Annotated in this window: 45 protein-coding genes, 1 tRNA gene and 1 riboswitch (1 of these 47 cut by a window edge); of the genes, 30 read left to right on the plus strand and 16 right to left on the minus strand. The window is 64.6% G+C overall.

Going from position 1 to position 57,671, the window contains the following annotated elements:
• The first annotated feature begins 61 nt into the window (after positions 1-61).
• A riboswitch (Lysine riboswitch) is annotated at positions 62-241 on the plus strand.
• Between the two features lie 191 nt (positions 242-432).
• From asd to dapB, 3 genes are all read left to right on the plus strand, one after another.
• A complete protein-coding gene (gene asd, locus H8S62_RS02435) occupies positions 433-1,524 on the plus strand; it encodes an aspartate-semialdehyde dehydrogenase (RefSeq protein ID WP_186918366.1) in 1,092 nt (363 codons plus the stop codon).
• A 15-nt stretch (positions 1,525-1,539) separates the two neighbouring features.
• Complete coding sequence (gene dapA / locus H8S62_RS02440) at positions 1,540-2,427, plus strand: 4-hydroxy-tetrahydrodipicolinate synthase (protein WP_155146417.1); 888 nt, start codon at positions 1,540-1,542, stop codon at positions 2,425-2,427.
• Between the two features lie 76 nt (positions 2,428-2,503).
• On the plus strand, positions 2,504-3,274 hold the full coding sequence (gene dapB, locus H8S62_RS02445) for a 4-hydroxy-tetrahydrodipicolinate reductase (protein ID WP_155146415.1): 771 nt from the start codon (positions 2,504-2,506) through the stop codon (positions 3,272-3,274).
• Positions 3,275-3,381: 107 nt separating this feature from the next.
• Here dapB and H8S62_RS02450 read toward each other — a convergent pair whose 3' ends face one another.
• From H8S62_RS02450 to yfmF, 5 genes are all read right to left on the minus strand, one after another.
• Complete coding sequence (locus H8S62_RS02450) at positions 3,382-4,467, minus strand: helix-turn-helix domain-containing protein (RefSeq protein WP_186918367.1); 1,086 nt, start codon at positions 4,465-4,467, stop codon at positions 3,382-3,384.
• Between the two features lie 184 nt (positions 4,468-4,651).
• Positions 4,652-5,494: a bifunctional methylenetetrahydrofolate dehydrogenase/methenyltetrahydrofolate cyclohydrolase FolD gene (gene folD / locus H8S62_RS02455; protein ID WP_155146411.1), complete on the minus strand. Its 843-nt coding sequence runs from the start codon at positions 5,492-5,494 to the stop codon at positions 4,652-4,654.
• Positions 5,475-6,497, minus strand: coding sequence for a prolipoprotein diacylglyceryl transferase (gene lgt, locus H8S62_RS02460; RefSeq protein ID WP_155146409.1), 1,023 nt, complete (start codon positions 6,495-6,497; stop codon positions 5,475-5,477). Before lgt ends, folD begins: the two co-directional genes overlap by 20 nt.
• Positions 6,494-7,774, minus strand: a complete 1,281-nt coding sequence (gene yfmH / locus H8S62_RS02465) for an EF-P 5-aminopentanol modification-associated protein YfmH (protein ID WP_186918368.1) — start codon at positions 7,772-7,774, stop codon at positions 6,494-6,496. Before yfmH ends, lgt begins: the two co-directional genes overlap by 4 nt.
• A 5-nt stretch (positions 7,775-7,779) precedes the next feature.
• On the minus strand, positions 7,780-9,072 hold the full coding sequence (gene yfmF, locus H8S62_RS02470; protein ID WP_155146405.1) for an EF-P 5-aminopentanol modification-associated protein YfmF: 1,293 nt from the start codon (positions 9,070-9,072) through the stop codon (positions 7,780-7,782).
• Between the two features lie 277 nt (positions 9,073-9,349).
• Here yfmF and H8S62_RS02475 point away from each other — a divergent pair, with 277 nt between their 5' ends.
• Entirely contained in the window at positions 9,350-10,132 is a 783-nt protein-coding gene (locus H8S62_RS02475) for a formate/nitrite transporter family protein (protein ID WP_186918369.1), read from the plus strand.
• Here H8S62_RS02475 and H8S62_RS02480 read toward each other — a convergent pair.
• Positions 10,111-17,634 carry a GH36-type glycosyl hydrolase domain-containing protein gene (locus tag H8S62_RS02480; RefSeq protein WP_186918370.1) on the minus strand — a complete coding sequence of 2,508 codons (7,524 nt, stop codon included), beginning with the start codon at positions 17,632-17,634 and terminating at the stop codon, positions 10,111-10,113. The genes H8S62_RS02475 and H8S62_RS02480 overlap by 22 nt on opposite strands.
• A 180-nt stretch (positions 17,635-17,814) precedes the next feature.
• Between H8S62_RS02480 and ylxM the strand changes: the two genes are divergently transcribed.
• From ylxM to H8S62_RS02545, 13 genes are all read left to right on the plus strand, one after another.
• On the plus strand, positions 17,815-18,183 hold the full coding sequence (gene ylxM, locus H8S62_RS02485) for a YlxM family DNA-binding protein (RefSeq protein ID WP_155146400.1): 369 nt from the start codon (positions 17,815-17,817) through the stop codon (positions 18,181-18,183).
• Between the two features lie 3 nt (positions 18,184-18,186).
• The gene (ffh, locus tag H8S62_RS02490) at positions 18,187-19,542 is read left to right on the plus strand and encodes a signal recognition particle protein (RefSeq protein WP_155146397.1); all 1,356 of its coding nucleotides are present in this window, start codon (positions 18,187-18,189) and stop codon (positions 19,540-19,542) included.
• Between the two features lie 88 nt (positions 19,543-19,630).
• Positions 19,631-19,870, plus strand: a complete 240-nt coding sequence (rpsP, locus tag H8S62_RS02495; RefSeq protein WP_155146395.1) for a 30S ribosomal protein S16 — start codon at positions 19,631-19,633, stop codon at positions 19,868-19,870.
• A 26-nt stretch (positions 19,871-19,896) separates the two neighbouring features.
• The gene (locus tag H8S62_RS02500) at positions 19,897-20,127 is read left to right on the plus strand and encodes a KH domain-containing protein (RefSeq protein WP_155146393.1); all 231 of its coding nucleotides are present in this window, start codon (positions 19,897-19,899) and stop codon (positions 20,125-20,127) included.
• Positions 20,128-20,185: 58 nt separating this feature from the next.
• A complete protein-coding gene (rimM, locus tag H8S62_RS02505; protein WP_155146391.1) occupies positions 20,186-20,689 on the plus strand; it encodes a ribosome maturation factor RimM in 504 nt (167 codons plus the stop codon).
• Positions 20,682-21,458 (plus strand): tRNA (guanosine(37)-N1)-methyltransferase TrmD, encoded by a 777-nt coding sequence (trmD, locus tag H8S62_RS02510; protein ID WP_186918371.1) that lies wholly within the window; start codon positions 20,682-20,684, stop codon positions 21,456-21,458. Before rimM ends, trmD begins: the two co-directional genes overlap by 8 nt.
• Before the next feature lie 165 nt (positions 21,459-21,623).
• Positions 21,624-22,460, plus strand: coding sequence for a DegV family protein (locus tag H8S62_RS02515; protein ID WP_186918372.1), 837 nt, complete (start codon positions 21,624-21,626; stop codon positions 22,458-22,460).
• Positions 22,461-22,551: 91 nt separating this feature from the next.
• Positions 22,552-23,070, plus strand: a complete 519-nt coding sequence (locus H8S62_RS02520) for a GNAT family N-acetyltransferase (protein WP_155146385.1) — start codon at positions 22,552-22,554, stop codon at positions 23,068-23,070.
• Positions 23,071-23,073: 3 nt separating this feature from the next.
• Positions 23,074-24,312 carry a zinc ribbon domain-containing protein gene (locus tag H8S62_RS02525; RefSeq protein ID WP_186918373.1) on the plus strand — a complete coding sequence of 413 codons (1,239 nt, stop codon included), beginning with the start codon at positions 23,074-23,076 and terminating at the stop codon, positions 24,310-24,312.
• A gap of 4 nt (positions 24,313-24,316) precedes the next feature.
• Positions 24,317-24,739 carry a DUF3788 domain-containing protein gene (locus tag H8S62_RS02530; RefSeq protein ID WP_155146382.1) on the plus strand — a complete coding sequence of 141 codons (423 nt, stop codon included), beginning with the start codon at positions 24,317-24,319 and terminating at the stop codon, positions 24,737-24,739.
• A gap of 133 nt (positions 24,740-24,872) precedes the next feature.
• Positions 24,873-25,532 (plus strand): GNAT family N-acetyltransferase, encoded by a 660-nt coding sequence (locus H8S62_RS02535; protein ID WP_186918374.1) that lies wholly within the window; start codon positions 24,873-24,875, stop codon positions 25,530-25,532.
• Complete coding sequence (gene rsmA, locus H8S62_RS02540) at positions 25,519-26,394, plus strand: 16S rRNA (adenine(1518)-N(6)/adenine(1519)-N(6))-dimethyltransferase RsmA (RefSeq protein ID WP_186918375.1); 876 nt, start codon at positions 25,519-25,521, stop codon at positions 26,392-26,394. The genes H8S62_RS02535 and rsmA overlap by 14 nt, the downstream gene beginning before the upstream one ends.
• Positions 26,381-28,192, plus strand: a complete 1,812-nt coding sequence (locus H8S62_RS02545; RefSeq protein ID WP_186918376.1) for a phosphoenolpyruvate carboxykinase (GTP) — start codon at positions 26,381-26,383, stop codon at positions 28,190-28,192. The genes rsmA and H8S62_RS02545 overlap by 14 nt, the downstream gene beginning before the upstream one ends.
• A gap of 196 nt (positions 28,193-28,388) precedes the next feature.
• Here H8S62_RS02545 and H8S62_RS02550 read toward each other — a convergent pair whose 3' ends face one another.
• Positions 28,389-29,360 carry a DUF4349 domain-containing protein gene (locus H8S62_RS02550; RefSeq protein ID WP_186918377.1) on the minus strand — a complete coding sequence of 324 codons (972 nt, stop codon included), beginning with the start codon at positions 29,358-29,360 and terminating at the stop codon, positions 28,389-28,391.
• A 116-nt stretch (positions 29,361-29,476) separates the two neighbouring features.
• Between H8S62_RS02550 and H8S62_RS02555 the strand changes: the two genes are divergently transcribed.
• The 6 genes from H8S62_RS02555 to H8S62_RS02580 all read left to right on the plus strand — a co-directional run bounded on the left by H8S62_RS02555 (position 29,477) and on the right by H8S62_RS02580 (position 32,694).
• Positions 29,477-30,217, plus strand: a complete 741-nt coding sequence (locus H8S62_RS02555) for an N-acetylmuramoyl-L-alanine amidase (protein WP_155146371.1) — start codon at positions 29,477-29,479, stop codon at positions 30,215-30,217.
• 10 nt (positions 30,218-30,227) lie between these two features.
• Complete coding sequence (locus H8S62_RS02560) at positions 30,228-31,508, plus strand: LysM peptidoglycan-binding domain-containing protein (protein ID WP_155146369.1); 1,281 nt, start codon at positions 30,228-30,230, stop codon at positions 31,506-31,508.
• 43 nt (positions 31,509-31,551) lie between these two features.
• Positions 31,552-31,725, plus strand: coding sequence for a hypothetical protein (locus H8S62_RS02565; RefSeq protein WP_186918378.1), 174 nt, complete (start codon positions 31,552-31,554; stop codon positions 31,723-31,725).
• A 410-nt stretch (positions 31,726-32,135) separates the two neighbouring features.
• Positions 32,136-32,291 (plus strand): hypothetical protein, encoded by a 156-nt coding sequence (locus tag H8S62_RS02570; protein WP_173023463.1) that lies wholly within the window; start codon positions 32,136-32,138, stop codon positions 32,289-32,291.
• Positions 32,284-32,511 (plus strand): hypothetical protein, encoded by a 228-nt coding sequence (locus H8S62_RS02575; protein ID WP_155146367.1) that lies wholly within the window; start codon positions 32,284-32,286, stop codon positions 32,509-32,511. The genes H8S62_RS02570 and H8S62_RS02575 overlap by 8 nt, the downstream gene beginning before the upstream one ends.
• 106 nt (positions 32,512-32,617) lie before the next feature.
• Positions 32,618-32,694 (plus strand) — tRNA-Arg (locus tag H8S62_RS02580).
• Between the two features lie 138 nt (positions 32,695-32,832).
• Here the strand turns inward: H8S62_RS02580 and H8S62_RS02585 are convergent.
• Positions 32,833-34,656, minus strand: coding sequence for an ABC transporter ATP-binding protein (locus H8S62_RS02585; RefSeq protein WP_341481004.1), 1,824 nt, complete (start codon positions 34,654-34,656; stop codon positions 32,833-32,835).
• Between the two features lie 5 nt (positions 34,657-34,661).
• On the minus strand, positions 34,662-36,389 hold the full coding sequence (locus H8S62_RS02590; protein WP_186918379.1) for an ABC transporter ATP-binding protein: 1,728 nt from the start codon (positions 36,387-36,389) through the stop codon (positions 34,662-34,664).
• 107 nt (positions 36,390-36,496) lie between these two features.
• On the opposite strand from H8S62_RS02590, the gene H8S62_RS02595 reads away from it, so the two are divergent.
• A complete protein-coding gene (locus tag H8S62_RS02595) occupies positions 36,497-37,297 on the plus strand; it encodes a MerR family transcriptional regulator (protein ID WP_155146361.1) in 801 nt (266 codons plus the stop codon).
• A gap of 65 nt (positions 37,298-37,362) precedes the next feature.
• Here the strand turns inward: H8S62_RS02595 and hcp are convergent, their stop codons facing one another.
• Both hcp and H8S62_RS02605 read right to left on the minus strand, forming a co-directional pair.
• Positions 37,363-38,991, minus strand: coding sequence for a hydroxylamine reductase (hcp, locus tag H8S62_RS02600; protein ID WP_186918380.1), 1,629 nt, complete (start codon positions 38,989-38,991; stop codon positions 37,363-37,365).
• A 178-nt stretch (positions 38,992-39,169) separates the two neighbouring features.
• Positions 39,170-39,838 (minus strand): Crp/Fnr family transcriptional regulator, encoded by a 669-nt coding sequence (locus tag H8S62_RS02605; protein WP_155146357.1) that lies wholly within the window; start codon positions 39,836-39,838, stop codon positions 39,170-39,172.
• A 321-nt stretch (positions 39,839-40,159) separates the two neighbouring features.
• Between H8S62_RS02605 and H8S62_RS02610 the strand changes: the two genes are divergently transcribed.
• Together H8S62_RS02610 and H8S62_RS02615 are read left to right on the plus strand one after the other, a co-directional pair.
• Positions 40,160-47,011, plus strand: a complete 6,852-nt coding sequence (locus tag H8S62_RS02610) for an S-layer homology domain-containing protein (protein ID WP_186918381.1) — start codon at positions 40,160-40,162, stop codon at positions 47,009-47,011.
• 78 nt (positions 47,012-47,089) lie between these two features.
• Positions 47,090-48,340 (plus strand): YibE/F family protein, encoded by a 1,251-nt coding sequence (locus tag H8S62_RS02615; protein ID WP_186918382.1) that lies wholly within the window; start codon positions 47,090-47,092, stop codon positions 48,338-48,340.
• Positions 48,341-48,592: 252 nt separating this feature from the next.
• On the opposite strand, the gene H8S62_RS02620 is transcribed toward H8S62_RS02615, so the two are convergent.
• Genes H8S62_RS02620 through H8S62_RS02635 form a run of 4 tightly spaced genes read right to left on the minus strand, consistent with a single transcriptional unit; the run spans position 48,593 to position 52,711 of the window.
• Positions 48,593-49,570, minus strand: a complete 978-nt coding sequence (locus tag H8S62_RS02620) for a DUF4340 domain-containing protein (protein ID WP_186918383.1) — start codon at positions 49,568-49,570, stop codon at positions 48,593-48,595.
• Positions 49,570-50,961 (minus strand): GldG family protein, encoded by a 1,392-nt coding sequence (locus H8S62_RS02625; protein WP_186918384.1) that lies wholly within the window; start codon positions 50,959-50,961, stop codon positions 49,570-49,572. The genes H8S62_RS02620 and H8S62_RS02625 overlap by 1 nt, the downstream gene beginning before the upstream one ends.
• Positions 50,962-50,975: 14 nt before the next feature.
• The gene (locus H8S62_RS02630; RefSeq protein WP_155146347.1) at positions 50,976-51,680 is read right to left on the minus strand and encodes an ABC transporter permease; all 705 of its coding nucleotides are present in this window, start codon (positions 51,678-51,680) and stop codon (positions 50,976-50,978) included.
• On the minus strand, positions 51,677-52,711 hold the full coding sequence (locus H8S62_RS02635; protein WP_186918385.1) for an ABC transporter ATP-binding protein: 1,035 nt from the start codon (positions 52,709-52,711) through the stop codon (positions 51,677-51,679). Before H8S62_RS02635 ends, H8S62_RS02630 begins: the two co-directional genes overlap by 4 nt.
• A gap of 264 nt (positions 52,712-52,975) precedes the next feature.
• Here H8S62_RS02635 and H8S62_RS02640 point away from each other — a divergent pair, with 264 nt between their 5' ends.
• From H8S62_RS02640 to H8S62_RS02655, 4 genes are all read left to right on the plus strand, one after another.
• Positions 52,976-53,641 carry a response regulator transcription factor gene (locus tag H8S62_RS02640; RefSeq protein ID WP_186918386.1) on the plus strand — a complete coding sequence of 222 codons (666 nt, stop codon included), beginning with the start codon at positions 52,976-52,978 and terminating at the stop codon, positions 53,639-53,641.
• The gene (locus H8S62_RS02645) at positions 53,638-54,648 is read left to right on the plus strand and encodes a sensor histidine kinase (RefSeq protein WP_186918387.1); all 1,011 of its coding nucleotides are present in this window, start codon (positions 53,638-53,640) and stop codon (positions 54,646-54,648) included. Before H8S62_RS02640 ends, H8S62_RS02645 begins: the two co-directional genes overlap by 4 nt.
• 76 nt (positions 54,649-54,724) lie before the next feature.
• Complete coding sequence (locus H8S62_RS02650; protein WP_155152907.1) at positions 54,725-55,483, plus strand: ABC transporter ATP-binding protein; 759 nt, start codon at positions 54,725-54,727, stop codon at positions 55,481-55,483.
• Positions 55,470-57,416 carry an FtsX-like permease family protein gene (locus tag H8S62_RS02655; RefSeq protein ID WP_186918388.1) on the plus strand — a complete coding sequence of 649 codons (1,947 nt, stop codon included), beginning with the start codon at positions 55,470-55,472 and terminating at the stop codon, positions 57,414-57,416. The genes H8S62_RS02650 and H8S62_RS02655 overlap by 14 nt, the downstream gene beginning before the upstream one ends.
• Before the next feature lie 94 nt (positions 57,417-57,510).
• Here the strand turns inward: H8S62_RS02655 and H8S62_RS02660 are convergent, their stop codons facing one another.
• Positions 57,511-57,671, minus strand: partial view of an ABC-F family ATP-binding cassette domain-containing protein gene (locus tag H8S62_RS02660; RefSeq protein ID WP_155146336.1) — the 3' portion only. The gene runs 1,621 nt beyond the window's last position; the window shows 161 of its 1,782 coding nt (coding positions 1,622-1,782); its start codon lies beyond the right edge, outside the window; it ends in the stop codon at positions 57,511-57,513.

The raw sequence follows: 57,671 nt of genomic DNA on the forward strand, positions 1-57,671 counted from the left end.
CCGCCCCGCCCTTGTATTGACACGGGTAAGCCGTTGTGATACTATGGCAAAAATAAATATTCTGCAAGATAGAGGTCGCGGTTTTCAAGAGTAGCGCGGTGAGGGGTCCGACGCCCCGCCGAGCCGCTGCGAAAGGGTAAGCCGCCGAAGGGGTCTCCCCCGCGGAGGGGATTTCTCTGGGCGCCGGGCGAACAGCCCTGCGACTGTCACCGGACCCGTCCGGTGGAGTGCTGTCTGCTTTTGTGAGATGCCGGGGCCGGGCGACTATCCCTGACATTATAGTACAAAATCAGCCGGTATGTAAACCCGCTGATTTCTTTTTTTATATGCGGTTTTTTACCATGGGCCCGTGTGCGGTTCTTTTGATAAAGTAGTCTCAGACGTGCTATGCGCGGAATACCATAAATGAGAGAGCAAATGGAGGTCTTGAACATGAAAAAGTACAAGGTAGGCGTGATCGGCGGCACCGGCATGGTGGGCCAACGCTTCGTCACGCTGATGGAGAACCACCCCTGGTTCCAGCTCACCGTCATCGCCGCCAGCGGTCGCAGCGCGGGCAAGACATACGACGAGGCCGTGGGCACCCGCTGGGCCATGACCACCCCCATGCCCGAGGAGGCAAAAAATATTGTCGTCCTCAACGCCGAGGAGGACGTGGAGAAAATCGCCGGGCTGGTGGACTTCGTCTTCTGCGCCGTGGATATGAAGAAGGACGAGATCCTGGCCCTGGAGGAGAATTACGCCCGCCACGAGTGTCCGGTGGTCTCCAACAACTCCGCCAACCGCTGGACTCCCGACGTGCCTATGGTCGTGCCTGAGCTCAACCCCGAGCATATCCAGGTCATCCCCTCCCAGCGCCGCCGCCTGGGCACCACCCGGGGCTTCATCGCGGTCAAGTCCAACTGCTCCATCCAGAGCTACGTCCCCGCCCTGCACCCCCTGCGGGAGGCCTTCGGCATCAGGCGGGTCCTGGCCTGCACCTATCAGGCCATCTCCGGCGCAGGCAAGACCTTTGAGACCTGGCCCGAGATGGTGGATAACCTCATCCCATACATCGGCGGCGAGGAGGAGAAGAGCGAGCAGGAGCCGCTGAAGGTCTGGGGCCACATTGAAAACGGCGTCATTGTCAAGGCGGAGTCCCCCGCCATCACCTCCCAGTGCCTCCGGGTCCCCGTCTCCAACGGCCACACCGCCGCCGTCTTCGTGGATTTTGAGAAGAAGCCCAACATCACGGATATCAAGGAGATCTGGGCCGGCTTCAAAGGCCGTGCCCAGGAGCTGAGCCTCCCCACCGCGCCCAGGCAGTTCATCCACTACTTTGAGGAGCCCGACCGGCCCCAGTCCCGGCTGGACCGGGAGCTGGAGGGGGGCATGGCCATCTCCGCGGGCCGCCTGCGGCCCGACACCCAGTACGACTATAAGTTCGTCTGCCTAAGCCACAACACCCTGCGGGGCGCCGCCGGCGGCGCAGTTCTGCTGGCCGAGCTGCTCTGCGCTGAGGGCTATATTGAGCCCAAGGAATAAAAGGAGGTCATTTCCATGCGTGAACCTGTATTTACCGGCGTCTGCCCCGCCCTGGTCACTCCTTTCGATGAGAGCGGCGCCATCAATTACGACGCCTTTGCCCGCCAGATCGATTTTCAAATCGACAACCATGTGGACGCGGTCTGTGTCTGCGGCACCACCGGCGAGACCTCTACCCTGAGCATCCGCGAGCACATCGCCGCCGTGGAGTTCTGCGTCAAGCACGTGGACCGCCGGGTGAAGGTCATTGCCGGCGCGGGCAGCAACGACACCTCCGCCGCCGTCTACCTCTCCCAGCACGCCCAGGACTCCGGGGCCGACGCCCTTCTGATTGTCACACCCTACTACAATAAGTGCTCCCAGACCGGACTTATCAAGCACTATGAGTACATCGCCGACCGGGTGGAGCTGCCCATCATCCTCTACAACGTCCCCTCCCGCACCGGCGTGGGCTTCACGGCCGACACCTATAAGGTCCTCTCCGGCAATCCCAAGATCAACGGCGTAAAGGAGGCCAGCGGCAATTTCTCCCTCCTCTCCCACACCCGTTACCTCTGCGGCGAGGACTTTTACATCTGGTCCGGCAACGACGATCAGGTGGTCCCCATGATGAGCCTGGGCGCCAAGGGCGTTATCTCCGTGGCCGCCAACATCATTCCCGAGGTGATGGTGAACATGAGCCGCCTTTGCCTGGAGAACGACTTCGCCGCCGCGTCCAAGGTCCAGGTGGACTACATGGAGCTCATCGACGCCCTCTTCATTGAGGTCAACCCCATCCCCATCAAGGCCGCCATGGACCTCATGGGCATGGAGGCGGGCTGCCTGCGCCTGCCCCTGTGCGATATCTCCGAGGCCCATCTGGAGACCCTCAAGGCCGCCATGGCGCGGAAAGGGCTGCTCTAAGTGCCCCACAGATAAGCAGAGGCGCACGGCGGGGCCGCCGCCTCTACGACCCTCTCTCGGAAAGGACGTTCAAGCTATGATTCGGATTGCTATTTCCGGCTGCAACGGCCATATGGGCCGGGTGGTGGAGGAGATCTGCCTCGCCGATCCCGAGATCTCCATTGTCGCCGGATTCGACCTGCTCGGCAACGGCGACCACGATTTTCCGGTCTACTCCTCCCCCGCCGAGCTCAAGGACGGGGCCGACGTGGTAATCGACTTCTCCAGCCCCGCCGCCCTCAAGGGGCTGCTGGAGCTGGCCAGGACCCGGCGCATCCCCCTGGTGCTGGCCACCACGGGGTACTCCGCCGAGCAGCTCGCCGCCGTGGACGAGGCCGCCAGGTCGGCGCCCATCTTTCGTTCGGGCAATATGTCCCTGGGCATCAACCTTCTCCTGGAGCTGGTGAAGCGGGCCGCCGCCGTCCTGGGCGGGGATTACGACGTGGAGATTGTGGAGCGGCACCACCACCGCAAGGTGGACGCCCCCAGCGGCACCGCGCTGATGCTTGCCGACGCTGCGGCGGAGGCGCTCCCCTACCGGCCGGAGTATGTCTACGACCGCCAGAGTGTCCGCAAGCCCCGGGACCCCCGGGAGATCGGTATCTCCTCCGTCCGTGGCGGCACCATCGTGGGCGACCACGAGGTCATATTCGCCGGCCGGGACGAGGTGATTGAGCTCAGGCACTCCGCCCAGTCCCGGGAGGTTTTCGCCTCCGGCGCGGTCCGGGCCGCCAAATTTCTTGCGGGCGTCCGGTCCCCCGGCATCTACTCCATGGCCGATCTGGTCGCCGCGACGAAGCCTCTCTAAATCACAAAAACCGTGCCGTCCGGCTTTCCGGGCGGCACGGTTTTTCTTTCCGCAGGGCGCAGCCCTGACGGATGAGGGGAACGCCCCCATCAACATCGATGTGTTTCCTAATTTTCGGTCTTTTCCTCCGTCTTCCGTTCCAGCTTCATCACCGCCAGTAATACGCAGAGGAAGAAGAAGACCGCCCCCGTCGCGACCAGCCCGGGCGAGATGACGCCGAACCGCGGATACCGCTCCGAGAGCTTCCCGGTCACCTCCACGAACCGCCGGGAGTTCTCCAGCCAGGCGTACTGCCTCGCCAGCCCCGGCAGCAGCGGGCCGCCCAGGAGCAGCGCCGCCGTGGGCACAAATCCCATTCTGCGCCCCTTTTTACAGGACAAAACCACGCAAACGGCGAGCAAAACGCCAAAAAGCCCCCAGTAAATCCATTTCTGATTCAAATAGACCTCCAAAGGCAGGTTTTGTACCAGAAAAACACCCCAAAACGCGGTCAGCAGCCCCATCCCCACCGCGGGGACAAACCGGCCAAAACCGCCGCCCCGGACCCGGAATACCAGCCGCAGACCCCGCAGCGTCCCCAGGCCCCGCCGCTCCGCCAGATAGAGCGTAATGGCCGTCAGAACCGCCCCGCCCGCCAGAATGCCCAGCGCCGCCAGCAGTAGCGCGGGCATTTGGTTCGTCAGCATCCGGCGCAGCACCCCGGACGGATCGCCCATCCCGGACAGGGTCAGCGCCGTGACCGCGCACTTCCCCACCAGCGTCACATTCACCGAGAAGTTCATCACTGCGTTCCCAATGCGGAACCAGCGGCTCTGATAGCAGTAGTGCCGCTGGAGGTAGATTCCGTAGGCCATACAGCCCAGGTAGGCCAGGTAGCACACCAGCATGGGCATAAAGAGGTCCAGCAGGTAGAAGCACACGCCGCCGCCCAGGGCAAAGGCGAAGGACAGCAGGCTCTGCCAGTCCGCCCTGGTCAGCGTGCGCACCGTCTTCTTCCCGTCCAGCAGATCGTCCACGCTCACCCCCAGCGCCCGGGCCAGGGGCACCAGCATGGGCACGTCCGGATATCCGCCGCCGCTCTCCCAGCGGGAGACGGTCTTGTTGCTCACCTGCAGGAGATCTGCCAGCTCCTGCTGGGTCAGATTCTTCTCCCGCCTGTATTTCTTGAGCCGTTCACTGAAATCCTGTTCCATCGAAGTCCCCTCCGTTTCTCTCGTCTGGCCTCATTCTAGCAGGAAGGGCACGCATTGACCACCCCGAGGACCGGGAATTTTGTCTCGGGACATGGGAAACAGGCTGGAATTTTGTCTCGGGGCGGCTATGACGACAACAGGGGCAGCCGCGCAGCGGCTGCCCCTGTTGCTATTTGGAGATTCTTTATTTCCCGTGGGTCCGGGCGGCGGTCAGGGTGTTCTGAAGCAGCATGACCCGGGTCATGGGTCCGCAGCCGCCGGGGACGGGGGTGATGTACGAGGCCTTCTCGGCCACCTCGGCATAGGCCACGTCTCCGCAGAGCTTGCCGTCCTCTTTCTTGTTCATGGCCACGTCGATGACCACGGCGCCCTCCTTCACCATGTCGGCGGTGATGAGGTCCCGCTTGCCCACGGCGGCCACCAGGATGTCCGCCTGGCGGGTCACGGCGCCCAGATCGGGGGTGCGGGAGTGGCAGATGGTGACGGTGGCGTGCCGGTGGAGCAGCAGCATGGCCTGGGGCTTGCCCACGATGTTGGAGCGGCCCACCACCACGCAGTGCTTGCCCTTGGGGTCGATGCCGTACTCGTCCAGCATCTCCATCACACCGGCGGGGGTGCAGGGCAGGAAGACCGGCTCGCCGATCATCAGCTTGCCCACGTTATAGGGGTGGAAGCAGTCCACGTCCTTGCCGGGGTCGATGGCCTCCAGCACCGCCTTCTCGTCAAACTGCTCCGGCAGGGGGAGCTGGCAGAGGATGCCGTCGATGTCCTCCCTGCCGTTGAGCACGTCGATGAGCTCCAGCAGCTCCTTCTGGGCGGCCTGCTCCGGCAGGGCGTACTCCTCGCTGTAGATGCCGCACTCCTCGCAGTCCTTCTTCTTGTGGTTGACATAGATGCGGGAGGCGGGGTTGTCGCCTACGATAATGACCGCCAGACCGGGGCGCTTGGAGAGTGCCTCCACCTCGCCCTTGATCCGCGCTTTGCACTTGGCCGCCAGGGCCTTTCCGTCAATGATGGTCGCCGGCATCGCTGTTTTCCTCCTTTTCATCGTTGGGGCTTTTTTGCTCCTCGCCGTTGACTGCTGCTATCTCATCCATCGGCTCCGCAGCTTCCGCGGCCGCGGCCTTCCGGGCCGCCAGCCGGTTCACCCAGAGGTCCTCCGGTCTGGGTTTCTTCGAGAGAAAATATGCGATCAGCGCCGCGCCCGCCAGCGCCGAGACGAAGCCCAGCACCTGGGATACCCGGACAGGGGTGTTCATGAAGTAGAGGCTGTCGGTCCGCAGGCCCTCGATAATGCCCCGGCCGACGCCGTACCACGCCAGATAGGTGAAAAATAGTTGTCCGTCAAATTTACGCCACTTCCGGGAGAGATATACCAGGAGAAAGAATCCGACAAAATTCCAGAGCGACTCGTAGAAGAAGGTGGGGTGTACGCCCAGGGTCCCGTCCATCACCTGCTGCCAGCCCGCCGCGTCCACCAGCCCCTGGCTGAAGAGCTCGTTGGCGATTTTCTCCGAGCACATGCGCCACGGCAGCGCGGTCAGGCCGCCGTAGGCCTCCACATTGACAAAGTTGCCCCAGCGGCCCACGCACTGGCCGATGAGCAGGCCGAACGCCCCCAGGTCCGCGAAGGCCAGAAAGGAGATCTTCTTGTGGCGGCAGACAAACCACAGCACAATGACCGCCGCAATGACGCCGCCGTAGATCGCCAGTCCCCCGTCCCGGGTGCTCAGCATCCTGAGGAAGTCCAGGCTGCCGTCCGGGTTTCGGAAGAGGTCCAGATAAAAGATAATGTAGTACAGCCGCGCCCCTATGAGGCCCAGGGGCACGGCAAAGATGAGCATGTCGATGAGATCGTCCGCGGAGATACCCAGCTTGGGTCCCTTGCGGCTGCAGTAGAACCAGGCCAGCAGGGCGCCGGAGACGATGATGACGGCATACCAGTAGATGGAGAAGCCGAAAATGTTGACGGCCTCCCGGTTCAGGGTAAACTCCAGGCCCAGCCCCGGGAAGGAGACGGTATGAATCATGTCCGCTCCTCCCTGGGCGCCACCACGGCCAGCGCAGTGCGCTCCGGGGTGACATAGCTGCGGATGCAGTCCTCCACGTCCTTCTTCCCGATGGAGTCGAAGACCTCTGGGAAGCGGAGGTACTCCACCCCGGCGAAGTGGCCCTGGGCCAGATTGATGCAGATGGACTCAAAGGAGTTGAGGCTGCGCACCCGCGCGCCGTAGGCGGCCTTCTTGAGCCGGTTAAAGAGGCCTGCGTCCACCCCGGCCCGGCCCACGCGTACCGCCTCCTGGGCGATGGCGGCGTTGACCGCGTCGGGGTCCTTGCTCTCCCCCCCCGCACAGAGGTAGGCGCAGGCGGGATAGGCCTCGTAGCCGTAGGCAAAGCTGTTGTTCACGAGGCCGTCGGCGTAGAGCTTGGCGTAGAGCGGGCTGGAGGAGCCGAAGAGCGCCTCGCAGGCCAGCTCGCCGATGAGCTGCCGGCGCAGCCGCTCCTCCCCCGCCGGGGCGCTGTCCGCCTTCCAGCCGATTTGGAAGAGGGGCGTGGAGACCTCCATCGTCAGCTCCGTCCGGCTCTTGGCGGCCTTGCCGTCCTCCGCCTCGCCGTAATCCCGCTGAATGTCGCCGTTGCCCTCGCCGGGCAGAATTTCCCGGGCCATTGCGCAGATCTGCTCCGCGTCCACGTTGCCGGCCACGCAGAGAACCATGTTGGCCGGATTGTAGAAGGCCTTGTGGCAGGCGTAGAGGGTGTCGGCGGTAATGTGGGAGATGGACTCAATCGTGCCTGCGATGGGGACCCGGATGGGGTGTCGGCTGTAGAGCCCCTCCAGCATGGCGTAAAAAATCCGATTCTCCGGGTCGTCCTCCACCATGCGGATCTCCTGGCCGATGATGCCCTGCTCCTTGTCCACGCTCTTTTCGGTAAAATAGGGGACGGAGACGAAGGAGAGAAGGATTTTCAGGTTCTCATAAAATTTTTCCGTGCTCTCAAAATAATAGCCCGTAATGGCGGAGCTGGTGAAGGCGTTGGGGGAAGCGCCGCCCCGCGCCAGGTCCTGAAGCGCGTTGCCGTCCTTCGTGTCGAACATCTTGTGTTCCAAAAAATGGGCCACGCCGGCGGGGGTGTCGTGCCATCGGCCGTCCAGCTTGAACTTCATGTCCATGCCGCCGTAATTGGTGGCGAAAAAGGCGTAGCTCTTCTGGTAGTCCGGCTTGGGCACCACATAGATGTGCAGGCCGTTTTCCAGTACGGCGTGGACCACCTGTTCTCCGATTTTGGGGTATTCCTTGTTTACCATGGGCCTCACGCCTCCTTGCCTTTCAAAAAGTAGACCGTATCCAGCTCCAGCTTGTTCGCGGCGGCCTGCACCTGCTGCGCGTTCACCCGCTCCAGTCGGGCGGAGAGGGCCTCCGGGGTCTCGTCCACCCCCGCCGCGGCCTGTCCCAGCCAGTAGTCCTCCAGCCTGCTCTGGCTGTCGGTGAGCGCGCCCAGACTGCTCACCACGCTGCGGCGGGCGGCCTCCAGCTCCTGGGCGTCGAAGCGCCCCTGCCTGCAGTTCTCCAGCTGGGCCAGAATCTCGTCCTGGGCCTCCTGCTTCTTGTCAAACTCCACGCCGGAGGACACCAGCATAAGCCCCTTGAGCTTCTCCAACTGGGAGCTGGCATAGTAGCAGAGGGAGCGCTTCTCCCGGACGTTCAGGAAGAGCTTGGATGTGGTGGTGCCGCCGTACAGCGCATTTAACATCATCAGGGCGGGATAGTCGTCCTCCCAGATGCTGCTTCCCCCGGTACGGAAGCCCAGGGCCAGCTTGCCCTGGGTCACGTCCAGCGCGTCCTCGTAGCAACGGGGCTCCGCCTGGCCCCGGCCGCCTCGTACGGCGCACTCCAGCGCAACCAGCTCGTCCGCCTCCGCCCGCTCCAGCCCCGCCAGGGCGGCGCGGAACGCCGCCTCCACCCGGTCTGTGTCGGCGCTGCCGCAGTAGTATAGCTCCATCCGGGCGGTACGCAGCAGCTCCCGGTACCGCGCCCAGAGACGCTCCCCTGTAATGGCCGCTGCCGACGCCTCGCTGCCCAGGCGGTCCACGCCGTAGGCCTCGTCCCGGCACATGAGCTGTACCAGCCGCAGCGCGGCGTACTGCCGCTTGTCGTTGATCTGGGCGCGAATGGCGTCAATCAGATTGCTCCGCTCCCCCTCCACGTAGGCGGGGACAAAGCGGCCGTTCTCAGTGGCGGGGTGGAGCAGCAGCTCCCCCATCAGGCCGGTGGCGCTCTCCAGAAGCCTGCCGCCGTCGGGGGTATAGGCGTCATCCAGGAAGCTGCCGATAAAGCCCACGCACTGGGTTTCGCCCTTTTTGCGGACCATGGGCTCGATGGCGCCGCCGTAGAGCTCGTCCAGAGCGGCGGAGACGGCCTCCAGCCCCGGAAAGCGCTCGGTCCCCCGGCGCAGGACCATGGGGATCAGCGCGCCCATCGACGCGGAAACCGCGTCGATGGGCGCCAGAAGCTGGAGCCCCAGATAGGCCGACTTGAATTTTGTGGTATGCACCGCCGTGAGGTTCACGCCGGGCAGAAGTTCTCTGTGGGTGACGTTGGTCATCCGCGACCATTCCTTTCTTTATGGGTCCATACGGTACGCCGGGGCGAAATTCCGTACGGAGGAAGGTTCCCGCTTCTGCGGAAGCGGCGGGTATTCCGCCGGGTGCTGTAAATATTTCCGCCCCGGCGATCTGAATTCCGCATTTTTGTATTATACAACAAATTGCCCGGTTTGACACCTATAAAACGAAAAAGATTGGCGGAGCTGCGCCTTGTCCGGGGGGGCCGTTTTCGGTAAAATAAAAAGGACATTTGTCGCAATACGAGGAGGCTCTTACATGACAAGACCCGACATAGAAGCTCTGTCCGCGGCAGGCGCCGCCAAAGCTGACTGCGCCCGAACCGCCAGTCCCCGGTATTTGACCCGCGCCGCCGTGGCCGGCGCGTTTATCTTTGTGGGGGCGCTTTTGTCCTGTCTCTCCGCCTCCTGGTTCTGCGACGCCCACCCGGCCGTGGCCAAGCTGCTGGGGGCCGGCACCTTCTCCACGGCCCTCATCCTCATCGTCCTGCTGGGCGGGGAGCTCTTTACCGGCACAAATTTGGTTATGGGCGTAACCCTCTACGAGGGTGGGTGTTCCCTGCCCGGCGCGCTGCGGGTGTGGGGCCTGGCCTACGTTGGTAATTTCCTGGGCATCCTGGTCCTGTGCCTCCTGTTCGCCGCCTCCGGCGCGCTGCAGGACCCGCTCTTCTCCTACCTGCAGGCGCTGGTCCCCGCCAAGCTGTCCGCAGCGTGGTATATGACGCTTCTCAAGGGCGTACTGTGCAATTTTCTGGTCTGCGTGGGGGTCTACGCCGGGTTTCGTCTCAAGAGTGAGCTGGGCAAGATGGTGGTCATCGCCCTGGTCATCACCACCTTCGTGCTGGCCGGCTTTGAGCACTCCATCGCCAACGTGGCCTATTTCACCCTCTACAGCCTGACCGTCTCCGCCGCATCCCTGCCCGCCATGGGCTGGAACCTCCTGTGGGCCACCGTGGGAAATCTGCTGGGCGGCGCGGTCCTGCTGGGCCTCCCCCTCTGGTGCTCGGCGGAGGGAAAGCCTCAGAAGCTGGCCTCCACCTGATGCTCCCCCTCACAGCACCCCAGCTCAATGCCCGTCTGAACGGCCCTGCCGTCCAGGCGGGTCTCCTTTTGCCCGGTCCGCCTCACCGTGATGTGAAAGACCGCCCGGCCGGTCCGCCACCGGGCCGAATAGCCCGGCCAGTCCGCCGGGAGCCTGGGCTCAATGAAGAGTCTGCCCTCCCGCAGCCTCAGGCCCAGCAGCTCCTCCACCGCCACCCGGTAATACCACCCCGCCGCGCCGGTGTACCAGCTCCAGCCGCCCCGGCCCATATGGGCGGGGTTGGCGTATACGTCGGCGGCGAGCACGTAGGGCTCCGCCTGGTAGATCGAGGCGTCCCGCGCCGAGGGCAGCAGGTTCTCCAGGACCCGCCAGCCCTCTTCGGGCATATCCAGCCGCAGGCAGGCCAGCGCCAGCCAGACTGCCGCGTGGGTGTACTGCCCGCCGTTCTCCCGCACGCCGGGGACGTAGCCCCGGATATAGCCCGGGTCCTTCGCCCCGCTGTCAAAGGCGGGAGCGAAGAGCTTTACGATGCTGTGCTCCCGATCCAGCAGCCGGTCCAGCGCGGCGCGGACGGCCTTCCGCGCCTTCTCCCGGTCTCCCTTCTCCGCCATGGCCGCCCAGCTCTGGGCGATGGAGTCGATGCGGCACTCCTCGTCCCCGCTGCTCCCCAGGGTGGAGCCGTCGTCATAGTAGCCCCGCAGGAACCAATCCCCGTCCCAGGCGGCGTTGGCGGCGGCGGTATAGGCCCCGGCAGCCGCCCGGTATTTCGCGGCCCGCTCCGCACCGTCCTGCGCCGCCGCCAGGGGCGCGAAGCGCTCCAGCACATGGGCGGTGAACCAGGTGAGCCACACGCTCTCCCCCCGGCCCAGAACGCCCACCCGGTTCATGCCGTCGTTCCAGTCTCCGGCCCCCATCAGGGCCAGGGCGTGGCCGCCCGTCCCCCGGCTCAGGGCGTTTTCGACGGCGCGGACCGCGTGGCCGTACACGCTATCCATTTCCTGGGAAATATTGGGCTGTTCATACCGCTCCTGCTCCCGCTCTCCCAGGGGCGGCGCGGCCAGATAGGGGACCTGTTCCTCTAAAATTTTGCGGTCCCCCGTCTTATCCAGATACTCGCACAGGGCATAGGGCAGCCACAGCAGATCGTCGCTGATGCGGGTGCGCACGCCCCTGTCCGCCCCCTTCCCGGCGGTCTCATGCCACCAGTGCTGTACGTCCCCCTCCCGGAACTGGTGGGCGCAGGCGGACAGAAGCTGTTCCCGCGCCAGCTCCGGCGCGGTGTTGAGCACGGCGCAGACGTCCTGGAGCTGGTCCCGGAAGCCGTAGGCCCCGCCGCTCTGATAGCGGGAGGTGCGCCCCAGCAGGCGGCATGCCACAGTCTGGTAGAGGGCCCAGCCGTTCAGATATCGATCCAGCGCGGGACAGGCCGTGTCGACTGTAAGGGCGTTTACCCTTTCATCCCACCAGCGGAGCGTCTTTTCCCGCTGTCCCTCCGCTTCAGCCCACTTTGTCAGGGCGAGGATGTCGTTCTCCTCCCGCTTGGTCGCGGCGCAGCCCACCACCAGAACAAAGCGGCCGGCGGCGTTCCAGCGGGCCTCCAGAACGCCGTCCCCCTCGCTGTGCCAGGTCTTCAGCTCGGCAGACGCGGCGACCAGCATCGACTGGGGCCAGAAGGACCGGTTCCAGGGGTTCTGAATGACAAGGCAATTCCCATTACATACCGTTTCAACATAGCGTGCCGCGCTTTTCTCCGCCGCCAGCAGCGGCTGGGTGCGGTAGCAGATCTCCGCCCCCTCCGGCCCGCCGTCCAATTCGACCAGCAGCACCCGGGCGGGGATATCGGCGGGGACAAAGGCGGTGGTCCGCATCCCAAGCCCGCCCCACCGCTTTTCCCAGCAGGCGTATCCCATACCGTATCGGACCTTGCAGTCCAGGTCGTCCCCGTCGGCGAAGAGCGAGCAGTATACGCCGTCCCGCTCTGCAAAGAGACGCTCCGGCCCGCCCACCATCAGCGGGTCGTTGTACCAGGGCGTCAGCTGGTTCTCTCTGGCGTTACCGCGCCAGAGGTGCCCGCAGCCGGTCTCGTCCGTCATCCAGCCGAAGAAGGGATTGGACAGCATCTGGCTCCAGCCCACGGGCGGCAGCCTGCGGCCCGCGGTGAACACGAACGTGCCGTCCTCCCCAAACCGCGCCTCCGGCAGGCCCGGCTCCAGGCGAAACCCTATCTGCCTGACAGCATCGGCGGCCTGTGCGGCCTGTACCGCTTCCAGCGTCTCTCCCGGCGTCAGCCGGACCGCCGCCGCGGCCAGGATGGGCTGAGCCGCCTCATCCGTGGGACAATCGGCCAGATGGATTCCCCCCCTGGCCCCGATCTGCCGCTCCACGCCCAGCGCCTTGAGCCCATCCAGCAGGGCGTTCCGGGTGGGACGGCGGTAGTCGCCGCCGTCCTCCAGCAGGAAGACCAGATCGAACCGGAAGCCGCACCGGCTGAGCAGCTTGTGGGATCGCACCAGCGCCAGCAGGGGCTCCGTCTCTCCGCCGGCCTCCGCCCGGCAGACGGCGATGGGGTCGTCCCCCGAGACGCCGAAGGGCCACAGCCGCTCCTGGCTGGGCACCGCCCCCGCCCCGTTCTCCCGTGGCGCCGGGAATGCCAGGCGTTCCATCAGGCGAAATACCTGTAAGGTATTTTCGCCTGTCATATGATAGGCCTGGAGCAGACCGTCCAGATAGCTGCCGGTCTCCAGCTTCGGCGTCTTTAAAAGCCGCCGGGCCGTGAAGGCGGCGTCCTCTCCCTGCTCCGCCACGCCCAGGGCAAGGCGGAGCTGAGCCTTCTCCCCCGGCGCCAGCCGCACCGGGAACCGGGCCAGCAGACAGGGGTCCAGTACGGCCCCCACTGTTTCCTGCGCGGGAGCGCGCAGGGCGTTTTCCAGGCCCCGCAGGCCGCCCCGGCCGATTGCCGAGGCCCGGTCGGTGTCAAAGCCCGCCTCCGCTCCGTCCCACACCACCGCCAGGGCGCTCAGGCGCTCTCCGCGCTTTCCCGCCCTGCGGGTGAAGAGCACGCCGTCCTCCACACGCTCACTCTGGATAGACAGCTTGGAGAAGGCCGGGTGGGCGTCGTAGTCCCTCTGACGGGCCAGTACCGGCTCAAGGTAACAGACGATCTCGCCCGCGAACTCCTCCCGTCCCGTCCAGGCGAGCTCCGCCTCCCGCAGCTCGCCGTTCTCCCGGGGGCGTACCCGCAGGCACGTTTTTGCTGTAAAGTCAGAGCACTTAATCGTCCACTCCGCCCCGCCGCCGGTAAACCGCCAGGTATGCTCCCCGCCGGCCCCGCCATAGCAGGGCGCGCCCGTCAGAGGACGCAGCGTTCCCTCATTGTCTCTCAGGAAGAAGCTCACCCCGGCGGGCCGGTCCCGCTTTCTGAACTCCGCCAGCGTAAGCGCGGTCTCCCCCATGCTTGAGGCGGTGGCCCCGGCGTCTGTGCAGAAGACCGTATAGGACCCGTTGGAGACCAGATGACAGGCGGGCTGGAGCCGGTCAAAGCCTGCTCCGCCGCGCTGGAATGCCGTACCTCTGGCCCGCTTGGGCTTGTCCGGTACCTCCCGCTCCGGGGCGCGCATCACCGCCGCCCCTACGGGCACCTTCTCCTGCAGCAGCTCCCGGTAAGCCGACATGGAGCAGTCCCGCATGAAGCGCTCCTGCATGACGCCGTCGTTGAGGGCATTGTCCACTGCCACCAGGCTCATGCCCAGGTGGTGGGCCATATAGCACCGCACCGGCTCCCAGCCCTCGTCTCCCGTCAGCCGGGCGGGCGTGAAGTCCGCCGCCTCGTAGAGGCCGTACTTTCCCTCAAGCCCCATGTCCCGCAGGCGGCGCAGATTGTTGGCTCCCCTGCCCGGCGCCAGCAGCAGCGCCAGGAAGGAGGAGTAGGGCGAGATCACCGTCTCGCTGTCCAGCCCCCGCTTGAGGCCCAGCTTCTGTACCCCGTGGGCCTTGTACTGGTAGCTCATGCCGGGATCGAAGGCATAAAAGCAGGACTCTGAGATCCCCCACGGAATCCCCCGCCGGGCTGTCCGCCGCCGCTGGGCGTAGAGGCAGAAGGCCAGGGACTCGTACATCATGGAGTTGGGCTCGCAGGGGAGTAGCAGGTTGGGCATGAAGTACTCGAACATGGTGCCCGTCCAGGAGGCCATGCCGAAGTAGTTGTTATCCTTGACCAGCATCCGTCCCAGCCGCCGCCAGTGCTTCTTCTCCACCTCGCCCCGGGCCACGGCCAGATAGCTTGTCTGCCGGGCCTCGCTGGCCATGAGGTCGTACCACCCCTGGGTATACGCCTGCTTCTCCGCGTCGTAGCCGATATAGAAGAGCTTCCGGTCGGCATCGTAGAGGAGGGAGAAGTCCATAGCGTCGGAGAGGGCCTCGGCCCGCCGGGCCAGCTCCCCCTCGCCCCACTCGTAGAGGCCCTCCCGCGCCGCGATGAGGCAGCCGCAGAGGTTTCCGCCGTCCACGGTGGAGATATACCGGGGCGGGAGAGGCTGGGCGGTGGAGGTGTCGTACCAGTTGTAGAGGTGCCCCCGCCACTTGGGCAGGGCCTCCAGCGTGTCCAGCATATGGCCCAGCAGCTCGACGGCGGCCTCCCGTGTGAGAAAATCCAAATCCGCCGCCGCCAGCACGCACAGGAGCGCCATGCCGATGTTGGTGGGCGAGGTCCGCCGGGCCAGGCCGACGGCGGGCTGCTCCTGCCAGTTGTCCGGGGGCAGCCAGTGGTCCTCCGGACGGAGGAAGTCGGCAAAATACTGCCAGATGAGTGCCCCCTCATGGAGGAGGAAGGCCCGGTGGTTGGGCGGGACAACCCGCTTCTCGTCGATGGGCCGGCTCATGGCCCAGGCGAAGATGGGGGAAGCGGCCCACACCAGCCCCATGGCCGCACCCGCGGGAAAGAGGGAGAAGCCGATGGCCACCAGACCCACCGCCACGGCGCTCCACTGCTTGCGGTAGTTTGCCCAGACGCCGTCCCCCGCCCGGCGCTCCGCGTCGGCCGCCGTCACCCAGGCCAGCATTCCGCGGTGGCTCACAAAGCTCCGCCAGAGGGCGGTGGCGGCGGCGCTGGCGCAGGTCCAGGCGTGCACAGGCAGAAAGAGGAGCTGGACCAGGGTCTGCAAAATCACTCCGCCAAAGCCCGCGATGATGGTGGAGTGGTAACGGGCGCGCAGGCCCCGGCCCCGCCGGAAGGCCAGATCCGCCCCGGAGAGCAGCAGGTTGGAGGCAGCCGCCAGCACCGCCGCGGCGGCTGCCACGCCGAAGGCGTACCCCGGCAGGCACATCCCCAGCAGCAGGGCCAGCAGGGTGCAGACCGGGGAGAGGCTCCTGCGGAGGTTGTCAAAGATCTTCCACTTCGCCATGGGCGGGATGGGGTTTGGCACCCGCGCCCCGTCCTGGTCCCGGACATGTCCCCCCAGCCAGGGCAGAAGCTGCCAATCCCCCCGGACCCAGCGGTGGAGCCGGGCGAAGTAGGAGGTCACCTTATAGGGATAGCTGTCGGTGAGCTCCACGTCCCCGATGAGGCCCGCGTGGAGGTAGGAGCCCTCCAGCAGGTCGTGGGAGAGGACGCGGTTCTGGGGAAAGCGCCCGTCCAGACAGGTGAGAAAGGCGTCCACGTCGAAGATGCCCTTGCCCGTGAAGGTGCCCTGGTCAAAGAGGTCGTGGTACACGTCGCTGGCGGTGGAGCCGTAGGGGTCCACGCCCCCCTGCCCGGCAAAGATGCGGGAGAACTGGGATTTGTTGGCCGCCCCCAGCTCCACCCCCACCCGGGGCTGCAGAATGCCGTACCCCGAGGTGACAATCTTCCTGCGCAGGTCCAGGCGGGGCCGGTTCAGCGGGTGGAGCATGGCCCCCACCAGCTCCCGGGCCGCGCCCACGTTGAGGCTGGTGTCCGAGTCCAGGGTGATGACATACTTGATATTCTGCAAGGCCTTTCTGCTTCCCGCCCTGACCTCAAGCCCGGAGCGGCGGCCCCGGAGCATCCGGCTGAGCTCCAGCAGCGCGCCCCGCTTGCGCTCCCAGCCCATATAGCGCTCGTCCCCGCTCTGGAAGACGGGGGTGCGGAAGAAGAGGTAGAAGCCGCCGCCGTACTTCTCGTTGAGTCCGTCCACCGCCGCCTGGGCCGCCTTCACGTACCCCCGCGCGGCGGTCCCCATGGGCAGATCGCTGTCGGGCAGGTCCGCCAGGACGCCCAGCAGCAGGTGTTCTCCCGCGTCCCGGTTGGCGAGGCGGTAGCGCTCCAGCAGTCCGGCCAGCTCCCTGCCGCTCTCCCCGTTGGTCAGCAGGGATGCGATGACGCACAGAGTCCTCCCCTCCTCCGGCACGCCCCCCTCCAGGGCCATGCGGTGCACGCTCCTCGGGCGGAAGAGACGGACCACCAGAAAGTCCACGCAGTTTTTGACGATGTCGGACACCGGCAGAAGCAGCAGCAGCGCCACGGCCAGACTGTCCAGCAGAAAGCCCACCAGCAGTACGATAAATAAGGTGGGTATGACCACCGCGCCCACATAAAATGCGCCCGCAGCACAGTTCTTTTCCCGGCCCAGGGGCTTTCGGAAGAGGAACCAGCCCACATGCCGCTCCTCACCCGTCCCCTTCTCCGCCAGGTCGACCGCCAGCCGCGCTGTCTCGGCCTCTCCCAGATTCATCCGCCTGGCCAGGCGGCAGACTTCCTGCCGGTAGCGGCCCCGGGTCTCTTCGTCCATCAGGGGATAGTCCCCGCTGGGGTCCCGGCGGAGCAGCTGCTCCACCCTGCTCTGCTCCTCCAGAAGCTTGCCCAGGTTGACAATGGAGAGGGTGCGCAGGGCCGTCATAACGCACTCCATTCTCTTGGCAAGCCGCTCATGCTCCGCCCCGGCCTCTCTGAGCGCGCCCTCCTGGGCGGCGGAGAGCGGGCGGCCCGCGGCCTTTGCCTGCAGCGCCTCCTCCTCACCGGCGAAGACCTCCCGCCTTTCAAACAGGACCGCCAGCTCCCGGCAGGCCGACTCCAGCCGCTCCACCAGCGCGCCCTTGAGCGCGGGGATGAAGAGGGAGAGCTCCAACTCGGTAAGCGGCCGGACCTCCTGGGCGCGGTCCAGAAAGAGGTCGATGCGCTCTCCCGTCACCTCCCCCGCCCAGGCCAGCGCCCGGGCGAGATCCAGCACCATGATCTGCTTCCCCTCCCGCCGGACCGCCCGCAGCCGCCCGGCGCGGCGGAAGCAGCGTTCCGCCTCCCGGCCCTCCCGCTGGGCCAGGTACCAGTTGTCCAGCAGCCACTCCACCTCCCGGGGGAGGTGCTGCCGGTCCTCCGCCCAGGCTGCGGCCCGGTCCTGGCACTCCCGCACCCGCTCCAGTGCTCTGGATACGGCGCGGCTCACCTGCCGCCCTGAGGCCGTCCCCTCCGGTCTCAGGGTCCGCGCCGTATTCTCGGCGAGCTGCGCCAAATGCTTATCGTCCATGGGGATCTCCCGTCTGCGCTCTCTCATTTGCCACTCCTATTGGTTCCATTGATATTCCATACCAGTTTTTCCCGCTGTAAAAGGAATATACCTGTCCAACCGGTAGAATCATGCAAATCCCATCTTGACAAGCACCACAAAATGTTGTATGATAACACCTGTTGTAAAGCCCCTGTGCTTTACGCAGCACCGGAAGGAGGCGGCGATATGAAAAATCAGGCTTTTCGCATGGCATTGTTGTTCGATTTTTACGGCGATATGCTCACCGACCGGCAGAAGGAGTTTTTTGACCTCTATTATAATGAGGATCTTTCCCTCTCCGAGATTGCGGAGAATTACGGCATCACACGCCAGGGCGTCCGGGATGTGATTGTCCGGGCCGAGGGCATTATGCAGGAGCTGGAGGACAAGACCGGCATCATCCGCCGCTTCCAGCGGATGCAGGAGCAGTTCTCCGACATTGAGCGGGCGGCCGACGGCATTCTCGCCATCAATTCCGAGCACTCCTACGACAGCGACATTGAAACCCTGGCAACGGAAATCAAGGACGCCGTGAGCCTCATGAAGCAGGAGTAACTTATGCCTTTTGAAGGATTGACCGAAAAACTCTCCAACGCATTCAAAAAGCTGCGCGGCAAGGGCCGCCTCTCCGAGGCCGACGTGAAGGAGGCCATGCGCGAAATCCGCATGGCCCTGCTGGAGGCCGACGTCAACTACAAGGTGGTCAAGGACTTCGTGGCCAGGGTCACGGAGCGGGCCGTCGGAAGCGACGTGCTGGAGAGCCTCACCCCCGCGCAGATGATTATTAAGATTGTCAACGAGGAGCTCACCGGCCTCATGGGCGGCGAGAGCGTCAAGCTGAACATCTCCTCCAAGCCGCCCACCGTGGTAATGCTGGTGGGCCTCAACGGCGCGGGCAAGACCACCAACGGCGCCAAGCTGGCCGGCTTTATGAAGAAGCAGAACGGCAAGCGTCCCCTCCTGGTGGCCTGCGACACCTTCCGTCCCGCCGCCATAGCGCAGCTTGAGACCGTGGGCGGCCAGCTGGGCATCCCCGTCTTCCAGCAGGGACTGGGCGACCCGGTGGAGATTGCAAAGGCGGGTATTGAGCACGCCAGGACCCACGGGAACGACCTGGTCTTTATCGATACCGCCGGCCGCCTCCATGTGGACGAGGAGCTGATGCAGCAGCTCGAAGAGATGAAGCAGGCCGTCTCCCCGACCGAAATTCTTCTGATTGTGGACGCCATGATTGGCCAGGACGCGGTGAACGCCGCCAAGGTCTTCGACGAGCGGCTGGATCTCACCGGCGTGATGCTCACCAAGCTGGACGGCGACGCCCGGGGCGGCGCTGCCCTCTCCATCAAGGCCGTCACCGGCAAACCCATCAAGTTCATCGGCACCGGCGAGAAGCTCGACCAGGTCGAGGTCTTCCATCCCGACCGCATGGCCTCCCGCATTCTGGGCATGGGCGACGTGCTCTCCCTCATCGAGAAGGCCCAGCAGTCCTTCGATATGCAGAAGGCCGCCGAGCTGGAACAGAAGATGCGCAAAAACCGCCTCACCCTCTCCGATTATTACGACCAGCTGGTCCAGCTTAAGGGGATGGGATCCATCCAGGATCTGGCCGGTATGCTCCCCGGCGTGGACGCCAAGGCTCTGGCCGGCGCCAGCGTGGACGAGAAGGCCCTGGCCCGGACCGAGGCCATCATCCTCTCCATGACCCCCCAGGAGCGGGACAACCCGGCCCTGCTCAACAACAGCCGGAAAAAGCGCATCGCTGCGGGCAGCGGCACCCAGGTGGTGGACATCAACCGCCTGCTCAAGCAGTTTGAGATGATGCAGCAGATGACCCGCCAGATGACGGGCGGCCGGATGAAGAAAATGGCCAAGATGGGCCGCTTCGGCGGCAAAAAGGGCGGCTTCCCGTTTTAACCGCCCGGCGCGCCCCTTCCTTTCGTTGGTATGCACCCGCGCGGTGCTTCCATATAGAGATGTAATGAATTATGGAGGTGAACATAAAATGGTCAAAATCAGACTGCGCCGCATGGGCGCCAAGAAGGCTCCCTTCTATCGTATTGTGGTGGCTGACTCCCGCTATCCCCGTGACGGCCGTTTCATCGAGGAGATCGGTACCTACAATCCCCTGATGAACCCCGCCGAGATTAAGGTGGACGCCGAGCGCGCTCAGGCTTGGATCAAGACTGGCGCCCAGCCCACCGAGACCGTGAAGGCCCTGCTGAAAAAAGCTGGCGCCATCTAATGGGGTCCGGCTGTATGGAGGGCACTATGAAAGAACTGCTCACTTATATCGCCCGCAATCTGGTGGACCACCCCGACGCGGTGTCGGTCACCGAGCACGCGGGCGAGGATGAGACCACTCTGGAGCTCCGGGTGGCCCCCGAGGATATGGGCAAGGTGATCGGCCGTCAGGGCCGGATCGCCAAGGAGATCCGCACGCTGATGCGCTCCGTCGCCCAGAAGAACGGGACCAAGGTCTCAGTGGAAATCATCGACTGATTTCTGACGAAAACGGCGGGGGCTGTCCCCTGCCGTTTTTCTTTATTTGGAGGTACCGATGAAAAACAAATTTCTTGAGGCCGGGCAGATTGTGAACACCCACGGCGTCCAGGGCGAGGTGAAAATCGTACCCTGGTGCGATTCGCCCGAGTTCCTCTGCCAGTTTGATACCCTCTATATCGGCGGCGCGCCCGTCAAGGTCCTCTCCAAACGGGTCCATAAGGGCAATGTGCTGGCCGTTCTGGAGGGGGTGGACGATGTGAACGCCGCCATGCGTCTCAAGGGCAGGACGGTGGAGATTGACCGCACCGGCGTGGCGCTCCCCGAGGGGCGGCATTTCATCGCCGACCTCATGGGCCTGGAGGTTCGTGACGCGGACTCCGGCGAGGTCCTGGGGACCGTAGCCGACGTGCTGACCCCGCCCGCCCACGAGGTCTATGTGGTGAAGGGCGGGAAGCACAGCTATATGATCCCCGCCGTGGACGAGTTCCTGGTGGAGAGCAATGTGGAGGGCGGCTATATCCGGGTCCGCCTCATTGAGGGGATGGAGAGCGATGTTTAGAGTCGATATCATGACCCTCTTCGACCTCACCGTGGGGGACGTGCTCTCCGAGTCCATCCTGGGCCGTGCCCAGGAGCGGGATATTCTCCGCATTGAGGCCCACCAGATTCGGGACTATACCCTCAACAGGCAGAAGCAGGTGGACGACTACCCCTACGGCGGCGGCCACGGCGCAGTGATGCAGGCCGACCCCCTCTATCAGTGCTGGAAGCACATCACCGACGCCTACGGCGGCGGCCGCACCATCTACCTCTCCCCCGCCGGAAAGACCTTCTGTCAGGCGCGGGCCAGGGAGCTGGCGCGGGAGTGCGACCATCTCATTCTGGTCTGCGGCCACTATGAGGGCATCGACGAGCGTTTTATTGAGGAGTGCGTGGACGAGGAGATCTCCCTGGGCGACTTCGTCCTCACCGGCGGCGAGATTGCCGCCATGGCGGTGACCGACGCGGTGTGCCGCCTGGTGCCCGGCGTCCTGTCCGACCCGGAGTGCTTCGAGGAGGAGAGCCACTGGAACGGCCTGCTGGAGTACCCCCAGTACTCCCGGCCAGAGGAGTGGCACGGCCGAAGGGTCCCCGCCATCCTCCGCTCCGGCGACCACAAAAACATTGCCAGGTGGCGGCGCAAGCAGGCCATTGTCCGCACCCGGGACCGCCGCCCGGATATGTACGCCCGGCTGGACCTCTCCTCCAAGGCCGACCAGAAGCTCCTGAGGGAGATCGCCGAGGAGGAGGCCGCCGCTGCGGAAGCGTCACCGAACGACATGCCATGACACAGACGGGAAGACCTGAGAACTGCTGTTTTCCCATCACATCACAGCGGGCGTGGTTTTCCCGCCTTTCTTTTCCCTTTTTCCCTTTACAATCCGGACGGGTCATGCTACAATAGCAGCATATGCACAATCTGATTTTTAAAATCACATCAGGAGATGCAATATATGAGTTTTAAAATTATTGTGGACAGCTGCTGCGATCTGACCCCCGCCATGCTGCGGGAGGCGTGCTTCACCAGCGTCCCTCTCACCATCCGGGTCGGCGGCGACGTCTTTGTGGACGACAGCACCTTTGACCAGTCGGGCCTCCTCTGGCGGATGAAGGAGAGCGCCACGGCCCCCTCGACGGCCTGTCCCTCCCCCGCCCAGTACGTGGACGCCATGGACTGCGGGGCGGACGACATCTACGTGGTCACCCTCTCCGCCCTCCTGTCCGGCTCCCACAACTGCGCCGCCCAGGCCAGGATGATGTTTTTGGAGGACCACCCGGAAAAGCGCGTGCACATCTTCAACTCCTGCTCCGCCTCGGCGGGCGAGGTGCTTATCGCACTGAAAATCCGGGAGCTAGCCATGTCCGGGATGGATTTCAATGCGGTGGTGAGCGGCGTCTCCCGCTATATCAACGAGCAGGAGACCCTCTTCGTGCTGGAGGACCTGGACAATCTCCGCAAGAACGGCCGTCTCTCCGCGCTCCAGGCCATCGTCACCGGCACGCTGAAGATCAAGCTCCTCATGGGGGCCACCCCCGAGGGAGAGATTTTCAAGCGGGGCCAGGCTCTCTCCGTCAAGCAGGCCATGGGCAAGATGCTCTCCATCATGGCGCAGGACGAGCACCACAAGGGCCGCATTCTCTGCATCGCCCACTGCAACTGCCTGGAGCGGGCCTTCCACCTCAAGGAGCAGGCGCTGAAAAGCTGCCAGTTCAGTGACATCATCATCTGCGAGACGGGCGGCATCAGCACCGTCTACGCCAACGACGGCGGCATCGTCGTCGCCTATTAGGCATAAGAAGGCAGGCGGCCCGCGGGCCGCTTGTCTTTTTTTCAGCCCTGTGATATACTCACAAAACAAATGTACGAAAGGCGTGAGTGTTATGGATTATATCATCCGGCCATCTGAGCCGGGAGACGCCCCTGGGCTGGCGGCTTTGCGGCGTATGCCCGGTGTTTTTGAAACCACTCTGGGCCTCCCCTCCTCCAGAACCGCCGACAGTGAGACCTATCTGGACAGTCTGGGCGACGAGGATCACCATTTCGTGGCCCAGGCGGCGGACGGCACCATCATCGGCGCGGTGGGTCTGATGGTCCGCGCCAACCCCCGGACCCGTCATGTGGGCAGCGTGGGCATCTTCGTCCATACCGACTGGCAGAACAAGGGCGTGGGCACCGCCCTGCTCAAAACCGTGCTGGATCTGGCAGACAACTGGCTTATGCTGGTCCGGGTAGAGCTGGAGGTCTTCGCGGACAACGACCGCGCCAGGCACCTCTATGAGAAGCTGGGCTTCGAGCTGGAGGGCCGGCGCAGGATGGCCGTGGTCAAGGACGGCGCCTATATCGACGAGCTCATGCTGTCCCGCATCCGTCCCACGGGCGCGCACATACAGGAGGAGTGACCCATGTCGTCCGGCCGCCTCTTTGAAATTGTATACCTCCTCCTGGAGCGCCGCCAGATGACCGCCGCTGAGCTGGCCGGGCGGTTTGAGGTGTCGGTGCGCACCATCTACCGGGATATCGACGCCCTCTCCGCCGCCGGGGTGCCCGTCTACACCACCCAGGGCAAGGGCGGCGGCGTGGCGCTGATGGACCACTATATTCTGGACCGTGCCGCCTTCACCGAGGAGGAGCAGCGCCAGCTTCTCACCGCGCTCCAGAGCCTGCCCGAGGCGGCCCGGGCGGGCGCGGACGAGACCCTGGCCAAGCTCTCCGGCCTCTTCCGCCGGCGGGAGACCGACTGGCTCCAGGTGGACCTCTCCCGCTGGGGCAGCGTCGAGGCCGACCAGCGGAAATTCGAGGCCCTGAAGACCGCCATACTGGACCGGCGGGCGGCCGCCTTCACCTACGTGAGCTCCTACGGCCTCACCACCGACCGGCGGGTTCTCCCCGCCCGGCTGGTCTTCAAGGGCCAGTCCTGGTACCTCCAGGCCTACTGCACGGAGAAGGAGGACTACCGCACCTTCAAGGTCAGCCGCATCCTCAAGCTCTCCGTCCTGGACGAGCGGTTCAGCCGCCCCCTCTCTCCCCCGCCCATCGAGAACAGCGGCGAGCCCTGCCCCTTCTGCGTCACGGTCAGGCTCCGTTTCACCCCCGCCATGGCCTACCGGGTCTACGACGAGTTCGACGAGAGCTGCGTCACCCGCGAGCCCACGGGGAAACTGCTCGTCGCCGTCACCCTCCCGGACGACAACTGGCTCTACGGGTACCTGCTCTCCTTCGGCGCCATGGCCGAGGTGCTGGATCCGCCGGCTGTCCGGCGGCGGCTGGCAAAAATGGCGGCGGATATTTGGCGAAAGAATGCAGAACCTGACATGGGATGTCAGGGTATTGGGCGTATGATGGAGCCATCTTCAAAGGAGGTATCTGTCATGAATCCCAACGGACAAACATTCTGCCAGTCCTGCGGTATGCCCCTCTGTGACCCCAGCGTCATCGGCACCGAGCAGGACGGCTCCCCCAGCGAACACTACTGCAAATACTGCTATGAAAACGGCGCGTTTACCGGCGACATGACCATGGAGGAGATGATCGACTTCTGTGTCGGCCCCATGGTGGAGTCCAGCCCCGGTATGACGGCGGAGCAGGCCAAGGACCGGATGGCGGCCTTCTTCCCAACCCTTCTGCGCTGGAAAAAGGACTGATTCCATGGAGTGGAGCGCCCTCTATCCCCGCAGCCGCCAGCCGGACCTCAGCGGGATTGGAAGCTATATCAATACGCCCCTCTGGGACGAGCTTCGCCGTCATATGGAGCAGGACTGGGGCCTTTCACCCTGCGTGGGGTTCAGCGGCTGCAGTATGGCGGCCGGCTGGAACGTGAAGTATCGGAAGAGCGGCCGCAACCTCTTCACCTGCTATCCCGGCCACGGCTTCTTCACCGCCCTGGTGGTGGTCAGCGAAAGGCAGGACCCGGAGGTGCAGCTCCTCCGGCAGACCTGGAGCCCGTATACCCAAAAGCTGTTCGATGAAACCGGCTGTTACCGGGACGGTCGCTGGCTGATGGTGGAGGTCACCTCACCTGAAATTCTGGAGGACCTGAAAACCCTCATCCGTCTGCGCGCGCAGAAATAGCGCCAACGGGACGCCCATATGGGCGTCCCGTTTTGATGTGTCCGCGGCGGCGTGCCCGCTCTTTTCACCTCCCGTTGCCCCATTGCATTCATTTGTGCTATACTGATAAAATCAAACACTGTGAGGTATCCGTATGCAACTGACCATCCGCCCCGAGACCCCCGCAGATTACCGCCCTGCAGAGGTGCTGACCCGGGAGGCTTTTTGGAATCTCTATCAGCCCGGCTGCAACGAACACCACTACCTCCATCAGCTTCGCGCCTCCCCCGCCTATCTGCCCGAGCTGGGCTATGTGGCCGAGCTGGAGGGTGAGCTGGTGGGCCATATCGCCTATTCCCGGACCAAAATCGTACGGGCCGATGGCAGTGAATTCCCCACGATTACCTTCGGCCCGGTCTGCGCCGCCCCGGATCACAGGGCCCGGGGCATCGGTTCCGCGCTGATCCGCCGCTCCCTTCGGGCCGCGAAGGACCTGGGCCACCGCGCCGCGGTCATCCTGGGCGATCCCCGGTACTACGGCCGCTTCGGCTTCCACGGCTGCGAGCGCTTCGGCCTCACCCTGACCGACGGAAAATACCTCCCCGGCCTGATGGCCCTGGAGCTGGAGCCCGGCGCGCTGACCGGCGTCTCCGGCCGCTTCCTTGAGGGGTTCGACTACGTCCCCGGCGGGGAGGAACTGGCCGCCTTCGACGCCGGGTTTCCCGCAAAGGAAAAAGGCTTTACAGAGAGTCAGCGGGATTTTCAGGTAATTTATAATCTGGGTTATCAGGTGATTGAACATGGATTTATGTAACGTCAACGATATCAAGGCCCTCCTAGGGCGGCACGGCTTCCGCTTTTCCAAGAGCATGGGGCAGAATTTTCTCATTCAGTCCTGGGTGCCCAATGATATTGCCGATGCCTCCGGCGCCAATGCCTCCAGCGGCGTGCTGGAGATCGGCCCCGGCATCGGCCCCCTCACCGTCCAGCTCGCCCGGCGGGCCGGGCGTGTGGTCTCCGTGGAGCTGGACCGCTCCCTTCTGCCCATTCTGGAGGAGACCCTCTCCGGCTGCGGCAATACGGAGATTCTCCCCGGCGACGTGATGAAGCTGAATATCCCCGCCCTGGTCGCTGACAAGCTCAGCGGCCTTACACCAATTGCCTGCGCCAACCTCCCCTATAACATTACCACCCCCGCCCTCACCGCCCTCATTGAGGCGGACTGCTTCTCCGCCATCACGGTGATGATCCAGCGGGAGGTCGCGCTGCGCATCTGCGCCGCACCGGGCACCGCCGACTACGGGGCATTCTCCGTGTACTGCCAGTACCACACCGACCCAGAGCTGCTTTTCGACGTGCCGCCCGACTGCTTCCTCCCCGCGCCCAAGGTGACCTCCTCGGTCATCCGCCTGGTCCCGCGGGGGGTGCCCCCCGTCCCCGTGGCGGACGAGAAGCGCTTTTTCCAGGTCGTGAAGGCATCCTTCGCCCAGCGGCGGAAGACCCTGCTCAACGGCCTCTCCTCCGCCTACGGAAGCCGCCTCGACAAGGAAGCCCTGCGGGAGGTCATTACCTCCTGCGGGCTGAGCGCCGACGTGCGGGGCGAGCGGCTGGGCATCCCGGAGTTTGCCGCCGTCGCCGCCCGGCTGGGCGAGCTGCTTGCAAATGGAACAGATTGAGGAGGAAAACAGACCCATGGAACTGACGAGACACCAGGAATTGCTAAGCTGGGTTGCGGCGCAGGCCGCGCTGACCCGCCCGGATAACATTGTCTGGATAGACGGCTCCAAAGCCCAGCTGAACGCTCTGCGGGCCCAGGCCGTCTCCACCGGCGAGCTGCTTGAGCTCAACGGGGACAAGCAGCCCGGCTGCTGGCTCCACCGCACGGAGGTTAGCGACGTGGCCCGGGTGGAGGGGCGCACCTTCATCTGTTGCGAGCGCGAGGAGGACGCCGGCCCCACCAACCACTGGATGGCCCCGGACGAGATGCGCGCACTGCTCAGGCCGCTCTATGACGGCTGTATGAGGGGCCGCACCATGTACGTCATCCCCTACTCCATGGGCGTGGTGGACTCCCCCTTCGCCCGGTACGGCGTGGAGCTTACCGACTCCCTCTACGTGGTCCTCAGCATGGCCATCATGACCCGCTTCGGCAGGCCGGTGCTGGACGCTCTGGGGGACACCGGCGAGTATGTAAAATGCCTCCACGCCAAGGCGGATATTGACCCCGACCGCCGTTACATCGCCCACTTTCCCCAGGACAACACCATCATGAGCGTCAACTCCGACTATGGCGGCAACGCCCTTCTGTGCAAAAAATGCTTCTCCCTGCGCATCGCCTCCGTCCAGGGCCGCAGTCAGGGCTGGCTGGCCGAGCATATGCTCATCCTGGGGGTCGAAAACCCCAGGGGCGAGGTCCGCTATCTGGCCGCCGCCTTCCCCTCCGCCTGCGGCAAGACCGACCTGGCGATGCTGACGCCTCCCGAGCGCTACCGGGCACAGGGCTGGAAGATCTGGTGTGTGGGGGACGACATCGCCTGGCTCCGGGTGGGGCCGGACGGCCGTCTCTGGGCCATGAACCCGGAAAACGGCTACCTGGGGGTGATTCCCGGCGTCAGCCCCAAAACCGGCCCCAATATTCTGGCCACCGTCAGCCGGGACACCCTCTTCACCAATACGGCCCAGAACCTGGACGACGATACCGCCTGGTGGGAGGGCCTGAGCGACACCCCGCCCCGCCATGCCCTGGACTGGAAGGGCAGCCCCTGGGACGGGGCGCTGTCCGCGGAAAAGGGGGCTCAGGCAAACGCCCGCTTCTGCTCCCCGATTACCAACTGCCCCTGCCTCTCCCCCGAGTATGAGAATCCCGCAGGCGTTCCTATCTCCGCCATTGTGTTCGGCGGACGGAGGGCCAAGGTGGCCCCGCTGGTCTACCAGTCCCGCGACTGGGTTCACGGGGTCTTCGCAGGCTCCATCATGGCCTCGGAGACCACGGCGGCGGCCACTGGTAAGGTGGGCGTGGTCCGGCGGGACCCCATGGCCATGCTCCCCTTCTGCGGGTACAATATGGCCGACTACTGGCGGCACTGGCTGGAGATGGGCGCCCTGCTGGGGGATAATGCCCCGCTTGTCTTTCATGTCAACTGGTTCCGCACAGACGGGGACGGGAAGCTTCTCTGGCCCGGTTTCGGTGAAAACCTGCGGGTGCTGGAGTGGATGCTCCGCCGGTGCGGCGGCGAGGCGGAAGCGGTGGAGAGCCCCGTAGGCCTCCTGCCCCGGACGGAGGACATCGACCTGGAGGGATCGGGTGTGACAAGGACCGCCCTTGAGAACCTCTTGAGCATCGATAAAGCCCTCTGGCGTGACGACGTCGCGGATATTCGCGCATTTTACGCCAGGTTCGGCGGGAGACTGCCGCAGGAGCTGGAACAGGCGCTTCATGAACTGGAAGCCGGCCTGAATGAGCGGCCTTCATAATTTCGTTCTGTCAAAGGAGCCCCTCGGTGCTTCTTTGACGGAACGCTGCATGACGGATAAGTCATTCTATCCCTTCGTCTGCGCAGGGCCAAACTCTGCGCGGCTTTCTCTGCGGAGAATTTCTAACAGCCTGATAATCTGTATAAAAGGCGCTCCATCCGTACGGATGGAGCGCCTTTTATACAGATTATGGGCTTTATTTTTTCTCCTGAGACGGCTTGCTCTCCTCCGTCTTCGGCGCTGTACCCGCGCGGCGTTTCCGGCGGATTCTGGCGGCCGTGACCCAGGCAGCCGCCGCAATCGCCAGGAAGAGGACGACGCCGATTAGGTGGTAGGCAATCCACACGGCAAAGTCCCCCAGCCCCTCCCCGAAGTCGGAAAGGCCCGCGGAGAGGGCGTTGCCGATGCGCCCGGACAGCGTGGCTGTCTCCTGGACGGGCTCGGTGAGCTTCAGCACCTCGTTCAGGGTGATGCTGATGGTGGCATAGCCCACCAGACTGTCGTACCGCCGCAGGGTGGTGCTGTACTGGTCAATCTCGTACTCCGTATCGGATAGGGCGTTCTCCAGGGAGACGATGTCCTCCATGGTCACCGCCTTCTCCAGCAGGGCCAGCAGCCGTTCGTGCTTGGTCTCAAGGGTTTTCAGGCGGGCTTCCGCATCGTAATAGGCCTCGCCCACATCCTGGGTGGACTCGTTTTTGCTGACCACGTGGCCCACGCCCCCCGTGGCACTGAGGAAGGCCGTATAGTTCTCCTTGGGGACGCGGACCACATAGCTGCCATACCGGGCGGAACCCGCGTCGTAATAGGCCCCCTGCTGCACCTCGGCGCTCTCATAGTATCCGCCCTGCTCGATCACCAGCTTGTCCAGGGCGGTCACGGCGGCGTCAAATTCGGTGGACTGGATGGTGAGGGATGCGGTGCGGATGAGCTTGGCGTCCTGAGAAGTGTAGACCTTGCTCTCCCCGGCGCCCCCGGAGGGGGTCTGGTGGGACTCGGCCGTCATATCCCCGCCTCCGAAATCAGGGTAGGGGACGGGCGCGGCGGAAGCGGCTGGGGCGCGATCGCTCCCGGCGTCCGAGCTGTTTCCTCCGCTCGCCCCGCAGGCAGCCAGGCAGAGCGCCAGGACCAGAATGGCTGTGATCGGCAAGAGACGGCGCATTTTCATGATTGACACCTCCTGTTTTTTGGTTCCTTATCCCTATAGACGATTTTATTGGAAAACAGTTCCGCTGTCAAATGCCGTTTGGCGTGCATAGGATAGGGCAAAAAGGAGGTATTCCCATGCCCATTATCTATTTGTCCCCCTCCACCCAGGAGAATAATTTCTATGTCAACGGCGGCACCGAGGAGGAGTGGATGAACCGCCTGGCGGACGCCATGGTCCCCTATCTGGTCGCCAGCGGCATCCAGTACACCCGCAACACGCCCGATATGACGGCGGCCTCCTCCATCCGGGCCTCCAACGCAGGCAATTACGATCTCCACCTTGCCCTCCACTCCAACGCCGCTCCCGAGGGGCAGTACGGCCAGTTCCGGGGCATCGTGGTCTACTACTACCCCGGCTCAACCCAAGGCCGCCGCGCGGCCAACATCGTGGCGGACAATCTGAAGGATATCTACCCCCTGCCCAACAACGTCCGGGCCGAGGGTACCACCGCCATCGGCGAGGTCCGCCGGGTCCGGGCCCCCTCGGTCTTCATTGAGCTGGGCTACCACGACAACCCAGACGACGCCGCCTGGATTAAAAGCAATCTGGACCCCGTCGCCCGGAATATCGTCCTCTCCCTGACCGAGTACTTCGCAATCCCCTTCCTCACTCCCGTGCCGCCCCGCCAGGCCGTGGTGGACGTGAGCTGGGGCTATCTCAATATTCGCAGCCGGCCCGACCCCACAGCCCCCGTGATTGCCCGCGCCTACGACGGCGCGCGGCTCACCGTCATCAACGAGTGGCAGGGCTGGTACCTGGTCCGCTTCGACGGCGTGGTGGGCTACGCCAGCAGCGACTTCATCACCCTCATCTAGGGGGCGCGCCATGGTCATTCACGTAGTTCAGGCGGGCGATACCGTGTCCTCCCTCTCCCGGGAGTACGGCGTTCCGGCGTCTCAGATCATCATCGATAACGGCCTCACCTCCGCGGCCCGGCTGGCGGTGGGGCAGGCGCTGGTCATCCAATTTCCCCTGCAGGTCCATACCGTGCGGCCCGGCGAGAGCCTGTCCGGCATTGCCCGGCAGTACGGACTATCCTTGCGCCAGCTTTACCGCAACAACCCCGTCCTCGGCGGGGAGAGCGCCCTCTACCCCGGGCAGACCCTGGTCATCTCCTACCGGGGCGAAAAAGAGGGGACTCTATCGGTCAACGGCTATGCCTACCCCTTTATCGACAAGGGCCTGCTCCAGGCCACCCTCCCTTACCTCACCTTCCTCACCCCCTTCACCTACGGCATAACGCCCGAGGGCGGCCTGGTGGACCTGGACGACCAGGTGCTCATCTCCATGGCCCAAAGCGGCGGCGTGGCCCCTCTTATGCACCTGTCCACCCTCACCGAGGACGGCGGCTTCTCCAACGACCTGGCCCATCTGGTCCTCACCGATATGGATGTACAGGCGGCGCTCATCGACAATATCCAGGCCACCATGCAGGCCAAGGGCTACCAAGGGCTGGACGTGGATTTTGAGTTCGTCTTTGCCGAGGACGCGCTCCCCTACGCCGCCTTTATCCGCGCTCTGTCGGAGCGGCTGAATCCGCTCGGGTATCCCGTGGTCGTCGCCCTGGCGCCCAAAATTTCCGCCGACCAGCCGGGGCTTCTCTATGAGGGCCACAACTACCGCGAGCTGGGCGCGGCCGCCAACGAGGTCCTGCTCATGACGTACGAATGGGGCTATACCTACGGGCCGCCCATGGCGGTCGCGCCCCTGCCCAATGTCCGCCGGGTGGTGGAGTACGCTCTGACGGAAATTCCCGCCGACAAGATTTGGCTTGGGGTGCCCAACTACGGCTACGACTGGCCGCTCCCCTTCGTCCAGGGCCAGACCCGGGCCACCTCAATCTCCAATGCGTACGCCGTTACGCTGGCCCTGCGGTACGGCGCGGAGATCCAGTACTCGGACTACGCCCAGTCCCCCTGGTTCCGCTACACCGGCAACGACGGCGTGGTTCACGAGGTCTGGTTTGAGGACGCCCGCAGCATCCGGGCCAAGCTGGCCCTCATCCCGGAGTACGGTCTCAACGGCGCGGGCTACTGGAACCTGATGCGCCGCTTCCCCCAGAATTGGCGCATTTTAAACGCACTTTATGAAATTCGTGAGGCATAGCCCGCCCTGCGTCCGCAAACAATAGACGCGGAGGTGTTGCATCATGAAGCACTACAGCGGCCTGGACGAATTGCTCCAGGCGGACCGCGCCGCCCACGACTACTTTGCCGCGCTGCCCGACTATGTACGTGAGCAGATTGCCAGCCGGGGCGGCGGCGTCAGCTCTCTCGCCTCGCTTCAGGACTACGCCGAAAACCTGACCCGCGGCGACGGCTGAGTCCCCCTGTCCCGCCCCGAAAGGGGCGGGATTTTGCCGGAACGGGGCATCTTTTCCACGGGTTTTTCATCGTTCACAAATCGTTCATAGGAAGTTATAAATTTGTACATCATTTCCATCTCAGGTATGGTATCCTATACTCGTCAGGATACCAGAACAGTTTTCCAAACCTCCTCCCTCCCCTCTCTTTTATTTCAACACAGCACTGTCTCCCCGCAGGGCGGCAATCGCCCCCTGCGGGGAACAGACCAAAAGCTCCACGCCCGCAAGGGCGTGTTTTTTTGTGCCCGTTTTGCGTGGCGAAATTGCGCGCAAGGTCCGGCGCTGCTCCGCCGCGGTACATGAATTTTGTATTCGTTTTAAAACATATTCTCTCCCCGCCTTGGCATACTAAGCGCGAGGTGAGAAATATGTCCTATGTCAGCCCGAAAATCAAGGCGCAGTTTGAGTCCATGCCCATCAATCTAAAAAACGCGATTTTGGAGCGGGACGTCCGACTGGAGAATATGGCCGACCTGATGGCCTGCCTGGAGCGCATCATCGAAGAGGGCGAGCCCAATGCTTGACCACGCCGCCCTCTCCCCCGACGCACTCGCCTATTTTCAGAGCCTGCCCCTGGGCGACCAGGTGGCCATGCAGCACAGCAATCTGTCCTTCCGTACCCTGGAGGACCTCAAGGCCTACCAGTCCTCCATGCTCTCCAATCTCGACTCCGTGCTCTATAAGCGCCTGCCCGACCCGGCCATTCCCTCCAACGCAGCGCTGGACGCTCTGGACGCGGAGTGAGCTCTCCAAAATTTTTTCAATTTCGCGAAAATAACGCTTGCATTTTATTTCCGCCTGTGCTAATATAAATAAGCTGTCGACGGGGCACTGCTCCGGCAGGCGGTATGCGGCTGTAGCTCAGTTGGATAGAGTGACTGGCTACGAACCAGTAGGTCGGGGGTTCGAATCCCTTCAGCCGTACCAGCAAAAGCCCTGGAATTGTAAGATTCCAGGGCTTTTCTGTACCCTTTTGAAATCTCCGGTTAGGAGTATGCAAATTAAGGAATAGGGGCGGGCCAACGTTGGCCCGCCCCTATTCCTTCTCGTGAATGAAATGTCCCGTCACGCCGCCTCAAACTGGCTGCGGTAGAGCGAAGCGTAGAAGCCGTTTTGCTCCAGGAGCTGCGCATGGCTCCCCCGCTCCACGATGTCGCCGTCGCGCACCACGAGAATCATATCGGCGTTTTGAATGGTGGAGAGCCGGTGCGCGATGACGAAGCTGGTCTTCCCCTCCATGAGTCGGGCCATGGCCTTTTGAATCTCCATCTCCGTGCGGGTGTCCACGCTGGAGGTGGCCTCATCCAGCACCAGTATGGCGGGGTCGGTGAGCATGGCACGGGCGATGGTCAGAAGCTGCATCTGCCCCTGGGAGACGCCGGAGGCCTCGCCCGAGAGGATGGTGTCGTACCCCTGGGGCAGCGTGCGGATAAAGTGGTCGCAGCAGGCGGCCCTGGCACACGCCGCAATCTCCTCCCGGGTGGCGTCCATCTTTCCGTAGGCGATATTTTCCGCAATGGTCCCCTCGAAGAGCCAGGCGTCCTGGAGCACCATGCCGATGCGGCGGCGCAGCCCGCTCCGGGACATTGTGGTGATGTCCCGCCCGTCGATGGAGATGGAGCCGCCGCTGAGCTCGTAAAAACGCATGAGCAGGTTCACCAGAGTGGTCTTTCCGCCCCCTGTGGGACCCACGATGGCCACCATCTCGTTGGGCCGCACCTCCAGGTTCAGGTCCTTCATCAGAATGCGGTCGGGCGTATAGCCAAAACGCACGTTTTGGAAGGTGACGCGGCCCTGGGTGATATGCTCCGCCCCGCCACGCTCTTCGGGCACTTCCTCCTCCTCGTCCAGCAGGGCGAACACCCGCTCCGCCCCCGCGATGGCGGCCTGAAGGGACGTGATGACATAGGCCGCCTCGGTCACCGGCTCGGAGATCTGGTTGACGTACTGCAGAAAGGCCTGCACGGTGCCCAGGGTGACCGCTCCGCCCAGCGCCATGCCGCCGCCCAGCACGGCGGTGGCGATAAAGCCCAGCTGCCCCAGCAGGCGGATGGCGGGATAGATGGCGTAGTCGGCAAACTGGGCCTTGCGCTGCGCCCGGAACTGCCGCCGGTTGAGCTCCTCCGCGGCCTCCAGCACAGCCTGCTGCTGGTTAAAGACCTTGACCTCCCGGTTGCCCGCGTAAATCTCTTCCACCTTGCCGGTCAGCGCACCCATGGACGCCATATTCTCGGCATAGGCCTTCTGCGCCAGCGTGGAGACGAAGCCGGTGGCCGCCATGCTGACGGCCAGGGACGCCAGGACCACCAGGAGGAGCCCGGGGCTCAGTGCCAGCATGGTCACGAGGGCCAGCACTATGGTGAAGCCGGAGGAGATGAGCTGCATCAGCCCCACCTGCATGACGGAGGAGACCTTCTCCAGGTCGTTGGTGACCCGGCTCATGATGTCGCCGGTCTTATGGGTGTCGAAGTAGCGCAGGGGCAGGCGGCTCAGCTTGGCGCTGACGTCCTTGCGGAGGGAGAGGGTCAGCTCCTCGCCCACGCTGGCGATGATATACTGCTGGACGTAGCTCAGCACACAGCTCACGAGGAAGGCGGCGGCCACCAGCGCCACCGGCAGTCCCAGGGCCCCCAACGCTGCCTGAACGATACCGGACGAGCCGTCGTAGGTCCGGATTGCCGCCACCAGCCGGTCGATTCCCAAGCCCATCGCCAGCGGCATGGCGGTAAAGGCCGCGGAACTGAGCAGCGTGGCGGCGGCCACCACGGTCAGCTTCTTCTTCTGGCTGGCCATCCGGCCCAGCAGCCGCCGGACGGCTGCCTTGGTATTGCGCGGGATGTCCTCGCTCCGGACCGTCCGCTTTTTCCTGTTTTTCACATTCTCGCTCACAGGGCTTACGCCTCCTTTCGGTTCATCTGGCTCTCGGCAATGGCGCGGTATATCGGGCAGTGCTCCAGAAGCTCGCTGTGGGTACCCGCGCCGGCCAGCCGCCCCTCGTCCAGGACCAGAATCTGGTCCGCGTCCAGAATGGTGCTCACCCGCTGGGCAATGATCAGCTTGGCGGGGGCAGTCACGCTCCGGCGCAGGGCCCTGCGGAGCGCGGCGTCGGTCTTCACATCCAGGGCAGAGAAGCTGTCGTCAAACAGAAAGACGTCGGCCCGCTTGACCAGTGCCCGGGCGATGGAGAGCCGCTGCCGCTGCCCGCCGGAGAAATTGGCGCCCCCCTGGGACACCGGGGCGCCCAGTCCCTGGGGCAGCCGCCTGACGAAATCCTCCGCCTGGGCCACCCGCAGGGCCTCCCACAGCTCCCCGTCGGAGGCGTCTGGGCGGCCCATGCGCAGGTTGTCGGCAATGGTGCCGCTGAACAGAAACGCCTTCTGGGGCACGCAGCCAATTGCGCCGCGCAGCTCCGTTTGGGAGAGCTGCCGCACATCCACGCCGCCCAGGCGAATCCGGCCGTCTCCCACGTCGTGGAGCCGGAGGAGCAGATCGGCCAGGGTGCTTTTGCCTGATCCGGTGCTGCCGATGACGGCGGTGGTCTGCCCGGGATACATGGTAAAGGACAAGTCCCGGAGCACCGGCTCCTCGGCGCCCGGGTAGGAGAAGGTCACATGGTCAAACTCCACCACGGCGGCGGTGTGCACAGGCTCCGCCGGGACTGCGGCGGTATCGGCGACGGCGCTCTGCATGTCCAGCAGCTCCTGAAGGCGGTCCAGACAGGCGCGGGCCTTGGGCAGGGTGGTCATGGCGGACGCCGCCATGATGAGGTAGGCCATCGTCAGGGTGGAGTACTCCGTGACGGCGGTAATCTGCCCCACCTCCATCGTCCCGCCCAGGGTCAGCGCGCCGCCGATCCCAAGCACCACGGCTATCAGCGCCCCCATCAGCAGCCAGACGACGGGGATAAACACGGCAAAGAGCTTGTTGAGCCGGATCATATTGTCGGCGTAGCTCTCATAGGCCCCGCCCGAGCGCTCCTCCTCATAGGCCTCGTTGCCGAAGGCGCGGATAACCCGCGCGCCGGTAATGGCCTCCCGCAGCACCCGGTTGATGCGGTCCAGCCTCACCTGAATGCTCCGTGAGAGGGCGTTTGATTTTTTCAGCACCACCCCCGCCGCGATCAGCAGCACGGCCATGAAGCCCACCTGAATCAGCGCCATCACGGGACTGACCATGGCGGTCATCACGGTGGAGGCAGCCACGATGATGGGCGCGGGAACCGCCATCTGGAGCATCATGCCCAAGGTCTGCTGAAGATTTGTGATGTCCGAGGTGCTGCGGGTAATCATGGAGGAGACGCCCACGGCGCCGAACTGCTGGATGGAGAGCTCCTGGCTCTTGCGCAGGAGCTTGGAGCGCATCTCCCGGCCGAACAGGGCGCTCAGGTCGCTGGTGACCCAACTCCCCCAGGCCGCCACAGCCGAGGCCAGCACCGCGACCACCAGCATCTGAACCCCCGTGCGGAGAATGGCGTCCATGTTCCCCCGGAGAATGCCGCGGTCCACCACGTCCGCGATGAGGGCCGGGATGAGCAGCGTGCCCATCACCTGCCCCAACAGCAGAAGGGCGGCCAGGACGGCCCTGCCCCTGTGCCGGCGGAAAAACTGTTTGAAATATTTCATTGTGTCCTCCTCTGCCAATACTTGCTTTTCACTTGGCAAAGGGTATAATAAACCTTGAAGTCGCTTTAATGTCAAGAGCCGATTTGTGAATTTTTTATGAGGTGAATATGAGCCAGAAAAAGCAGCTTTCCATACTGGAGTTCTCCCGGCTGACGGGTATCAAGCGGGAAAATCTGCGATTTTATGACCGGATCGGCCTTCTCTCCCCGGAGGCGCGGGGAGAGAACGGCTACCGCTACTACACGCGCCGCCAGCTGAGCTCCGCCTACCTCATCGGCAGCCTCCGGCTGCTCGGCGTGGGACTGGAGGATATCCGGGGATACTCCAGCCGCCGCACGCCGGAGAAGATGCTGGAGCTGTTTGCCCGGCAGGAGGCGTATATCCAGGCGGAGATCGCCAAGCTGCGGGAGACCAGCGAAATTATGGAGATGTACGCCGGCATGGCCAGGGACGCGCTCTGTCACGGGGCGGACGCCTGCCTGCTTGAGGAGCGGAAGCGGGAGCGCATCTTCCTCTGCCCCCCCGCCCCCGAGGGCGCGAGTGAGGAGGAGGGCGGCATCCTCGCCTACGAATACGCCAACGAACGGGGCGTGAACCTTGGGTATCCGTCCGGCGTGCTGATTCATCATGAGACGCAAAGCACGGGTGCGCTCGCCTGGAGCTACCGCTATTACTTCAAGACGGGGAAAAAGGGCAATGCCTGGAAACCGGCCGGGCGGTATGCGGTGGCCTACGGCAGAGGCGATCCCCAGCAGTCGGAGGCTCTCTACCTGCGGCTGCTGGAATTTATCCATGCCCAGGGCCTGAAGGCCGCGGGCGGCGCCTACGGGGAGCCCCTGCTGGATGAGCTGGCGGTACAGGACGCAGGGCAGTACTGCATCCGCATAGAAATCCCAGTTGCGGACTGAAGCGGGACCCCCGGCGGGCATACCTGCCCGCCGGGGGTCCCGCTTCGTATCAAGGCGATGGGCCCTCAGCCGAAAAACAGCTCCATATCGTCCTCCACCGATCCGATTCCGGCGATCCCGAAGCTCTCCGTCAGCACCTTCGCCACATTAGGCGAGAGGAAGGCCGGGAGGGTGGGACCCAGGTGGATGTTTTTGACGCCCAGATGCAGCAGTGCCAGCAGAACGATGACCGCCTTCTGCTCATACCAGGCGATGTTGTAGACAATGGGCAGGTCGTTGATGTCGCTGAGGCCGAGGACCTCCTTGAGCTTGAGGGCGACGAGGGCCAGGGAGTAGCTGTCGTTGCACTGGCCCGCGTCCAGCACCCGGGGGATGCCGCCGATATCGCCTAGGGGGAGCTTGATATATCGGTATTTGGCGCAGCCCGCCGTCAGAATGACGGCGTCGCCGGGGAGGGCCTTGGCAAACTCCGCGTAGTAATCCCGACTCCCTGCCCGGCCGTCGCACCCGGCCATCACCACGAACTTTTTGATGGCTCCGGACCTGACGGCCTCCACCACCCTGTCCGCCAGGGCCAGCACCTGGGCGTGGGCGAAGCCGCCGGTGATGGTCCCGCTCTCCAGCCCGGTGGGCGGCGGACAGGTCTTGGCCTGGGCGATGAGGGCAGAGAAATCCTTCACGCCGCCCGTCTCATCAATATGGCCGCAGCCGGGGAAGCCCGCCGCGCCGGTGGTCCAGACCCGGCTCATATAGCTCCCCTTGGGGGGCACGAGACAGTTGGTGGTCAGCAGGACGGGACCGTTGAAGGCCTCGAACTCCTCCTTCTGCCTCCACCAGGCGCTGCCGTAGTTGCCCGCGAAGTGGGGATACTTCTTGAACGCGGGATAGTAGTGGGCGGGGAGCATCTCCGAATGGGTGTAGACGTCCACCCCCGTCCCCGCCGCCTGCTCCAGGAGCTGCTCCAGGTCGCGGAGGTCGTGGCCGGAGACCAGAATGCCGGGGTGATCCCTTACGCCCAGCTCCACGGAGGTGATCTCCGGGCTGCCGTACCGGGCGGTGTTGGCCCCGTCCAGCAGGGCCATGGCCTCCACGCCGTACTTCCCCGCCTCCAGGGTGAGGGCCACCAGGGCGTCTGCGGTGAGGGTATCGTCCAGCGTGGCGGCCAGGGCACGCTGGAGGAACGCGTCGACCGCGGCGTCCTCCACGCCCAGGACGGCGGCGTGGAGGAGGTAGGCCGCCATCCCCTTGAGGCCGTAGGTGATGAGCTCCCGGAGGCTGCGGATGTCCTCATCCTCCGTGGAGAGGACGCCCACCGCCCGGGCCTTTTCCATCCAGTGGTCCATATCGTCCCAGCGGGCAGCCTCGTGTAGCCCGCTCCGCTCCTCCAGCTCCGCGGCCAGACCATCCCGTATGCGGATGGTCTCCCGGCAGCGGCCCAGGATGGCCGCCTCGTCGAAGTTGGCGTTGGTGATGGTGACAAAGAGATTGAACCCCACCAGCCGGTCCGCCTCGCGGGGGACCCTCCCCTCCTCCGCCCGCAGGCGGACGGCCGTCTGGGCCAGCCCCTTGGTGAGCCAGACCAGCAGATCCTGGGCGGCGGCGACCCCGGGGGTCTTGCCGCAGACCCCTGACCGGGTGCAGCCGGAACACCCGGCGGTCTCCTGGCACTGGTAGCAAAACATCTGATTATCCATCTTGATCGTCCCCTTTTCCGTATTTCGGCTGTCCGGGCGCAGCCGCCCGCGCCGTGTAAGGCCTGTGTTCATCTCTGACAGCAGTATAACGGCGCCTGGGGTGCTTTGCATGTTGCATCTGCAACATATCAATATTTTTTATTAAAGCCCGCCGGAACCGGCGGGCTTTTTCGTCTCTTCAGTTATCCCGTATCAGCCGGAAGCTGTTCCGCTCATAGTCCAGAAGTCCCTCCCCCTTCATCCGGGAGAGCTCGCGGGTGAGGGCGGAGCGGTCCACACAGAGGTAGTCCGCCAGCTCCACCCGCCCCAGCTCCGACGTGAACCGGGGCGATCCGGACCGCTGCGCCTGCTGGGAGCACCAGGTCAGCACCCGCTCACGGATGCTCTTTTTTGACGTGATCTCCAGCTTTTCCATGAGCTGGACGTTCTTGGCGGCGATGAGGCCCACCATATTCTCCACCAGCCGGTGGTGGAACCGGCAGGAGCGGCTGCACGTACACAGCACCCGGCGGAAGGAGAGCAGGAGCACCCTTGTGTCCGCGCCGGCCAGAAAGGACACCACGCTCCGGTCCAGCCCGCCGCAGACGATGCTCTCCCCGAAGACCTCGCCGGGGCCGACCACCGCCAGGATGGAGCTGCCGCCCCAGACGTCCTCCTTGCGCATCTGGACGCTCCCCTCCACCACGGCGCCGATGCAGTCCAGCACATCCCCCTCCAGGACGATGAATTCGCCCTTCCGGCAGATGCGCTCCCGCGCGCCCAGGCACTCCAGCATGGCGGAGAGCTCCTCCCCGCTGATGTGCTCAAACAGCCGCGTCCCAACCAGAGCGCGGTATTGGTCTCTCATATCGCTCACCCCGCCCCCATCATACAGGAAACAGCGCTTTGCCGCAAGCACCGCATCCTGCCAACAGACTTGACGCCCAGATTACAAAAAAATTTATTAATTTTTACTATGCAATTAGACTTTTGGCCCTTGCCTTTGGTGTTTTTTATCTATAACATATAAATATACGGGAGCGAAGTAAAATTTATGCATGTGAGGAGTGAGGCCCTTGCACCGAAACACATGAGGGATCTATTTTGAGCACAAAGACTATTGGAAACGGAGGCGCGCCTCCGTTTCCGTCCGGGTACCCGGACGGAAATTTGTCGAAGAGGTGGAATTATGAAGACAATCTTCAAACGCAAAGCACTGTCTCTGCTCCTGACCTTTGCCATGGTCCTCTCCCTGCTCCCCGCCGCATCCTTCGCCGCAGAGGAGGCCGCGGACCCCGACGCCGTGACCCAGTCCGAGGCCGAGGCCGCTGTTCTCCAGGCGCAGGAGACCGCCGCGCTCTATTCAGCCGAGGGCGCCGTGCCTCTGGCCGAGTGGAATTTTACCACGATGACCCTGCCCCCGCTCCCCCCCACCACCCCGCCCTGGGAGACCACGCTGTACGCCACAGGCGGCGCGGACTCCTATGCCACCCTGACCACCAACGCCACCAACGGCTGGGGCTCCAGCCCGTCCAACTTCCTGGCCGCCAACGGCTTTGACGGCGAGCCGGGCGAGAAGTACTGGCAGGTGGATGTGCCCATCGGCATGTCCTATGAGGATATGACGGTCAACGTCTACTTCCGCACCTCCGGCTCCATCACCAACCGCTGGTACGTGCAGTACCGCACCTACGGCTCAGATGAGTTTGTGGACATAGAGGACGGCGGCTTCACCGTCACCAAGAGCGGCGGCGGCGCCGGCCCGGTAGACTGGGACAGCGGCCTTGAGCTGTGCCCGCTGCCGGACAACACGGTGGCGATCCGCTTTGTACGCGGTGAGGAATCCAACCCCACCAAGCCCACGGCCTCCGGCGGCAACGCATATATCAACAACATTATCGTGATGGGCGTTCCCACCCAGAAGCTGCCCCAGCTGGCCATGCCCACCGCCGAACCCGCACCCGGCCGGGTATTGGACAAGACTGAGCTGACCCTGGCCAGCGTCAATGACGACGTGGTCATCCGGTACAGCACCGCCTCCGCCGACCCAAAGACCGGGGACTGGGAGGAATATGACCCCGCCCGCCCCCTGACCATTGACAGCGATACCCATACCTTCTACGCCTACGTCACCGACCCCGCCCACAGGCAGGACGACAGCGAGGTCCGCACGTTCTCCTACGAGATTCTTGAGGTGGAGGACATCTCCGCAATCCGCGCCCACAAAACCGGCACGCCGGTTATGCTCCAGGGCACGGTCAGCCACGCCTACCCCCTGGGCGATGATTCGCTGGGCTGCTATGTCCAGGACGCCACCGGCGGCATTCTGGTCGTCGGGGAGCTGCCCGTGCTGGCAGCGGGCGATACCTTCACCGCCGCCGGTATTCTGACCGAGGCCGGCGGCCGCCTGGTTCTCACCGACCTGATGACAGCCGAGAAAGGCGCCGCCGGGGAAGCGCCCGCAGGTACGGCGATGAGCGCCGGGGACCTCAGCAGCGCCGAGAAAGCCGGCGCCGCCGCCGGCACCCTGGTGTCCGTCGCGGACCTGAATGTGGACGCCGTCTCCACCGATGAAGACGGCCTGGTAACGGTAAAGCTCAGCGGCGCGGACGGCGGGAAGGTCACCGCTCTGCTGGACGGCTCCCGGGGCGCCGCGGAAGACTTCTCCGTGATTCTCAACGACACCGTGACCGCCACCGGCATCGTGGACGCCTCCGGCTCCGGCTGGTGCCTGCGTCTGCTCTCTCCCGCCGGACTGGCAAAAACCGCCGACGCCACCGTGGTGGCCAAGCCCATTGCCGACCGTCCCACGGACCGCCGCCTGGGCGCGGGCGAGAAGGTCCGTTTCTCCTGTCCCACCCCCGGCGCTGCCTATGAGTCCACCGCCGACCTTGTCGCAGGCAGCTGGGCGGCGGTCCCTGCGGATGGTCTGGTCTTCCCCGGCGAGCCCGGCGATACGGTCACCCTCCATGTGCGGGCCGTCAAGGAGGGTATGACTTCCAGCGAGCCCATCACCCTGACCTACCTGCTCAAGCCCTCCGTGGCGGACCAGGACCCCATTCCCGATTCCGCCTTTACCGACGGTATCCTCACCATCCCGCAGCTTCTGGAGACGGAGCGCAAGGGACAGACCGTCACGGTGCTGGGCCAGCTCACCTACCGCTACAGCACCAACTCCGGCGTGTTCCAGGACGTCATCAACGGGGAGACCGTCTCCTTAATTGCATCCGGCTCCGATATCGCCAAAGCAGGCATCGGCGACGTGCTCAAGCTGACCTTTACGCTCAACACCTGGAACATGTCCCTGTCCAAGACGGAAAAAGTCTCCCATGCCACGCCGCTTGAGCCGCAGGAATTCGATTCCTTTGCCGATCTCCTTAAGGTGAAGGAGGAGCTTCCCGGCGCGGTGGTGCTCCTTAAAAACGTCACGCTTCCCGACTATAACAGCGGCAGCATCACCGTCAAAGACAGCCAGGGCAAATCCCTGACCATCTCCAAGCCCGCCGCCTTCCCCGTGGGCATCGGCAAGGGCGACGTGGCGGATCTCGTGTGCGCCATGCCCTCTTCGGTGAACGACAGCGCGCCGAAGCTGAGCCTCGGCAGCGAAAAGCAGAACGCCGCGCCCACCATCAAGCTGGTCGGCGGCGACACCCGGGGGCCCAACATCACGCTGCTGAGCAGCCTGGACGGCATCAAGAAGGGCGAGTCCTTTGACATCTCGGTCCAGGTGGAGGACTACACCGGCGTGAAGTCGGTCTCCCTGGTCTATACCGTCAACGGCAAGGACTCCGAGTCCATCCCCCTGACCGCCGAGAAGGATAAGTCCGTCTATCAATACACCATTCCCAGCACGGCCCTGAATGAGGGCGGTTCCTTCTTCTTTACCATTACCGCTGTGGATACACAGGAGCCCACGGGCTATCAAAACGTATATAAATCCAAGGTCATCACCATCGCGGACGAGCCCCTCATCCTGACCGTCTCCCCCAAGGACGGCGAGGCCACCCTGAGCGAGCTTCGCCCCACCATCTCCGTCACCTTTGAAAACGCCGGGGAGACTCCCGCCGTCAAGCTCACCCTGACGCCCGAGGGCGGCTCCGCCGTCCTGACCGGCCAGGAGATGACCGTAGACGGAGCCTCCGCCTCCTTCCGTCCGGCGGAGAACCTGGCTGAGGGCAAGTACAACGCCACCGTCACTGTGGAGCGCGGGGACAAGAAGCAGGCCCTGAAGACCTGGTCCTTCAGCGTGGGCGAGCCCACCATCCAGCCCTACTTCGGCCAGCTCCACTCCCACACCGGCGAGTACTCCGACGGCGCGGGCTTCCTCTCCGACGCTCTGGACTATGTGGCGGCCATCCCCGAGGCGGACAACGTGCAGTTTGTGGCCTTTACCGACCACTCCAACTACTTCGACAACGCCGAGGCCTACAACCCCGCCGCCGCCCTGGGCGACGCCTCCCAGATGACCGCCGAGAGCAAAAAGACCTGGGACGCCTACCGCAAGGCCATGACGACTTTCAACAACAAGGACAACGGCCGCCTCGCCATCGCCGGGTTCGAGATGACCTGGGCGGGCGGGCCCGGCCACATGAACACCTTCAACTCCGACGGTCTCGTCAGCCGCAACAACCCTGAACTCAACAGCAAGGCCAACAAGACCAAGGACGAGGGCATGCAGCTCTACTACGCGGAGCTCTCCAAGCCCGAGAACGCCCAGACCGTCTCCCAGTTCAACCACCCCGGCATCATGTTCGGCGCGTTCACCGACTTCGCCCACTGGGACCCTGCCATCGACTCCCGGGTGACCATGGTCGAAGTGGGCAACGGCGAGGGCCAGATCCACCAGGGCGGCTACTACCCCTCCTACGAGTACTATGTGATGGCCCTGGACAAGGGCTGGCACGTGGCCCCCACCAACAACCAGGACAACCACAAGGGCGCCTGGGGCAACGCCAACGACGCCCGCACCGTCATCTACACCGATAACTTCAGCGTGGACGGACTGCTGGACGGTATGCGCGACATGAGCATGTACGCCACCGAGGACAAGAACCTTGAGATCTCCTATTACCTCAACGGGAGTATGATGGGCTCCATCCTGGAGACCCCCGACGAGCTCCACTTTACCGGCGCCGTCCAGGACCCCGACCCCGGCGAGACCGTGGGCACCGTGCAGATTGTCGCCAACGGCGGCCGTGTGGTCTACGAGACCGTATGCGACGAATCCACCTTCCTGCTGGACGTAACGCTGGAGCCCCAGTACAACTACTACTTCCTCAAGGTCATCCAGCCCGACAAGGACGTGGCCGTAACCGCCCCGGTATGGGTGGGCGAGTCCACCAAGGCGGGCATCACCTCCTTCTCCACCGACGCGCCCCTGATCATCGAGGGCGAGTCCATCGACCTTACGGCCGAGCTCTACAACTACGACGCCCAGGCGCTGGTGCTGGACTCCATCGAGTACTCTCTCACGGTCGGCGCCTCCACCACCTCCCTCTCCGTCGACACCGACCCCGGCAGCATTCTCTCCCAGGCCACCATGACCGATACCTTTACCTATACGCCCGCCCAGCCCGGCCTGCAGACCATCACTCTGACGGTCAACGGCTCCATCGGGAACACCCCCTGCACCTTCACCTCCAGCATGGAGCTGGAAGTCATCGCCGCAGCGGAGCTGACCTCTGTGGCAATCGACACCGGCCACGGCAACGCCGTCGTCACCGACGGGAGCGAGACTGAGCTTCCGCTGCTGGCGGGGCTGAACAATATCCGCCTGGACAGCCTGGGCGCGGGCGAGCTGACCTATGAAAATCTCTCCCAGCACGCGCTGGTGCTGCTGAGCATGCCCGCCGACGGTTCCGCCCCCGCCTATACCGACGCCGAGCTGGACGCCCTGCGCAGGTACGCCGCCGACGGCGGCAGCTTCCTGGTTGCCGCCGCCGCCGACCGCACCGCCGGCAGCGCGGCCTCCGCCGAGGCCAACAGGGTGCTGGAGGCCATCGGGGCCACCGCCCGCATCGGCGAGGCCACCGTGGTGGACGAGGTGCGCAACACCGGCCTTCTGTACCGGGTGCCCCTCACCGGCAACTCCTGCTTCAATTATGACGCTGCCGCCGCGGACTCCCTGGCGGGCGCCATTCTCTCCGGTGTCAACACCGCGGCAAACAACACCTTCAACCTCTATAGCGGCGCGCCGGTCCTCCCCGGCTCGGCCACCGTTCTGGTCCGGGGCTTCAAGCCCAGCACCAAGTCCGTAAAGGCGGATGGCCTCGCCGGCGACACCGCCCTCAAGCCGGGCACCCCGGCGGTCACAGCCCCCGGCTCCACCGTTCTGATGGCCGCGGAGTCCCTCGCCGGCGGCGGCTTTGTGGTGACGTCGGGCTCCCCCTTCTTCGCAACCAAGGAGATGTATACCGACATCGACAAGCCCGAGGACAAGCAGAACGCCAACTACTGGATCATGCAGAACATCCTGGGCATGGTGCAGGGCGAGGTGCAGATTACCTCCATCGCCGACGTGCACAAGGCCCCTGAGGGCCGCCGCTTCACCGTGGAGGGCGTCGCCACCACCAACGCCTCCGGCTTCGACAAGGACACCGCCTTCTTCGACTGCATCTACCTCCAGGACGAGACCGGCGGCATCAACCTCTTCCCCGTCTCCGACGTCATCCAGGCGGGCCAGCGCCTCCGCGTCACCGGCTATACCAGCTCCTACCAGGGCGAGCGCCAGCTGGCGGTCCGGTCCCTGGAGGTGGTGGACGCCGAGGCCCGCCCCGTGGCGCCCAAGAGCATCTCCACCATGAATGCCGCCCTGGGCACCTACCTGGGCACGCTGGTGAAGGTGGAGGGCGTGGTGGTCAGCTACACCCTGGTCAACAACCTGGTGGAGACCATCATCGTCCGCGACGGCTCCGGGTATGACTGCCGCATCTTCATCGACGGCTACATCACTAAGGATATTGCCATTGAAAACCTGGCCGAGGGCCATGAGATCGCCGTCGTGGGCCTCTCCTCCTACGACAACTCCTTCGACGGCGACGCCAGCCGCATCCGCGTCCCCGACCGAAGCGGCATCGTCTGCGGCACAGAGACCGTGCCCATTCCGCCCGTCTACACGCCTTCCACCGGCGGCAGTACCGGCGGCGGCGCCATCTCCGCCGGCGCCGTAAAGGAGGGGGCGGACAAGGTTACGGTCGCCATCCCCTCCGCCGGCGCTGTGCTGAGCCAGGCCGCCGAGGATAAGCTCATCTCCCTCAACGCGGAGAAGCCCGTGGTGCTGGAGGGCGCCGGCCTTTCCGTCACCATCCCCGCCGGGACCCTCTCCAGCGGCGCGGACGTGAACGCCATGCTGGTCAACCCCAAGGACGGCGGCAACGCCATCCGTGTCACCCACGCGGACGGCACCGCCTCCATCCTGCCCTTCGCCCTGGTGGGCGGCGGCAGGGCGGCCTACATCGCCGACCGGGCCGGGGTCTACTCCGTGGTCGACAATACCAAATCCTTCCCCGACGTTGACGGCAGCCACTGGGCCGCGGACGCCATCGGCTTCGTCGCCTCCCACGAGATCTTCAACGGCATGGGCGACGGCTCCTTCAGCCCCGCCCAGACCATGACCCGCTCCATGGTCGTCACCGCCCTGTACCGCATGGCCAACGGCTCCGCCGCCGCCGGGACCTCCTTCGCGGACGTGCCTGCCGGCGCCTGGTACGCGGACGCCGTGTCCTGGGCCGCGGCCAGCCGGATTGTGGAGGGCGACGGCCGCAGCTTCAACCCCGACGCTCCCGTCACCCGCGAGCAGCTTTGCACCATCCTGGCGCGGTATATGGATTACGCCGGGTTCACGCTGTCCAAGACGGCCTCCTCCGACGGTTTTGCCGACATGGCGGGCGTCAGCCCCTGGGCTGCGGACGCGGTCAGGACCGCATTGGAGACCGGCCTTCTCACCGGCAAGCCCGGCCAGAGCATCGACCCCCAGGGTCAGGCCAGCCGCGCGGAGATTGCCGTCATCCTCCAGCGCTTTGTCGAGAGCGTCCTCAAATAAGCGTTCTTCCTTCTTCCTCCGGGGCCGTCCGTCTTCCTGGGACGGGCGGCCCCAATCTGTCTAAAGGTGGCATAGAACATGAGCCGGAAAGCAAACCGCAAAAAAAAGCCAGCCGCAGAAAATAAGACCTCCAGCCCCGCCTCCCTGTTGGGCGCGATTCGGGCCGGGGCCGCGCCGGGACGCATCCTGCGCCTGGGCGTCACCCTGGCGCTGCTGGCGGCCCTGGCCGCCGCAGCCGTGCTGCTCGCCCGGCCCATGCCCGGAGACGTTCCCACCGCCGCCAGCAGACGGGTCTTCGTCCCGGCCAGGGTCACGGCCGTCCTCAGCGACAACGCCGGGGCCGACGACTGGTCCGAGGGGCGCAGGATGGGCAGCCAGGTTCTGGAGGTGGAGCTGCTGGGCGGAGAACACACAGGCACACGCCTCACCGGGACCAACTACATGAGCGCCTACATCAATATCGACGCCAGGGAGGGGACCCGCGTCATTCTCCGGCTGGACTACGAGGAGGACGGCACGCCCTATATCGTCTCCTTCGTCAATTATGACCGGGGCCTGGTGCTGGGCGGCCTGGTGCTGATATTTGCGGCGCTGCTTATCATCATCGGCGGCAAAAAGGGCCTGATGGCGCTGCTGGGCCTGATTTTCACGCTGGTATGCCTGTGGTTCCTGCTCATTCCCCTCATCATGCGGGGCGTGCCGCCCATACCGGCGGCCATCGCCATCGCGGCCCTTACCGCCACGGTCTCCCTACTGCTCCTCACCGGCTTTACCCGCAAGACCCTCTGCGCGGCCCTGGGCTGTGTGGGCGGCGTGGCCGCGGCGGGACTCTTTGCGGCGGTCACCGGGACGCTCACCCCGCTGGGCGGCTTCAATATGTCCGAGGCGGAGGAGCTTGTCATCCGCGCCGCCGACCACGGCATGACCATCAGCGGCCTGCTGGTGGCCGGTATCCTCATCTCCTCCCTCGGCGCGGTGATGGACGTGGCCATGTCCATCGCCTCCTCCTGTAATGAGCTCTATGAGCTCAACCCCAAGCTTACCGCCGGGCAGCTCTTCCGCTCCGGCATGAACATCGGCCGGGACGCGATGGGCACCATGGCCAATACTCTGATTCTGGCGTTCGCAGGTTCGGCGCTGAATATGCTGATACTCTTCCGCGCCTACGACTACCCCCTCCTCCAGGTCCTCAACAGCGATCTGATGGCGATTGAAATTCTCCAGGGCGTGGCCGGCTCCATCGGCATCATCCTCACCGTGCCCCTGGTGGCCGCGCTCAGCGCCAATATTCTGAAGTTTTCGGGGGCGCGGACCCGCAGCAAAGCCTGATTCACATTGCAGTAATTCAGACAAAACCGCCACGCAGCCTGCTGTGAAAGAAGTCCCAAGGGGCTTTTTTCACAAGCTGAGACAAAACCGCCGCCCGGACATGTCCGGGCGGCGGTTTTGTCTGCGTGGTGAGCGAGGTCCTCCGCTCCGCGTACCGGATCTCCTCAACGTTCCGGCAGCGCTTTCTGCGCCCGCCTGCAAACGAATTATCTTCCGGCGGGCCCGTGGGTTTTCGTCACAGCGGGCCCCGTGTCACGGCTGCGCCGTCTCCTGCGCTGCCCCGGCCTCCGCCAGTCCCAGCAGGGCCTGGGCCGCCGAGGCCCGCAGGATATTGAGCTGCTCTGAGCCCTTTATCTGGGCGTAGTAGTTCCCCGCCCCGTCCGTGCCGCCCAGAAGCAGCGTATACTGCTCCTCGCTCCCGCCCTGGAGGTAGGTCACCGTCACCCGGGCAGGGCGTTCCAGTCCGCAGTCGGTCCGCAGCGCTAAGTCCGGTCTCCACGCATGGCAGGATGTGAACGAGAGGCCGGGCAGGGCGCTCAGCGCGGCGGCAAGCGCCTCGTCGTCCTCCGGCAGGGCCTCCCCGTCCAGGCTCCAGGCGCAGGCGTCCGCCGCGGCATCGTCCCCGGCGACGGTCTCCTTGGTAAAGGTGCGGGTCTCGCCGTCCAGACTGAGGGTAATCGACACGGCATTGGCCTCGGTGACCACGGGGAACTCCTCCAGCGCAATCATCTCCATCAGCCCCATGTCCGTCCCGTCCATCAGGGCGGAGGAGATGGTGTAGACCGTATCGCCGTCCTCCAGCTTGGCGTAGTAGCCGTCGTTGACGGCGCTCCCCACCAGCAGAACCCCCGTAGTCCCGTCGGACAGCTCCGAGGCGACGCGCAGCACGGGCGCGTCCAGCCCGTAGGAGGCGTCCTCCTCCGGGTCCCGGATGACCTTGACGGCCTTGAGTGCGGAGAGCGTCTCCTCCAAATCGGTGAGACAGCTCTGCTCCAGGGGGAAATCCGGCTCGTCCGCGCTGTACCAGAGGCCGTCGCCGCCCTTGGCGAAGGAGAGGGCCGTCCCCTCCCGCTCGAAGGCCAGCCCCGATAGGTCCGTCCACTCAAGGACGCAGACGGCGTCGTCAGTCTCCGCCCGGGTTTCGTTCCACCACCGGACGCCCAGGTAGGCCGCGCCGCAGATTGCCAGCACCACGGCCAGGACGCAGAGCTGTCTGTTCGCACGCTTCATTAAAGCCGCCTCCTTCTCAGCCAGTACACCAGCCCGACAGCCAGAGTGAGAATGGGAATGACGGCCACGAAGGGCAGGCTCCACAGCCCCACGTTGGCGATGGTGTTATAGCTGGTCTCCAGACTCTTGGCCGGAATGGAGACGGCGGAGATATCGTCAAAGCCCGCCGTCAGGGCGTTCATGAAGATGTCCAGGTTCACCCCGTTGGACATGACGGCCAGGACGCTCTCGTCGACGAGGGACGCGGAGGAGACCACCGTGAGCCGCCCGGCGCCGTTCCCCCCGTCGTCGGTCTTCTCGCTCACCGCGCCCAGGACGTAGGTCCCCTGGGTCTGGGTGCCGTCGGCGGTGACCGCCACGCCGCCCTCAGACGTGGTGAGGAAGCCGGTCACGCTCACATTCTCGGGGAGCTCCTCCAGCGTATTCATGCCCCGTACATTGACCAGCAGGGACAGGTCCCCGCTGGCGAACCCGGAGGTGATGGGGCTGGAGCCGGAGAGAACGGGGGCGATGTCATAGTAGCTCCCCAGCTGCTGATAGAACCGCTGGGTGTCTGCCACGTAGCCGTCCTCCAGCTCCAGGCCGTACTCGGCCAGCAGGCGCTCCCAGTTGGGCAGCTTCTCCTCGGTCTGGGCCAGGAGGAAGAATACCTGTCCGCCGCCGTCCAGATAGGCGCGGACCATCTCCAGTTCCGCGTCGGTCAGGTCCTTTTCCGCCCCGCAGCTGATGAGGAGCGCGCAGTCCTCGGGGACCGCCCCCGCCAGGGGGAGGCTCACGGAGCCGAGGGTGAGATTGGCCTTCTCAATGGCGCTCTTCACCGTATCGCCCAGCTCGGTCTCGCCGTGGCTCTCCAGAGTGTAGATGACCTTGCCGGTATCCCCGGTGACATAGTCCAGGGCGGAGGTGAGCTGGCCCTCCGCGTCGAACTCGGTCTCGTACTTCTGGCCGTACATGTAGTAGTACATCTGATCGTAGGAAATGACGCTGTCCAGGGTGATGGTCCGGCTCTTGCCGGTGCCGCCGCAGCGGACGATGATGCTCCCCGCGCTGGCGCCGTACTCCTCCGCGGCGGAGGGGTGGGCCACCGGGTCCACCTGCGTGAGGGTCACGCGGTCAGAGAGGGCCGCGTAGTTGTCCAGAAATTTGGAGACCCGCCGGTCCACGGCGGAAGGCTCCGCCAGCACGACGATCTCCACGTCCTCATCCAGCCCCGCCAGGAACTCCTTTGAGGCGTCCGAGACGGTATAGAGCTGATTGCCGGACAGGTCGAACTCCTTCATATGGGTGGGCAGCTCCCCCACAATGAGGTTCACCATCACCACGATGGCGATGACCACGGCGGTGGTGGCGGCCAGCCAGCCGCCCTGTCTGAGCCTGGGATGCCGCTTCATCTCCGCCACCCCCTTCACGCCCAGCGGCGCTTGTGCAGCGCCTGTACGGTCAGGAATACGAACAGTCCCGCCAGGGAGACGTAGAGCACCAAGCCGCCCAGGTCGAAGACATTGTAGCCGGCAAAATTGTTCAGCACGGAGCCGAAGGAGAATTGACCCAGGACATTCGCCAGGGCGTCGGGCAGGAAGGACATGAGCGCGTCCCACAGGTAGAGCACCAGCAGCGCCGCGAACGTACCCACGGCGGCGATGATCTGGCTCTCCGTAAGGGCCGAGATGAAGAGCCCCACCGCCACGAAGACGCACCCCATGAGGAAGAAGGCCAGGATGGTGGCGTAGTCCGAGGCCAGGCAGGCCTCGCCGTTGGCGGCGATAATCAGGGGGCAGAGGCAGGAGAGCGCCAGGGGGACGGCCAGCACCGTCACCATCGCCAGATACTTGCCCAGCACCACCGCCGTAAGGGACACCGGCGCGGTGAGCAGGAGCTGGTCGGTGCGGCTGCGCCGCTCCTCCGCCATGGATTTCATGGTGAGCACCGGGATCGCCACCAGAAAGACCACCATCACGTTGGTCAGGGTGAGGGAGAAGCGGGGATCGCCGTAGAAGAGGTTGTTGGCCATGAAGTAGATGCCGATGAAAAACACCACCACGGCGATGAACACATAGCCGATCATGCTGCTGAAATAGGAGCGCAGCTCCCGCCTGTAGACTGCCGTCATGCCTCTTCCTCCTCTCCGTCCGCGGCATCCTCCGCCGCCGGAATTTCCCCGTCCCCGCCGGGGCCGCCGCCGGACGTGCCGTTCTCAGTCACGGCCTCCTCGTCGTCGGTGAGCTTGAGGAAGATCTCCTCCAGCGTCAGGCCGCCGGAGCGCAGGCCCAGCAGAGGCCGCTCCGCCGCCGCGCAGGCGCGGAAGACCGCCTCCCGCAAATCCTCCCCCGCCCGGGGCTCCACCCGGAACCCGGCTGTGCCCGGCTCCGCGCCGGGCACACTCTCCACGCTCCGCACGCCGGGGAGCGCCGACAGGAGGGCGCGGCCGGCGGCCTCCTCCCCCTTTACCACCACGTCCAGCGCCTGGGACCCCGCCAGCCTGCGCTCCAGCTCGGCGGGCGCGCCGGAGGCCACCATCCGCCCCCGGTGGATGATCAGAATCTGGCCGCACACGGCCTGGACCTCCGCCAGAATGTGGGAGCTGAGAATGACGGTGTGCTCCGCGGCAAGCGCCCGGATGAGAGCGCGAATTTCAATAATCTGCTTGGGGTCCAGCCCCACGGTGGGCTCGTCCAGAATGATAATCTCCGGGTCTCCCAGCAGGGCCTGGGCAATCCCCACCCGCTGGCGGTAGCCCTTGGAGAGGTTGCGGATGAGCCGTCTGCGCACCTCTCCAAGACGGGTGCGCTCCACCGCCCGGTCCACCTGCCGGGCCCGGTCGGCCCGGGGCACCTTTTTCAGCGCGGCGGCGAACTCCAGGTACTCGTCCACCGTCATCTCCGTGTAGAGGGGCGGCTGCTCGGGCAGATAGCCGATGCGGCGCTTGGCCTCCTCCGGCTCGTCCGCCACGCTGTGGCCGTCCACCAGCACCTCTCCCGCCGTAGGTCCCAGATACCCGGTCATCATGTTCATGGTAGTGGACTTGCCCGCGCCGTTGGGGCCCAGGAACCCGTACACCTGACCGCTCTCCACGGTAAAGCTCAGGCCGTCCACCGCAAGGCGTCCCCCGTACCGCTTCACCAGCTCGCGTACTTCAATCAATGCCGCAGCCTCCTTGCCTTAATAGTACGCAATAGAGAATAGCAGGGGAACCTGAAATCAGGCTGAAATAGTTGTGAACAAATCGGAAACTTTGCTGTGCGCCGTTTACCGCGCCGCCGGCGCGGGCCGAACCCTTTCAGGCGCGGCGGACGCCGCCGCGCCTCCCCGGCTTGCCGCAATAATAAGGCCGCCCAATCATGGACAGGCTCCCCCGTCTATGTTAAGATACCCTCAGCGGGCAACGAGCAAAAAGGGGTGCGCCATATGCAGAAAATTATGATTATCGAGGACGACCCGGTCATCCGGGACGAGCTCTCCCTCCTTCTGGGCAACGAGGGCTACCAGTCCCTGCCGGTGGACGTCTTCACCGCCGTGCCCGAGCAGGTCGGGCGGGCCGGGCCGGACCTGATCCTCCTCGATCTGGGTCTGCCCGGCCGGGACGGCTTCTCCCTGTGCGCGGACATCCACAAGCTCTCCGCCGCGCCCGTCATCTTCGTCACCAGCCGGGATTCCGCGCTGGATGAGCTGCGGGCCCTGAGCCTGGGCGGGGACGACTATATCACCAAGCCCTACAATATCCCCGTGCTGCTGGCCCGGATCAGGGCCGTGCTCCGGCGCAGCGGCGGCGCGGCCGATCCGGACACGCTGGAGTGGGGCGGCCTGCGCCTCAATCTGACGAAGGGCGCCGCGTCCGCAGGGGGCCGGACGGCGGAGCTGACCCGCAACGAGCTTAAAATCCTGGCCTATCTGATGGGCCGGCCCGGCGAGATCGTCTCCAGGGAGGATCTGATCGATGCCCTCTGGGACAGCCGGATTTACATCGACGACAACACCCTCAGCGTCAACATGACCCGGCTGCGGGGAAAGCTGGAGTCGCTGGGCCTGCCGGGCTATATCAAGACCCGCCGGGGAATGGGGTATCAGCTATGACTTTCGGCGCGTTCCTTTCCGACCGCCTGGGCGCTCTGGTCCTCCGGACGGCCTGCGCGGCGGCCGCCGCCGCCTTTCTGCTGGCCACGGGCACGTCCCCCGGCGTGCTGACCATCGTCCTCATCGCCTGGCTTTTCGTCGCTGCCGGAGCGCTGGCCGCGGACTATTTCAGATGCCGCGCCCACCTGGAGGAGCTGGAGGCCATCATGGACGGCCTCGACCAGAAGCACCTGTTCGCCGAGTGTGCGCCCAAGCCCCGCACCGCCTACGAGCGCAGGCTCCTCGCCCTGATGCGCCGCTCCGGCAGGGCGATGATCGGCGCGGTGTCCGACGCCCAGGCCTCCCAGCGGGAATACCGGGAGTACATCGAGAGCTGGGTCCATGAGATCAAGACGCCTATGACAGCGGCGCAGCTTCTCTGCCGCGGGACCGAGGCCGAAACCCGGCGCAAGCTCTCCCGGGAGCTTGCGCAGATTGGAAACCACGTGGAGCGGGCCCTCTTCTACGCCCGGACGGAGAGCCCGGAAAAGGACTTCGTCATCCGCCGGACCACCCTGGCGGACATTGCCGCCCAGGCCATCGGTCACCACCGGACCCTCCTGATTCAGAGCGGCGTGCGCATTGAGACCGAGGGGCTGGACTGCGCCGTCTATACGGACGAAAAGTGGGCCGCCTTCCTGCTGGGCCAGCTCCTGCAGAACGCGGTGCGCTACCGGGGCGCGTCCCCGGTCCTCTCCCTGTCCGCCCGGCTCCTGGGCCGCCAGGTGCAGCTCACGGTCAGCGACAACGGCATCGGCATCCCCGCCCACGAGCTGCCCAGGGTCTTTGACCGGGGCTTCACGGGCAGCAACGGCCGCGCCCGGGGCGGCTCCACCGGCATCGGCCTGTACCTCTGCCGGAGGCTGGCCGGCTTTCTGGAGATCGATCTGCGCATTAAATCAGAGGAGGGCCGGGGGACCGCCGTGCTTCTCACCTTCCCCGCGGGGGAAACTCTTTCAAAAGTGTAAGATAAGGCGATATGAATTCGATACAAACGCCTCCGCTTTTGATGTACACTCGTACCACAAGCAAGGAGGCATCAGTATGCTGCATGTACAAAACATTGAGAAGTACTACGGGAGCAGGAACAACGTCACCAAGGCCCTGGACCGCATCAGCTTCACCGTGGAGGACGGCGAGTTCATCGCCATTATGGGCGCGTCGGGCAGCGGCAAGACCACGCTTCTCAACTGCATCTCCACCATCGACGCCGTCAGCGCGGGCAGTATCCTGCTGGACGGCGAGAGCATCGCCGAGCTCCCCCAGAGCGAGCTGGCCCGCTTCCGCCGGGAGCGGCTCGGCTTCGTCTTTCAGGACTTCAATCTGCTGGACACCCTGACCCTGGAGGAGAATATCGGCCTGGCCCTCACCATCAACCACGCGGATTCCCACACCGTGCAGGAAAAAGTGCGGGACGTGGCGCGGCAGCTGGGCATCGAGGGGGAGCTTGCAAAGTTTCCCTATCAGGTCTCGGGCGGCCAGAAGCAGCGGGCGGCCTGCGCCCGGGCGATGGTGGCCGGGCAGTCCCTGATCCTGGCCGACGAGCCCACCGGAGCCCTGGACTCCAAGGCCTCCAAGAATCTGCTGGAGATCATGACCCGGATGAACCGGGACATGGCCGCCACCATCCTCATGGTCACCCACGACGCCTACAGCGCCAGCTACGCCTCACGGGTCCTCTTTCTGAAGGACGGACGGCTCTTTAATGAGCTTATCCGGGGCGGGCGCACCCGGCCGGTCTTCTACCACGAGATTTTGGATGTACTGGCCCTGCTGGGGGGTGATGTGAGTGACGTTATCTAAGCTCTCCATGCGCAACGCCCGGCGGCAGGCCCAGGATTATCTGGTCTACTTCGTCACCATCGTCATGGCCGCCGCCCTGGTCTATGCGTTCAACGGCCTTGTGTTCTCCCAGGAGCTGCTCGCCCTGTCCAGCATGATGGAGGCCATGCCTGTCGTTATCGTCCTGGCCAGCATCCTGGTGGTGTGCATCATCGGCTGGCTGGTCCAGTACACCACCGGCTTCATGCTCTCCCGGCGCAGCCGGGAGCTGGGCACCTATATCCTGATCGGCCTGGAGAACAGGCAGGTCGCCCGGCTCTTCTTCCTGGAGAATCTGGCCGTGGGCGGCGTCGCCCTGGTGCTGGGGACCCTGGCGGGCAATCTGCTCTTTCAGGCCCTGCGCGCCGTCACCCTCTCGCTCTTCCATGTCCCCTATACCTTCAGCTTCTCCTTTTCCTTGGGGGCCTTGGGGCTGACCCTGCTCTATTTCGCGCTCATCTACCTCTTCGCCCTCTTCAGGTGCCGCAGACGGATTCACACCATGAAAATCTGCGACCTCATCAATTTCGACCGGCAGAACGAGGACGAGGTCATCAAAAAAGGCAGAAGCCGCAAGCGGACCTTTGTGGTCTCCATCGTCTTCGGCGTGCTGGGCACCACCCTGCTGCTTATGGGCAATCTCCTCACAGGCCTTGTCGGCGCGGCCTTCATCATTGTTTTCCTATATGGTTTCTTCCTAAGCTTTTCCTCCGGCGTGCCCGCCTACTACGAAAAGCGGCCCGGGAAAAAGTACAGCGGCTGTCAGCTGCTGATTTTCCGCTCCCTCTCGGCCAAGCTGGGCACCATGGGCGTAGTGATGGCCACCATCGCCCTGCTCTTTACCGCCACGCTGATCTCCGAGGGCTCCGGCATGCTCTTCAACGCCATGTTTGAAAGCCGCTCCGGGCAGACCACCTGCTATGACCTCTTCATCGGCTCCGGCAGTCAGGACGAGGGACGCTTTGACGGCTACCTGGAGTATATCGACGCCCATATCCCCGTCCGCGAGGCCCGGCAGTACCGGATTTATCAGGGCGAGAACCTGCAGCTGACCGAGTATGTCAAGGCGAACGCCAACGTCTACACCGACTACGACTACGATACCCTGATGAGGGCCGGCGACTACGCCGCCCTGCGCGCCATGCTGGGCTACCCGGCGGTGACCCTGGAGCCGGGGCAGTATCTCATCCACTGTATGAGCTATCTGGACGGCCTGCTGACCGGCTACGACCGGCCGATTACCGTGGCGGGACAAACGCTGAAGCCCGGCGGCGTCCGCTCCGAGAGCTTCACCCAGTACCTCTGGGACGGCAACGGCCGGGGCTTCATCCTGGTGGTGCCCGACGAGCTGGCCGAGGCCCGCCCCGTCAGCCACAGCATCTACGCCGCCATGACGCAGGCCCCCGTGCCCGAGGCCGACTATCACGCTCTGCGCGCCATCCGGGATGAGCAGGATACCCGCGGCGGGTGGTACGATACCATTTTTTCCAAGGCGGCCGTCCAGGCCGAGCAGGCCTCCAGCTATGCGATGATCGTCTTCCCGCTCTACTACCTGGCCCTGGTGCTCACCATGGTCTCCGCCACCATCCTGACCATCCACCAGCTCAGCGAGGCCGGCCGCTTCCGCAGGCAGTTCGGACTGCTGGGCAAGCTGGGTATGGAGGCGCGGGAGATGAAGCGGGTCCTGCGCCGGCAGTTTGCCATCTACTATACCATGCCCGCCGTGCCGCCCCTGCTCATCAGCGTGCCCTTCCTCGCGGCGCTGGGCGGCGCTTTCGACCCCGGCTCCCTGTCCGGCCCCGGACAGCGCTGGGCCATTGTCGGCGCCACGCTGGGGGTGTTTTTCTTCATCTACCTCATCTATATTCTCATGGCATATACCAGCCTGAAGCGCAGCGTGCTGCCGGCAGAGTAAAGGAAGCGCCCTGAAATCCTCGGATTTCAGGGCGCTTGAGCTTTTCCTGCTCCTGTTTATCAAACCGAACCTTAACGGGCGTGACGGCGGGGGCTTACCCCTGCCTCTCTATCTGCTCCGCCAGATCGTTCAGGTAGACCCAGCGCTCCATCTTCTCCTCCAGCGCGCGCTCCAGCTCCGCCTGCCGGTCCTGAAGTGCCTGGAGCGCCAGATAGTCGCTGGCCTTCTCCTCCTGCCCGCCCCTCACGGCGGCGA

It is taken from the genome of Lawsonibacter faecis (assembly GCF_014287675.1).
Taxonomy (GTDB): Bacteria; Bacillota; Clostridia; order Oscillospirales; family Oscillospiraceae; genus Pseudoflavonifractor; species Pseudoflavonifractor faecis.

What these genes read in the sequence shown, in the direction of transcription:
- H8S62_RS02530 (WP_155146382.1), top strand. Translation starts at nt 24,317, where the DNA reads ATGGAGTGGAGCGCCCTCTATCCCCGCAGCCGCCAGCCGGACCTCAGC.
- yfmF (WP_155146405.1), bottom strand. Translation starts at nt 9,072, where the DNA reads ATGACCAACGTCACCCACAGAGAACTTCTGCCCGGCGTGAACCTCACG.
- H8S62_RS02545 (WP_186918376.1), top strand. Translation starts at nt 26,381, where the DNA reads ATGGAACAGATTGAGGAGGAAAACAGACCCATGGAACTGACGAGACAC.
- yfmH (WP_186918368.1), bottom strand. Translation starts at nt 7,774, where the DNA reads ATGGTAAACAAGGAATACCCCAAAATCGGAGAACAGGTGGTCCACGCC.
- H8S62_RS02525 (WP_186918373.1), top strand. Translation starts at nt 23,074, where the DNA reads ATGTCGTCCGGCCGCCTCTTTGAAATTGTATACCTCCTCCTGGAGCGC.
- rpsP (WP_155146395.1), top strand. Translation starts at nt 19,631, where the DNA reads ATGGTCAAAATCAGACTGCGCCGCATGGGCGCCAAGAAGGCTCCCTTC.
- lgt (WP_155146409.1), bottom strand. Translation starts at nt 6,497, where the DNA reads ATGATTCATACCGTCTCCTTCCCGGGGCTGGGCCTGGAGTTTACCCTG.
- H8S62_RS02640 (WP_186918386.1), top strand. Translation starts at nt 52,976, where the DNA reads ATGCAGAAAATTATGATTATCGAGGACGACCCGGTCATCCGGGACGAG.
- ffh (WP_155146397.1), top strand. Translation starts at nt 18,187, where the DNA reads ATGCCTTTTGAAGGATTGACCGAAAAACTCTCCAACGCATTCAAAAAG.
- dapA (WP_155146417.1), top strand. Translation starts at nt 1,540, where the DNA reads ATGCGTGAACCTGTATTTACCGGCGTCTGCCCCGCCCTGGTCACTCCT.
- H8S62_RS02610 (WP_186918381.1), top strand. Translation starts at nt 40,160, where the DNA reads ATGAAGACAATCTTCAAACGCAAAGCACTGTCTCTGCTCCTGACCTTT.
- H8S62_RS02650 (WP_155152907.1), top strand. Translation starts at nt 54,725, where the DNA reads ATGCTGCATGTACAAAACATTGAGAAGTACTACGGGAGCAGGAACAAC.
- H8S62_RS02500 (WP_155146393.1), top strand. Translation starts at nt 19,897, where the DNA reads ATGAAAGAACTGCTCACTTATATCGCCCGCAATCTGGTGGACCACCCC.
- H8S62_RS02515 (WP_186918372.1), top strand. Translation starts at nt 21,624, where the DNA reads ATGAGTTTTAAAATTATTGTGGACAGCTGCTGCGATCTGACCCCCGCC.
- H8S62_RS02590 (WP_186918379.1), bottom strand. Translation starts at nt 36,389, where the DNA reads ATGAAATATTTCAAACAGTTTTTCCGCCGGCACAGGGGCAGGGCCGTC.
- H8S62_RS02565 (WP_186918378.1), top strand. Translation starts at nt 31,552, where the DNA reads ATGAAGCACTACAGCGGCCTGGACGAATTGCTCCAGGCGGACCGCGCC.
- H8S62_RS02615 (WP_186918382.1), top strand. Translation starts at nt 47,090, where the DNA reads ATGAGCCGGAAAGCAAACCGCAAAAAAAAGCCAGCCGCAGAAAATAAG.
- H8S62_RS02620 (WP_186918383.1), bottom strand. Translation starts at nt 49,570, where the DNA reads ATGAAGCGTGCGAACAGACAGCTCTGCGTCCTGGCCGTGGTGCTGGCA.
- asd (WP_186918366.1), top strand. Translation starts at nt 433, where the DNA reads ATGAAAAAGTACAAGGTAGGCGTGATCGGCGGCACCGGCATGGTGGGC.
- H8S62_RS02450 (WP_186918367.1), bottom strand. Translation starts at nt 4,467, where the DNA reads ATGGAACAGGATTTCAGTGAACGGCTCAAGAAATACAGGCGGGAGAAG.
- H8S62_RS02645 (WP_186918387.1), top strand. Translation starts at nt 53,638, where the DNA reads ATGACTTTCGGCGCGTTCCTTTCCGACCGCCTGGGCGCTCTGGTCCTC.
- H8S62_RS02560 (WP_155146369.1), top strand. Translation starts at nt 30,228, where the DNA reads ATGGTCATTCACGTAGTTCAGGCGGGCGATACCGTGTCCTCCCTCTCC.
- hcp (WP_186918380.1), bottom strand. Translation starts at nt 38,991, where the DNA reads ATGGATAATCAGATGTTTTGCTACCAGTGCCAGGAGACCGCCGGGTGT.
- H8S62_RS02575 (WP_155146367.1), top strand. Translation starts at nt 32,284, where the DNA reads ATGCTTGACCACGCCGCCCTCTCCCCCGACGCACTCGCCTATTTTCAG.
- H8S62_RS02475 (WP_186918369.1), top strand. Translation starts at nt 9,350, where the DNA reads ATGACAAGACCCGACATAGAAGCTCTGTCCGCGGCAGGCGCCGCCAAA.
- H8S62_RS02555 (WP_155146371.1), top strand. Translation starts at nt 29,477, where the DNA reads ATGCCCATTATCTATTTGTCCCCCTCCACCCAGGAGAATAATTTCTAT.
- H8S62_RS02550 (WP_186918377.1), bottom strand. Translation starts at nt 29,360, where the DNA reads ATGAAAATGCGCCGTCTCTTGCCGATCACAGCCATTCTGGTCCTGGCG.
- rimM (WP_155146391.1), top strand. Translation starts at nt 20,186, where the DNA reads ATGAAAAACAAATTTCTTGAGGCCGGGCAGATTGTGAACACCCACGGC.
- H8S62_RS02630 (WP_155146347.1), bottom strand. Translation starts at nt 51,680, where the DNA reads ATGACGGCAGTCTACAGGCGGGAGCTGCGCTCCTATTTCAGCAGCATG.
- H8S62_RS02605 (WP_155146357.1), bottom strand. Translation starts at nt 39,838, where the DNA reads ATGAGAGACCAATACCGCGCTCTGGTTGGGACGCGGCTGTTTGAGCAC.
- dapB (WP_155146415.1), top strand. Translation starts at nt 2,504, where the DNA reads ATGATTCGGATTGCTATTTCCGGCTGCAACGGCCATATGGGCCGGGTG.
- H8S62_RS02480 (WP_186918370.1), bottom strand. Translation starts at nt 17,634, where the DNA reads ATGAGAGAGCGCAGACGGGAGATCCCCATGGACGATAAGCATTTGGCG.
- folD (WP_155146411.1), bottom strand. Translation starts at nt 5,494, where the DNA reads ATGCCGGCGACCATCATTGACGGAAAGGCCCTGGCGGCCAAGTGCAAA.
- H8S62_RS02570 (WP_173023463.1), top strand. Translation starts at nt 32,136, where the DNA reads ATGTCCTATGTCAGCCCGAAAATCAAGGCGCAGTTTGAGTCCATGCCC.
- H8S62_RS02535 (WP_186918374.1), top strand. Translation starts at nt 24,873, where the DNA reads ATGCAACTGACCATCCGCCCCGAGACCCCCGCAGATTACCGCCCTGCA.
- rsmA (WP_186918375.1), top strand. Translation starts at nt 25,519, where the DNA reads ATGGATTTATGTAACGTCAACGATATCAAGGCCCTCCTAGGGCGGCAC.
- ylxM (WP_155146400.1), top strand. Translation starts at nt 17,815, where the DNA reads ATGAAAAATCAGGCTTTTCGCATGGCATTGTTGTTCGATTTTTACGGC.
- H8S62_RS02625 (WP_186918384.1), bottom strand. Translation starts at nt 50,961, where the DNA reads ATGAAGCGGCATCCCAGGCTCAGACAGGGCGGCTGGCTGGCCGCCACC.
- H8S62_RS02595 (WP_155146361.1), top strand. Translation starts at nt 36,497, where the DNA reads ATGAGCCAGAAAAAGCAGCTTTCCATACTGGAGTTCTCCCGGCTGACG.
- H8S62_RS02520 (WP_155146385.1), top strand. Translation starts at nt 22,552, where the DNA reads ATGGATTATATCATCCGGCCATCTGAGCCGGGAGACGCCCCTGGGCTG.
- trmD (WP_186918371.1), top strand. Translation starts at nt 20,682, where the DNA reads ATGTTTAGAGTCGATATCATGACCCTCTTCGACCTCACCGTGGGGGAC.